Source organism: Stenotrophomonas sp. GD03930 (assembly GCF_029839665.1).
Taxonomy (GTDB): domain Bacteria; phylum Pseudomonadota; class Gammaproteobacteria; order Xanthomonadales; family Xanthomonadaceae; genus Stenotrophomonas; species Stenotrophomonas forensis.
Window position 1 is genome coordinate 2,148,569 of record NZ_JAOCAV010000001.1, and the last position, 56,852, is coordinate 2,205,420.

The 56,852-nt window shown below is 66.2% G+C and carries 49 protein-coding genes, 1 other RNA gene, 1 pseudogene and 1 riboswitch (1 of these 52 cut by a window edge); of the genes and pseudogenes, 18 read left to right on the plus strand and 33 right to left on the minus strand.

The features are described from left to right. Both secA and N5C18_RS09730 read right to left on the minus strand, forming a co-directional pair. Window positions 1-2,323 carry the 5' portion of a preprotein translocase subunit SecA gene (gene secA / locus N5C18_RS09725; RefSeq protein ID WP_164241691.1) on the minus strand. The gene continues 410 nt to the left of window position 1, outside the view, so only the first 2,323 of its 2,733 coding nucleotides appear in the window; it begins with the start codon at window positions 2,321-2,323; the stop codon falls past the left edge of the window. A 272-nt stretch (window positions 2,324-2,595) separates the two neighbouring features. Then, complete coding sequence (locus tag N5C18_RS09730; RefSeq protein ID WP_004154230.1) at window positions 2,596-3,552, minus strand: M23 family metallopeptidase; 957 nt, start codon at window positions 3,550-3,552, stop codon at window positions 2,596-2,598. A 12-nt stretch (window positions 3,553-3,564) separates the two neighbouring features. Between N5C18_RS09730 and N5C18_RS09735 the strand changes: the two genes are divergently transcribed. Next, window positions 3,565-4,014: a DUF721 domain-containing protein gene (locus N5C18_RS09735; RefSeq protein ID WP_004154229.1), complete on the plus strand. Its 450-nt coding sequence runs from the start codon at window positions 3,565-3,567 to the stop codon at window positions 4,012-4,014. A 282-nt stretch (window positions 4,015-4,296) separates the two neighbouring features. Here N5C18_RS09735 and lpxC read toward each other — a convergent pair whose 3' ends face one another. The 15 genes and pseudogenes from lpxC to mraZ form a co-directional block, all read right to left on the minus strand. Continuing rightward, window positions 4,297-5,208 carry a UDP-3-O-acyl-N-acetylglucosamine deacetylase gene (gene lpxC, locus N5C18_RS09740; RefSeq protein ID WP_004143722.1) on the minus strand — a complete coding sequence of 304 codons (912 nt, stop codon included), beginning with the start codon at window positions 5,206-5,208 and terminating at the stop codon, window positions 4,297-4,299. 193 nt (window positions 5,209-5,401) lie between these two features. After that, complete coding sequence (gene ftsZ / locus N5C18_RS09745; RefSeq protein WP_040008912.1) at window positions 5,402-6,637, minus strand: cell division protein FtsZ; 1,236 nt, start codon at window positions 6,635-6,637, stop codon at window positions 5,402-5,404. 170 nt (window positions 6,638-6,807) lie between these two features. Next, complete coding sequence (ftsA, locus tag N5C18_RS09750; protein ID WP_005408083.1) at window positions 6,808-8,043, minus strand: cell division protein FtsA; 1,236 nt, start codon at window positions 8,041-8,043, stop codon at window positions 6,808-6,810. Window positions 8,044-8,114: 71 nt separating this feature from the next. Then, window positions 8,115-8,789, minus strand: a pseudogene (locus N5C18_RS09755) (cell division protein FtsQ/DivIB); the annotation flags it as partial. Then, the gene (locus N5C18_RS09760) at window positions 8,786-9,748 is read right to left on the minus strand and encodes a D-alanine--D-alanine ligase (RefSeq protein WP_279944402.1); all 963 of its coding nucleotides are present in this window, start codon (window positions 9,746-9,748) and stop codon (window positions 8,786-8,788) included. The gene N5C18_RS09760 and the pseudogene N5C18_RS09755, both read right to left, overlap by 4 nt. After that, window positions 9,745-11,181: a UDP-N-acetylmuramate--L-alanine ligase gene (gene murC, locus N5C18_RS09765; protein ID WP_053510455.1), complete on the minus strand. Its 1,437-nt coding sequence runs from the start codon at window positions 11,179-11,181 to the stop codon at window positions 9,745-9,747. Before murC ends, N5C18_RS09760 begins: the two co-directional genes overlap by 4 nt. 40 nt (window positions 11,182-11,221) lie before the next feature. After that, a complete protein-coding gene (gene murG, locus N5C18_RS09770; protein ID WP_279944403.1) occupies window positions 11,222-12,310 on the minus strand; it encodes an undecaprenyldiphospho-muramoylpentapeptide beta-N-acetylglucosaminyltransferase in 1,089 nt (362 codons plus the stop codon). Then, entirely contained in the window at window positions 12,307-13,626 is a 1,320-nt protein-coding gene (gene ftsW / locus N5C18_RS09775) for a putative lipid II flippase FtsW (RefSeq protein ID WP_279944404.1), read from the minus strand. Before ftsW ends, murG begins: the two co-directional genes overlap by 4 nt. Before the next feature lies 1 nt (window position 13,627). Then, the gene (gene mraY / locus N5C18_RS09780; RefSeq protein ID WP_004154219.1) at window positions 13,628-14,713 is read right to left on the minus strand and encodes a phospho-N-acetylmuramoyl-pentapeptide-transferase; all 1,086 of its coding nucleotides are present in this window, start codon (window positions 14,711-14,713) and stop codon (window positions 13,628-13,630) included. Next, window positions 14,703-16,097: a UDP-N-acetylmuramoyl-tripeptide--D-alanyl-D-alanine ligase gene (gene murF / locus N5C18_RS09785; protein ID WP_274511993.1), complete on the minus strand. Its 1,395-nt coding sequence runs from the start codon at window positions 16,095-16,097 to the stop codon at window positions 14,703-14,705. The genes mraY and murF overlap by 11 nt, the downstream gene beginning before the upstream one ends. After that, the gene (locus N5C18_RS09790; RefSeq protein WP_279944406.1) at window positions 16,094-17,602 is read right to left on the minus strand and encodes a UDP-N-acetylmuramoyl-L-alanyl-D-glutamate--2,6-diaminopimelate ligase; all 1,509 of its coding nucleotides are present in this window, start codon (window positions 17,600-17,602) and stop codon (window positions 16,094-16,096) included. Before N5C18_RS09790 ends, murF begins: the two co-directional genes overlap by 4 nt. Continuing rightward, window positions 17,599-19,443: a penicillin-binding transpeptidase domain-containing protein gene (locus N5C18_RS09795; RefSeq protein WP_004154216.1), complete on the minus strand. Its 1,845-nt coding sequence runs from the start codon at window positions 19,441-19,443 to the stop codon at window positions 17,599-17,601. Before N5C18_RS09795 ends, N5C18_RS09790 begins: the two co-directional genes overlap by 4 nt. Then, entirely contained in the window at window positions 19,440-19,703 is a 264-nt protein-coding gene (gene ftsL / locus N5C18_RS09800) for a cell division protein FtsL (RefSeq protein WP_005412242.1), read from the minus strand. Before ftsL ends, N5C18_RS09795 begins: the two co-directional genes overlap by 4 nt. Then, window positions 19,700-20,668, minus strand: coding sequence for a 16S rRNA (cytosine(1402)-N(4))-methyltransferase RsmH (gene rsmH, locus N5C18_RS09805; RefSeq protein WP_004154215.1), 969 nt, complete (start codon window positions 20,666-20,668; stop codon window positions 19,700-19,702). Before rsmH ends, ftsL begins: the two co-directional genes overlap by 4 nt. A 14-nt stretch (window positions 20,669-20,682) precedes the next feature. Beyond that, window positions 20,683-21,129, minus strand: a complete 447-nt coding sequence (gene mraZ, locus N5C18_RS09810) for a division/cell wall cluster transcriptional repressor MraZ (RefSeq protein WP_004143635.1) — start codon at window positions 21,127-21,129, stop codon at window positions 20,683-20,685. A gap of 323 nt (window positions 21,130-21,452) precedes the next feature. On the opposite strand from mraZ, the gene N5C18_RS09815 reads away from it, so the two are divergent. Both N5C18_RS09815 and N5C18_RS09820 read left to right on the plus strand, forming a co-directional pair. Beyond that, window positions 21,453-22,205 (plus strand): NRDE family protein, encoded by a 753-nt coding sequence (locus N5C18_RS09815; protein ID WP_279944407.1) that lies wholly within the window; start codon window positions 21,453-21,455, stop codon window positions 22,203-22,205. A gap of 101 nt (window positions 22,206-22,306) precedes the next feature. Further along, window positions 22,307-22,786 carry a DM13 domain-containing protein gene (locus N5C18_RS09820; RefSeq protein WP_279944408.1) on the plus strand — a complete coding sequence of 160 codons (480 nt, stop codon included), beginning with the start codon at window positions 22,307-22,309 and terminating at the stop codon, window positions 22,784-22,786. Window positions 22,787-22,909: 123 nt separating this feature from the next. Here N5C18_RS09820 and rnpB read toward each other — a convergent pair. After that, window positions 22,910-23,261, minus strand: an RNA gene (gene rnpB, locus N5C18_RS09825) — RNase P RNA component class A. 161 nt (window positions 23,262-23,422) lie between these two features. Between rnpB and N5C18_RS09830 the strand changes: the two genes are divergently transcribed. Both N5C18_RS09830 and N5C18_RS09835 read left to right on the plus strand, forming a co-directional pair. After that, entirely contained in the window at window positions 23,423-24,025 is a 603-nt protein-coding gene (locus tag N5C18_RS09830) for a type IV toxin-antitoxin system AbiEi family antitoxin domain-containing protein (RefSeq protein WP_279944410.1), read from the plus strand. Next, complete coding sequence (locus tag N5C18_RS09835) at window positions 24,022-24,897, plus strand: nucleotidyl transferase AbiEii/AbiGii toxin family protein (RefSeq protein ID WP_279944411.1); 876 nt, start codon at window positions 24,022-24,024, stop codon at window positions 24,895-24,897. Before N5C18_RS09830 ends, N5C18_RS09835 begins: the two co-directional genes overlap by 4 nt. 153 nt (window positions 24,898-25,050) lie before the next feature. On the opposite strand, the gene rsmI is transcribed toward N5C18_RS09835, so the two are convergent. After that, window positions 25,051-25,869: a 16S rRNA (cytidine(1402)-2'-O)-methyltransferase gene (gene rsmI, locus N5C18_RS09840; protein ID WP_008265809.1), complete on the minus strand. Its 819-nt coding sequence runs from the start codon at window positions 25,867-25,869 to the stop codon at window positions 25,051-25,053. Window positions 25,870-25,950: 81 nt separating this feature from the next. Between rsmI and N5C18_RS09845 the strand changes: the two genes are divergently transcribed. From N5C18_RS09845 to N5C18_RS09855, 3 genes are all read left to right on the plus strand, one after another. Further along, window positions 25,951-27,672: a penicillin-binding protein activator gene (locus N5C18_RS09845; protein WP_279944414.1), complete on the plus strand. Its 1,722-nt coding sequence runs from the start codon at window positions 25,951-25,953 to the stop codon at window positions 27,670-27,672. Continuing rightward, the gene (locus N5C18_RS09850; protein ID WP_180879035.1) at window positions 27,662-28,030 is read left to right on the plus strand and encodes a YraN family protein; all 369 of its coding nucleotides are present in this window, start codon (window positions 27,662-27,664) and stop codon (window positions 28,028-28,030) included. Before N5C18_RS09845 ends, N5C18_RS09850 begins: the two co-directional genes overlap by 11 nt. Before the next feature lie 223 nt (window positions 28,031-28,253). Beyond that, window positions 28,254-29,639 (plus strand): FAD-linked oxidase C-terminal domain-containing protein, encoded by a 1,386-nt coding sequence (locus N5C18_RS09855; RefSeq protein WP_279944415.1) that lies wholly within the window; start codon window positions 28,254-28,256, stop codon window positions 29,637-29,639. Window positions 29,640-29,825: 186 nt separating this feature from the next. Here N5C18_RS09855 and N5C18_RS09860 read toward each other — a convergent pair whose 3' ends face one another. Then, on the minus strand, window positions 29,826-32,843 hold the full coding sequence (locus N5C18_RS09860) for an autotransporter outer membrane beta-barrel domain-containing protein (protein ID WP_345782060.1): 3,018 nt from the start codon (window positions 32,841-32,843) through the stop codon (window positions 29,826-29,828). 1,041 nt (window positions 32,844-33,884) lie between these two features. Here N5C18_RS09860 and N5C18_RS09865 point away from each other — a divergent pair. Continuing rightward, window positions 33,885-35,777 (plus strand): autotransporter outer membrane beta-barrel domain-containing protein, encoded by a 1,893-nt coding sequence (locus tag N5C18_RS09865; protein WP_279944418.1) that lies wholly within the window; start codon window positions 33,885-33,887, stop codon window positions 35,775-35,777. A 208-nt stretch (window positions 35,778-35,985) separates the two neighbouring features. Here the strand turns inward: N5C18_RS09865 and N5C18_RS09870 are convergent, their stop codons facing one another. Beyond that, complete coding sequence (locus N5C18_RS09870) at window positions 35,986-36,546, minus strand: dihydrofolate reductase family protein (RefSeq protein ID WP_279944419.1); 561 nt, start codon at window positions 36,544-36,546, stop codon at window positions 35,986-35,988. Between the two features lie 523 nt (window positions 36,547-37,069). Between N5C18_RS09870 and N5C18_RS09875 the strand changes: the two genes are divergently transcribed. Next, window positions 37,070-37,471, plus strand: a complete 402-nt coding sequence (locus N5C18_RS09875) for a hypothetical protein (RefSeq protein ID WP_279944420.1) — start codon at window positions 37,070-37,072, stop codon at window positions 37,469-37,471. Between the two features lie 103 nt (window positions 37,472-37,574). Here the strand turns inward: N5C18_RS09875 and N5C18_RS09880 are convergent, their stop codons facing one another. The 5 genes from N5C18_RS09880 to N5C18_RS09900 are packed head-to-tail and all read right to left on the minus strand — an operon-like array spanning window position 37,575 to window position 43,646. Continuing rightward, on the minus strand, window positions 37,575-38,537 hold the full coding sequence (locus tag N5C18_RS09880; RefSeq protein WP_279944421.1) for a fimbrial protein: 963 nt from the start codon (window positions 38,535-38,537) through the stop codon (window positions 37,575-37,577). A gap of 25 nt (window positions 38,538-38,562) precedes the next feature. Then, window positions 38,563-39,579 carry a fimbrial protein gene (locus N5C18_RS09885; protein WP_279944422.1) on the minus strand — a complete coding sequence of 339 codons (1,017 nt, stop codon included), beginning with the start codon at window positions 39,577-39,579 and terminating at the stop codon, window positions 38,563-38,565. 28 nt (window positions 39,580-39,607) lie between these two features. After that, entirely contained in the window at window positions 39,608-40,591 is a 984-nt protein-coding gene (locus N5C18_RS09890; protein ID WP_279944423.1) for a fimbrial protein, read from the minus strand. Then, window positions 40,588-41,094, minus strand: a complete 507-nt coding sequence (locus N5C18_RS09895; protein ID WP_279944424.1) for a fimbrial protein — start codon at window positions 41,092-41,094, stop codon at window positions 40,588-40,590. The genes N5C18_RS09890 and N5C18_RS09895 overlap by 4 nt, the downstream gene beginning before the upstream one ends. Next, window positions 41,091-43,646 (minus strand): fimbrial biogenesis outer membrane usher protein, encoded by a 2,556-nt coding sequence (locus tag N5C18_RS09900; protein WP_279944425.1) that lies wholly within the window; start codon window positions 43,644-43,646, stop codon window positions 41,091-41,093. The genes N5C18_RS09895 and N5C18_RS09900 overlap by 4 nt, the downstream gene beginning before the upstream one ends. Window positions 43,647-43,971: 325 nt before the next feature. Between N5C18_RS09900 and N5C18_RS09905 the strand changes: the two genes are divergently transcribed. The 3 genes from N5C18_RS09905 (at window position 43,972) to N5C18_RS09915 (ending at window position 45,783) form a co-directional block, all read left to right on the plus strand. Then, on the plus strand, window positions 43,972-44,484 hold the full coding sequence (locus N5C18_RS09905; protein ID WP_279944426.1) for a fimbrial protein: 513 nt from the start codon (window positions 43,972-43,974) through the stop codon (window positions 44,482-44,484). Between the two features lie 53 nt (window positions 44,485-44,537). Further along, complete coding sequence (locus tag N5C18_RS09910) at window positions 44,538-45,251, plus strand: fimbria/pilus periplasmic chaperone (protein ID WP_279944428.1); 714 nt, start codon at window positions 44,538-44,540, stop codon at window positions 45,249-45,251. Window positions 45,252-45,411: 160 nt separating this feature from the next. Continuing rightward, complete coding sequence (locus tag N5C18_RS09915) at window positions 45,412-45,783, plus strand: DUF805 domain-containing protein (RefSeq protein ID WP_053511982.1); 372 nt, start codon at window positions 45,412-45,414, stop codon at window positions 45,781-45,783. Window positions 45,784-46,086: 303 nt separating this feature from the next. Here N5C18_RS09915 and thiL read toward each other — a convergent pair whose 3' ends face one another. The 5 genes from thiL to N5C18_RS09940 form a co-directional block, all read right to left on the minus strand. Next, complete coding sequence (gene thiL / locus N5C18_RS09920) at window positions 46,087-47,049, minus strand: thiamine-phosphate kinase (protein WP_279944429.1); 963 nt, start codon at window positions 47,047-47,049, stop codon at window positions 46,087-46,089. A gap of 120 nt (window positions 47,050-47,169) precedes the next feature. Then, window positions 47,170-47,649: a transcription antitermination factor NusB gene (gene nusB / locus N5C18_RS09925; protein ID WP_116862605.1), complete on the minus strand. Its 480-nt coding sequence runs from the start codon at window positions 47,647-47,649 to the stop codon at window positions 47,170-47,172. Further along, on the minus strand, window positions 47,646-48,113 hold the full coding sequence (gene ribH, locus N5C18_RS09930; RefSeq protein WP_004154191.1) for a 6,7-dimethyl-8-ribityllumazine synthase: 468 nt from the start codon (window positions 48,111-48,113) through the stop codon (window positions 47,646-47,648). Before ribH ends, nusB begins: the two co-directional genes overlap by 4 nt. A gap of 171 nt (window positions 48,114-48,284) precedes the next feature. Further along, window positions 48,285-49,385 carry a 3,4-dihydroxy-2-butanone-4-phosphate synthase gene (gene ribB / locus N5C18_RS09935; protein WP_049456299.1) on the minus strand — a complete coding sequence of 367 codons (1,101 nt, stop codon included), beginning with the start codon at window positions 49,383-49,385 and terminating at the stop codon, window positions 48,285-48,287. Beyond that, entirely contained in the window at window positions 49,382-50,017 is a 636-nt protein-coding gene (locus tag N5C18_RS09940) for a riboflavin synthase (protein ID WP_279944430.1), read from the minus strand. Before N5C18_RS09940 ends, ribB begins: the two co-directional genes overlap by 4 nt. 74 nt (window positions 50,018-50,091) lie before the next feature. Further along, window positions 50,092-50,236: riboswitch (FMN riboswitch) on the minus strand. 230 nt (window positions 50,237-50,466) lie between these two features. Between N5C18_RS09940 and N5C18_RS09945 the strand changes: the two genes are divergently transcribed. Together N5C18_RS09945 and N5C18_RS09950 are read left to right on the plus strand one after the other, a co-directional pair. Beyond that, the gene (locus N5C18_RS09945; RefSeq protein WP_053509829.1) at window positions 50,467-51,087 is read left to right on the plus strand and encodes a hypothetical protein; all 621 of its coding nucleotides are present in this window, start codon (window positions 50,467-50,469) and stop codon (window positions 51,085-51,087) included. 151 nt (window positions 51,088-51,238) lie between these two features. Beyond that, window positions 51,239-52,123, plus strand: coding sequence for a hypothetical protein (locus N5C18_RS09950; RefSeq protein ID WP_279944431.1), 885 nt, complete (start codon window positions 51,239-51,241; stop codon window positions 52,121-52,123). A gap of 41 nt (window positions 52,124-52,164) precedes the next feature. On the opposite strand, the gene N5C18_RS09955 is transcribed toward N5C18_RS09950, so the two are convergent. Then, window positions 52,165-53,262, minus strand: a complete 1,098-nt coding sequence (locus N5C18_RS09955) for a hypothetical protein (RefSeq protein WP_279944432.1) — start codon at window positions 53,260-53,262, stop codon at window positions 52,165-52,167. 521 nt (window positions 53,263-53,783) lie between these two features. On the opposite strand from N5C18_RS09955, the gene N5C18_RS09960 reads away from it, so the two are divergent. The 3 genes from N5C18_RS09960 to N5C18_RS09970 all read left to right on the plus strand — a co-directional run bounded on the left by N5C18_RS09960 (window position 53,784) and on the right by N5C18_RS09970 (window position 55,647). Beyond that, on the plus strand, window positions 53,784-54,110 hold the full coding sequence (locus N5C18_RS09960) for an energy transducer TonB (RefSeq protein WP_279944433.1): 327 nt from the start codon (window positions 53,784-53,786) through the stop codon (window positions 54,108-54,110). 104 nt (window positions 54,111-54,214) lie between these two features. Then, window positions 54,215-54,877: a hypothetical protein gene (locus N5C18_RS09965; protein WP_279944434.1), complete on the plus strand. Its 663-nt coding sequence runs from the start codon at window positions 54,215-54,217 to the stop codon at window positions 54,875-54,877. Further along, complete coding sequence (locus tag N5C18_RS09970; RefSeq protein WP_279944435.1) at window positions 54,874-55,647, plus strand: hypothetical protein; 774 nt, start codon at window positions 54,874-54,876, stop codon at window positions 55,645-55,647. The genes N5C18_RS09965 and N5C18_RS09970 overlap by 4 nt, the downstream gene beginning before the upstream one ends. Before the next feature lie 39 nt (window positions 55,648-55,686). Here N5C18_RS09970 and ribD read toward each other — a convergent pair whose 3' ends face one another. After that, complete coding sequence (ribD, locus tag N5C18_RS09975; protein WP_279944521.1) at window positions 55,687-56,772, minus strand: bifunctional diaminohydroxyphosphoribosylaminopyrimidine deaminase/5-amino-6-(5-phosphoribosylamino)uracil reductase RibD; 1,086 nt, start codon at window positions 56,770-56,772, stop codon at window positions 55,687-55,689. Between the last annotated feature and the right edge of the window lie 80 nt (window positions 56,773-56,852).

A 56,852-nucleotide genomic window follows, 5' to 3' on the forward strand; every position in this document is an offset into this window, starting at 1 on the left:
GCTCCTTCCAGCTCTGGTCCAGCACGGTCAGCATCACGTGCTTCTCCAGCGCGCGCATGGTCTCTTCGCCCACGCCGGCTTCCTTCTCGGCGAAGTGCTGGTTGACGCGCTCCTGCACCTTGGCGGCGATGGCCTCAGCGTCCAGTTCCTCGTGGTCCTTGACCAGGTCGGTCAGCGACATCTGCAGGCCGAAGTCCGACTCCAGGGTCGCTTCCAGGCCACGCAGGTCCCACTGCTCGTCGATCGAGTTCGGCGGCACGAAGCGGGCCACCACGTCGAAGATCACGTCGTCGCGGATGCCGTCGACGTTGGCCTTCACCGACTCGGCGTCCAGCAGTTCGTCGCGCTGCGCGTAGATCACCTTGCGCTGGTCGTTGTTGACGTCGTCGAAGTCCAGCAGGTTCTTGCGGATGTCGAAGTTGTGGGCCTCCACCTTGCGCTGCGCCTTCTCGATCTGGCGGCTGACCAGGCGGTCCTCGATGACGTCGTCTTCCTTCATGCCCATCATGCGCATGGCCTTCTGCACCCAGTCGGAGGCGAAGATGCGCATCAGGTTGTCTTCCAGCGACAGGTAGAAGCGGGACGAACCCGGGTCACCCTGTCGGCCCGAACGGCCACGCAGCTGGTTGTCGATACGGCGCGACTCATGGCGCTCGGTACCGACGATGTGCAGGCCGCCGGCCGCCTTGACCGCCTCGTGGCGCTTCTGCCATTCGGCCTTGACCGCGGCCTTCTGCGCGTCGGTCGCGTCCTCGCCCAGCTCGTGGATTTCCGCTTCCAGCGAACCGCCCAGCACGATGTCGGTACCACGGCCGGCCATGTTGGTGGCGATGGTCACCGCCGCCGGACGACCGGCGTTGGCGACGATGGTCGCTTCGCGGTCATGCTGCTTGGCATTGAGCACTTCGTGCTGCACGCCGGCCTTGCGCAGGTGCTCGGACAGCATTTCCGAGGTTTCGATCGAGGTGGTACCCACCAGCACCGGCTGGCCGCGCTTGGCGCACTCTTCGATGTCGGCCAGCACCGCGTTGAACTTGCCCTTGCGGTTGAGGAACACCTGGTCCGGGCTGTCCTTGCGGATGGTCGGGCGGTTGGTCGGGATCACCACCACTTCCAGGCCATAGATGCTCTGGAACTCGAACGCTTCGGTATCGGCCGTACCGGTCATGCCGGACAGCTTCTTGTACATGCGGAACAGGTTCTGGAAGGTGATGCTGGCCAGCGTCTGGTTCTCGCGCTGGACCGGCACGCCTTCCTTCGCTTCCACGGCCTGGTGCAGGCCATCGGACCAGCGACGGCCGGACAGGGTACGGCCGGTGAATTCGTCGACGATGACCACTTCGCCATCGCGCACGATGTAGTCCACGTCACGCTGGTAGATCGCGTGCGCGCGCAGCGCGGCGTTGAGGTGGTGGACCACGGTCAGGTTCTGCGGGGCGTACAGGCCTTCGGTCTCGGCATTGAGGATGCCGGCGTCGACCAGCAGCTGCTCGGCGTGCTCCATGCCCGCTTCGGACAGGTGCACCTGCTTGCCCTTCTCGTCGACCCAGAAGTCGCCTTCGCCGTCTTCCACTTCCTGCTTGACCAGGTTCGGCACGACGCGGTTGACGCGGATGTACAGCTCCGGGGAATCGTCGGCCGGGCCGGAGATGATCAGCGGGGTACGTGCTTCGTCGATCAGGATCGAGTCGACTTCGTCGACGATGGCGTAGTGCAGGCCGCGCTGGTAGCGGTCGGCCTTGGACAGCGCCATGTTGTCGCGCAGGTAGTCGAAACCGAATTCGTTGTTGGTGCCGTAGGTGATGTCCGAGGCATAGGCTTCGCGCTTGTCGCTGTGCGGCATGCCCGGGTACACCACGCCCACGCTCAGGCCCAGCCAGTTGTACAGCTTGCCCATCTGCGCGGCATCGCGGCGGGCCAGGTAGTCGTTCACGGTGACCACGTGCACGCCCTTGCCTTCCAGCGCGTTGAGGTACACCGGCAGGGTCGCTACCAGGGTCTTGCCTTCACCGGTGCGCATTTCTGCGATCTTGCCCAGGTGAAGCACCATGCCGCCGATCAGCTGCACGTCGTAGTGGCGCATGCCCAGCACGCGGCGGCCCGCTTCGCGGCAGACCGCGAACGCTTCCGGCAGCACCTTGTCCAGGGCTTCGCCGCCGGCGATGCGCTGCTTGAACTCCGGCGTCTTGGCCTGAAGCTGCTCGTCGGAAAGCTTCTCGATCTCCGGCTCCAGCGCATTGATCTTGGCGACGATGCGGTTGAGCTGGCGCAGCTGTCGTTCGTTACGACTGCCAAATACGCGGGTAAGCAGGCTGTTGATCATTGAAGGAACCGGGTTGGATGGACACGACGCCCGGCCTCCCCCTTGGGATCCGTCCGCCGCAAACGAAACAGGGCGCCTGGCGCCCTGTCGATGGCAACACCCATTGTAGCTTGGGACGGCCGCAAGGGGTTTCAACCCCGTGGGTAGCGCCGGCCGCTGGCCGGGTACCTCGTTCGGGCCCCTCAAGGAATTGCCGGCCAGCGGCCGGCACTACCAGATCAACCGCATCGGGTCAGAGCCCTTCCGCGGCGCGGAAGGGATCCGACCGGGGATCAGCCGCGGCTGATGCGGCCGACCGGCGTGTTGCCGCCGTCGCCGAGGAACTTGCGCGGGTTGACCACGTTGCCGTTCTCCCACACTTCGAAGTGCACGTGGGCACCGGTCGAACGGCCGGTGGAACCGGCCTTGGCCACTTCCTGGCCGGCACGGACCAGGTCACCGGCCTTCACCACCAGGCGCGAATTGTGCGCGTAGCGGGTGACATAGCCATTGCCGTGATCGACGTCGACCACGTTGCCGTAGCCGCCCTTCACGCCGGCAAAGCTGACCACGCCTTCGGCCACGGCCATCACCGGATCACCGACCCTGGCGTGGAAATCCATGCCCTTGTGGGTGGCGGCACCGCGGCCGAACGGGTCGGCGCGGGTGCCGAAGCCGGAGGTCACGTAGCTGTTGCGGATCGGCATGCGCGAAGGCACGGCGTTCTGCTGCAGCTGGTGGTCGAACATCAGCGATTCCATCACCGACAACTGGCGGCCTGAAGCAGCGAAGCGCTGCTCCAGCACCTGTAAGTCGGCGTTGACGTCCTTGACCGGGATGTCGCTGGTCGGGCCGCCGGCGTCGCCGTCACCGAGACCCGGGGTCTCGTTGAAGTCGAACTCGCCGTCTTCCAGCTTGCCCATCTGGGTCAGCCGTTCGCCAAGCGCGTTGAGGCGGGTGGCTTGGGCCTGCAGCTCGCCCAGGCGGGCCGCCAGCGCGTTGACCTGGGTCTGCGCATCGCGCTTGACCTTGGCCAGCTCTGCATCCTGGCGCTCGACCTTGGCCTGCAGCCGGGAATCATTCAGCGCGCTGGCGCCAATGCCGCCGGCAAGGCCGATAATGCAGCCTACCCCGAGCACGCTGCCCAGCAGGGCGCGGGGGCGGTCCTCGAAATAGAACCGCAAACGCGTGATCGGCGACGCCTTGGCCTGTCCTTCACGCGTTTTGATTACGATCTTTTTGAATGCCATCAGTGAGTTTTCATGTCTGAGCCGAAATCCAGCGTTCGCCCCGCGTCAGTGCCGAAACCGGCGCTGGATGCGGTGATGGCGGACAAAAGCGGGAACCCGCTGCGGCGTGCCTTGTGGCTCGACGCGCTGGACCGTCAGTTGCGCCCCCAGTTGCCGCCACCTCTGCGCAGCCGTTGCCGGCTGGCCAATGTGGACGGGGAACACCTCGTTTTTCTCGTCGAGTCCCCGGTCTGGCATGCCAAGGTGCGGCTTGCCGAAGCCCAGTTGCTCGACGCGGCCCGTTCCATCGGGCTGAAGGCCACCAGGGTGACCATCAAGACTGCGTCTCCCACTCCCACGCGCTCCCCAGCGCTCGACAACCGGAATGGACCCCACGCAGTTTCAGCCGCCACGCACAAAGGGCTACGCGACGCCTTGGCTTGCCTGCAGGACGTTCCTTCGAAGCCGAAGAAGCGGTCCTGACGACAACGGAGCATCCGGCTCCGCTCCCCGTCGCTCGTGTCACCACGGCGTGAAACATTTCGGGGGCCGGGTCGCATCCTAGCTGCCATCCGGGGGCCTGTCGTTAGATTGGTGTTAACATTACGTTAAATTCAGGCTTTCGATCCAACAGGTTCACAAAACCGTGACCTCGAGCCGCGCTTGACGGACCTCAAGCACGCTGAATACGCCGCAGCCGCCACGAACGACAACGCCGCCCTCTCGGGCGGCGTTTTTGTCTTCCAATTCAACAACCTGCGGCAATCAGGCGTAGGCCGGAGTGGCGTATTCCACCGGATCCGGGGTCGCCGGCGAGTCGAAGCTGACCCATTCCCAGGCCGTGGCATCGGCCATCAGCGCGCGCACCAGCTTGTTGTTGAGCGCGTGGCCGGACTTGAAGCCCTCGTAGGCCCCCAGCACCTGGCCACCGGCCAGATAGAGGTCGCCGATCGCGTCGAGAATCTTGTGGCGCACGAACTCATCGGCGTAACGCAGGCCGTCTTCGTTGAGCACGCGGAACTCGTCCAGCACGATGGCGTTGTCCATCGAACCGCCCAGGCCCAGATTGCGCTCGCGCATGTATTCCAGGTCCCGCATGAAGCCGAAGGTGCGCGCGCGGGAGATTTCCTTGGTGTAGGCCAGCGTCGAGAACTCGATTTCCTGGCGCGACTGCTTGGCCGGGATCATCGGGTGGTCGAACTGGATGGTGAAGCCCAGCTTGTACCCCTCGTACGGGGTGAAGCGGGCCACCTTGTCGCCCTCGGTCACTTCCACGGTCTTCAGCACGCGGATGAAGCGCTTGGGCGCATCCTGTTCCACGATGCCCGCCGACTGCAGCAGGAACACAAACGGGCCGGCCGAACCGTCCATGATCGGCAGCTCGGCCGAGGACAGTTCGACGATGATGTTGTCCACACCCAGGCCGGCCAATGCCGACATCAGGTGTTCGACGGTCTGGATCTTGGCGTCGTTGCAGGTCAGGCCGGTGCACAGGGTCACTTCGGTGACAAGTTCGGCCTTGGCCGGCACTTCCACCACCGGGTCCAGGTCCACGCGGCGGAACACGATGCCATGGTTGACCGGTGCCGGGCGCAGGGTCATGTAGACCTTGTCACCGCTGTGCAGGCCAACGCCGGTGGCGCGGATCGTGTTCTTGAGGGTGCGTTGCTGGATCATGGGGGATGGACCGGAAGTGACACATTAGATTAACACGCACGCTCCCCTACCCTGGCTGAAAGGCCGGCAGGACACACCGGCACGCCAGTAGGACGGGCGTGAAGCAGGGCGGCCGGGCCCATCCTGGCCCGGCGCCCGCGTTTTCAGGACATGGTGGCGCAACCCGGGGAGGACAAGCCCCGGGCTACCCCGCTCAGTCCGCCTGGCGGCGCAGGAAGGCCGGGATGTCCAGGTAGTCGTTCGGCAGTTCCGCCGCTGCCGGGGCCGAAGCGGCCGGCGCCGACGGGGTGGAGGCCGCTGCGGTATCGCTGCTGGCACGACGCAGGCCCAGGCCCATGCCGCCGACGGCCTTTGACACGGCGTCGCCGCCGTTGTCGAAGTCGCCGAACTCCGGCTGGCCGGTGGTCGCATTGCGCACCAGCTTGATCGGTGCACGCTCGCCCGGGCGCTGGGTCTTGCTGGCCGAGACGCGGTTCAGGCCGGTGGCCACCACGGTCACGCGCACTTCGTCCTGCATGTCCGGATCGAGCACGGTGCCGACCACCACGGTGGCGTCTTCGGAAGCGAAGCCATCGATGGTGCGGCCGATCTCGTCGAACTCGGCCATGGTGAAGTCGGCGCCGGCGGTGATGTTGACCAGGATGCCGTTGGCACCGGCCAGGTTCACGTCGTCCAGCAGCGGGTTCTGGATCGCCGATTCGGCGGCGGCCTGCGCGCGGTCATCGCCGCGGGCGGTACCGGTGCCCATCATCGCCAGGCCCATTTCGGACATGACGGTGCGCACGTCGGCGAAGTCGACGTTGATCAGGCCCGGACGCACGATCAGGTCGGCGATGCCCTGCACGGCGCCCTGCAGCACGTCGTTGGCGGCACGGAAGGCCTGGATCATGGTCGCGTTGCGGCCCAGCACGGTGATCAGCTTTTCGTTGGGGATGGTGATCAGCGAGTCGCAGTGCTGGCTCAGTTCCTCGATGCCCTTCAGCGCCACCTGCATGCGGCGACGGCCTTCGAACGGGAACGGCTTGGTGACCACGGCCACGGTCAGGATGCCCATTTCCTTGGCCAGCTGGGCCACCACCGGCGCAGCGCCGGTGCCGGTGCCGCCGCCCATGCCGGCGGTGATGAACACCATGTCCGCACCCTGCAGCGCGTCCATGATGCGCTCACGGTCTTCCAGCGCGGCCTGGCGGCCGACTTCCGGGTTCGCGCCTGCGCCCAGGCCCTTGGTCACGTTGGTACCCAGCTGCAGCTGCAGCTTGGCACCGCAATTCTTGATGGCCTGCGAGTCGGTGTTGGCGGTGATGAATTCCACGCCATCCACTGCCGAGTTGACCATGTGCGCCACGGCATTGCCGCCGCCGCCGCCCACGCCAACCACCTTGATCACCGCATTGGGTGCCATCTTTTCGATCAGTTCAAAATGCGCCATGTCCGTGTCCTCGTTGTATCCGCTTCGGCTGGCATGGGCATTCGGGCGTCCTGCCCTCCTGCTGCATGCCGGCGTTGCGGCTGTGTGGGTTGTGTGTTGCCGGTGTTGCGTTGTGATGCGGGTACTGCGGGTGTTGCGCCCGGGCGAGGCCCGGTCTTGCGGATTCCGCGTCAGAACTCGCCGCGGAACCAGGTCTTGAGTTTCTTGAACATGCTTCCGGCGCGGCCGGTCGGCAGCGACGGACGCCGCGGATGCTCGATCTGGCTGCCCATCAGCAGCAGGCCCACGCCGGTGGCATGCACCGGGTTGCCGACCACTTCGCCCAGCCCGGTGACGTGCTGCGGAATGCCCACGCGCACCGGCATCTGCAGCATTTCCTCGGCCAGCTCGACCACGCCTTCCATCTTCGAAGCGCCACCGGTCAGCACCATGCCGGCGCGCACCAGTTCCTCGAAGCCGGAGCGGCGCAGTTCGGCCTGCACCATCTCGAAGATTTCCTCGTAGCGGCCCTGCACCGCCTGCGCCAGCGAATGGCGCGGCATGCGGCGCGGCGGGCGGTCGCCCACCGACGGCACCTGGATGCTTTCCTCGGCAGTGGCCAGCTGGGCCAGCGCGCAGGCGTAGCGCACCTTGATCTGCTCGGCTTCCGGGGTCGGCGTGCGCAGCATGTGCGCGATGTCGTTGGTCACGTGGTCGCCGGCGATCGGCAGCGAGGCGGTGTGGCAGATCGCGCCTTGCACGAACACCGCGATGTCGGTGGTGCCGGCGCCCATGTCGACCAGCACCACGCCCAGCTCGCGCTCATCGGCGGTCAGCACCGCCACGCTGGAGGCCAGCGAGGACAGCACCAGGTCATCCACCTGCAGGCCGCAGCGCTGCACGCACTTGCTGATGTTGGCCGCGGCCGACTGCGCGCACACCACCAGGTGGGCGTGCACTTCCAGGCGTACGCCGGTCATGCCGACCGGGTTGCGGATGCCTTCCTGCGAATCGTCCAGCACGTACTCGCGCGGAATCGCATGCAGGATCTTCTGGTCGGCCGGGATCGCCACCGCCTTGGCCGCGTCCAGCACGCGATCCAGGTCGCCCCAGGTCACTTCACCGTCGCGGATCGGCACGATGCCCGGCGAATTCTTGCACTGCACGTGGTTGCCGGAGATCGAGGCGTACACCGAGCGGATCTCGCAGCCGGCCATCAGCTCGGCTTCTTCCACCGCGCGCTGGATCGACTGCACGGTCGATTCGATATCCACCACCACGCCGCGCTTGAGCCCGCGCGACTCGTGCGAGCCGATGCCGATCACTTCGATCGGGTTGCCCGGCGAATACTCGCCCACCAGCGCCACCACCTTGGAGGTGCCGATGTCCAGGCCAACGATCAGCGATTTGTCACCCTTGCGATTCATGTCCTTTCCTGCGTCCTGCTGGCCGGGGTCGCCGGCGTTTTCGCCGGCGTGGCCGGGGTACCCCAGCTCAGCGTGAAACCATTGGTGTAACGGAGGTCGGCGCGCTCGATCGGCGCGTCCTGGCGGTTGAGCTGCGGCAGCACCTTGACGAAGCGCTGCATGCGCGAGCGCGCGTCGTCACGGCCGACCACCACTTCGGTGCCGTTGCTCAGCACCAGCGACCAGCTGCCACGCGCATCCATCGTCACCCGGCGCACATCGACGCCGGCCGGTGCGAACAATGCACGCGAGTCGCTGTACAGCTTCATCACTTCTTCGGTCTGGCTGTCCGGGCCGTCCAGTTCGGGCAGCGCCAGGTCGGCCAGCTTCTTCGGCGTGGGGAACAACTTGCCCTGCTCGGAGACCAGGCGGTCGTTGCCCCAGCGCGCGAACGGCTTGTGCTCGACCAGGGTCACTTCCAGCACGTCCGGCCACTGCTTGCGCACCTGCGCGCTTTCCACCCACGGCAGTTTTTCCAGGGCGTCCTGCGCGTCCTGCAGCTTGACCGCGAAGAAACCGGCATGGGCATACGGCAGCAGCACCTGCTGCAGCTGTTCGGCCGGCACCCGCTTGAACTCACCGTGCACGCGCAGCTTCGCCAGCGGCCAGCGCTCGGCGCCGACCCAGCCATTGACCACGGCCACCACCGGCAGTGCAACCACCGACAGCGCCAACAGCCAGACGAAGATGCGCAGCACCGCGTTCATGCGTGTGGGGCCTCCAGGGTCTGTTCCAGCACGCGCCACACCAGTTCCTCGAAACCGATGCCGGCCTGTGCGGCCGCCTTCGGCACCAGCGAGTGGCTGGTCATGCCCGGTGCGGTGTTCACTTCCAGCAGGAAGAAGCGGCCGCTGGCGCGGTCGCGCATCACGTCCACGCGGCCCCAGCCGCGGCAGCCGGCGGCACGGAACGCGGCCAGCGCGATGCGGCGGATCTCGTCTTCGTCAGCACCGTCCAAGCCCGGGCACAGGTACTGGGTGTCCTCGGCGATGTACTTGGCGTTGTAGTCGTACCACTGGCCCTTGGGCACGATGCGGATCGACGGCAGCGCCACGTCGCCGAGGATGGCCACGGTCAGCTCGTCGCCGACCACCATCTGTTCCATCAGCAGCTGGCCGTCGTAGCGCGCGGCCAGGGCCACCGCCTCGTCCAGGCCGGCCTCGTCGGTGACCCGGCTGATGCCCACGCTGGAGCCTTCATTGGCCGGCTTCACCACCACCGGCAGGCCCAGTTCGGCGGCATTGGCGTGCACGTCCTCGGCCGTGACCTTGCGGTACTGCGGGGTCGGCAGGCCCAGCGACAGCCACACCTGCTTGGTGCGGATCTTGTCCATGCTCAGCGCCGAGCCCAGCACGTTCGAGCCGGTGTACGGCACGCCGAAGGCGTCCATCAGGCCCTGCACGATGCCATCCTCACCGCCACCATTGTGGCCGTGCAGGATGTTGAACACGCGGTCGACACCGCCGGCGGCCAGCTCCTTGGCCAGCGCCGGGATGCCGTCCACGGCGAACGCATCGATGCCGCGTGCCTGCAGTGCTTCCAGCACGTTGCGGCCGGAGTCCAGCGACACCTCGCGTTCGCTGGAACTGCCACCCAGCAGCACGGCGACGCGGCCGAACACGGCCGGGTCGGTCACGCGCAGCGGCGGGAAGGTCAGCGTGCTCACGCCTCGCCCTCCGCCTTGAACCCTTCCACGGCGATGTGGCTGGCCACGGCGCCGATGTCGCCGGCTCCCATCATCAGCAGCAGGTCACCGTCCTGCAGTACGTCCGGCAGCACGCTGGCCAGTTCGGCCGCCTTGCCCACCACCACCGGCTCGCTGCGGCCGCGCGCACGGATGGCGCGCGCCAGCGCATGCGAATCGGCGCCGGCAATCGGCTCTTCGCCGGCCGGGTAGACCTCGCTCAGCACCAGCGCGTCGACGCTGGACAGCACTGCGGCGAACTTGTCGAACTGGTCGCGGGTACGGCTGTAACGGTGCGGCTGGAAAGCCACCACCAGGCGCTTGTCGGCCCAGCCACCGCGGGCGGCGGCGAACACCGCTTCCAGCTCGCTCGGGTGATGGCCGTAGTCGTCGATGATGCGCACCTTCGCACCGCTGGCGGTGGTCACTTCGCCCAGATCGTTGAAGCGACGGCCGACACCGGCGAAGCCTTCCAGTGCGCGCGCGATCGCATCCGGCGCCACGCCCAGCTGCCAGCCCACTGCTGCCGCGGCCAGTGCGTTCAGCACGTTGTGCCTGCCCGGCAGCGCCAGCACCACTTCCTGGCTGGTGCCCTGCGGCAGGCGCAGGGTGAAGCGCATGCGCGACCCTTCCTGCACCACGTTCTCGGCGCGCACGTCGGCCTGCGGGCTCATGCCGTAGCTCATCACGTGGCGCGGGGTCTTGGCGGCCAGCGCGGCCACTTCCGGATCATCGATGCACAGCACCGCCAGGCCATAGAACGGCAGGCGCTGCAGGAACTCGGCGAAGGCCGCCTGCACGCGGGCGAAATCGTTGCCGTAGTTCTCCAGATGATCGGCATCAATGTTGGTGATGATCGACATCAGCGGATTCAGGCGCAGGAAGCTGCCATCGCTTTCGTCGGCCTCGGCCACCAGCCACTGGCCACCACCCAGCTTGGCGTTGGCACCGGCGGCCAGCAGCTGGCCACCGATCACGAAGGTCGGGTCCAGGCCGCCTTCGCTCAGCACCGCAGCGGTCAAGCTGGTGGTGGTGGTCTTGCCGTGGGTACCGGCCACGGCGATGCCGCGGCGGAAGCGCATCAGCTCGGCCAGCATCGCCGCGCGCGGCATGATCGGAATGCGCTGGCTGCGCGCTTCCATCAGTTCCGGGTTGTCCTCGCGGATCGCGCTGGACACCACCACGCAGTCGGTGCCCAGCACATTGGCCGCCGAGTGGCCGCGCATGATGCGCGCCCCCAGGCCGGCCAGGCGGCGGGTCGCGCCGTTGTCGGCATTGTCCGAGCCGGAGACTTCGTAGCCCAGCGTCAGCATCACTTCGGCGATACCGCTCATGCCGGTGCCGCCGATGCCGACGAAATGCACGCGCGGGAAGGCGCGCACCAGGTCGTTGGTGTCGTGCAGGCGACGGATCATGCGCGGCCTCGCGCAGGGCAGGCGCGGTGGCATGCCTTCTTCATACAGCTTCCTCAAGAATGATATCGGCGATGCGCTCGGCGGCATCGACCTTGGCCAGGGCACGCGCGGCTTGCGCCATCTGCATGCGGCGGGCGGGATTTTCGGACAGATCACGCAGTAGTGCGGCAATGCCGTCGGCCAGCGTTCCGTCCTGCTTCAGCAAAACCGCCGCGCCGCGCTCAACCAGGTACTCCGCATTGCGGGTCTGGTGATCGTCGACGGCGGCGGGGAATGGCACCAGCACGCTGCCGACACCGACCGCGCACAGCTCGGCCAGGGTGGACGCGCCGGCACGGCACACGACCAGATCGGCCCAAGCGAACGCGTCGGCCATGTCGGCGATGAACGGAGTGATTTCAGCCTGCACGCCGGCCTTGGCATACGCCTCGACCGCCTCGGCATGCATCTTCTCTCCACTCTGGTGGCGGACCTGCACCGGCACGCCGTCACCCAGCGCGGCAATCGCCTGCGGCACACCGGTGTTGAGTGCTCGTGCCCCCTGGCTGCCACCGACCACCAGCACGCGCAGCGGGCCGTGGCGGTCGGCGAAGCGCTGTTCCGGCGGCGCGATGGCGGCGATTTCCGCACGCACCGGATTGCCGACGAATTCCTCGCGCTTGGCGAAGGTGCCGGGGAAGCCGGTCAGCAGGCGGCGCGCATAGCGCGACAGGATGCGGTTGGTCAGGCCCGGTGCGCGGTTCTGCTCATGCACGATCAGCGGCAGGCCGTGCAGGCGCGTGGCCATGCCACCCGGGCCGGAGGCGAAGCCACCGAAGGCCACCACCGCACGCGGCTGGCGCTTGCGGATGATCATGCCGGCCGCGCGCAGCGCGCGCATCAGCCGCCATGGCGCCGCCAGCAGGGCCAGCTTGCCCTTGCCACGCAGGCCGGTGATCGCCAGCGTGTCGATGGCGATGTCGTGCTGCGGCACCAGGCGGGTTTCCATCGCACCGTCGGCGCCCATCCAGGTGACCGGCACGCCACGCTCGCGCAGCACGCGGGCCACGGCCAGGCCGGGGAAGATGTGGCCACCGGTACCACCGGCCAGGATCATCACCGGGCGTGCAGTGTCGTGGGCTGCGCTCATGACAGCCTCCCGAAGGTCGGTTCGACGCGCGACTGCAGGCGGCTGGTGCCGCGCGCGGCGTTCGCCGTCGCTGCGGCCACCGGCTCTGCGCTCATCGGCACATGGGCTGCTGCCGGCGCGACCGGCTCATCCTGCGGCTCGGCAACCGCGTCTTCGCCGCCACCGATACGCACGGCCTGGCGGCGCTCGGCGCGCTTGAGTTCATAGGACACGCGCAGCAGCAGGCCCATCGCCACGCAGGTCATCAGCACCGACGAACCGCCGGAGGAGATCAGCGGCAGGGTCAGGCCCTTGGTCGGCAGGATGCCCAGGTTCACGCCGATCGAGACGAAGGTCTGCATGCTGATCCACAGGCCGATGCCGAAGGCGATGTAGCCGGAGAAGTGGCGCTTCATTTCCACGCAGCGCATGCCCAGCCAGAAGGTGCGGCCGACCAGCAGCGCGTACAGGGCCACGATCACGCAGGTGCCCAGGAAGCCGAATTCCTCGGCGGTGACCGAGAAGATGAAGTCGGTGTGCGCTTCGGGCAGGTAGTACAGCTTCTGCACCGAGTTGCCCAGGCCGACGCCGGTCCACTCGCCACGACCCACCGCCATCAGCGCGTTGGACAGCTGGTAGCCGTCACCCTGCTGGTCGGCCCACGGGTCAAGGAAGGAGGTGATGCGGCGCATGCGGTACGGCTCGATGATCGCCAGCGCGCTCATGCCGACCAGGCCGATGATCACCGGCATCGACATGCGCGGCATGTTGACCCCACCCAGCACCAGCATGCCGGCGGTGATCGCCAGCAGCAGGGTCGAGGAACCGAAGTCCGGCTGCAGCAGCAGCAGCACCACCAGCGCACCGGCCACGCCCAGCGGCTTGAGCATCGCCGGCCAGGTCGCGTTGACCTCGTCGCGGAAGCGCACCAGGTAGCTGGACAGCCAGACGATGTACAGCACCTTCACCGCCTCGACCGTCTGGAACTTGGAGATGCCCAGGTTGATCCAGCGGCGCGCGCCGTTGACCGTGCTGCCCAGGCCCGGCGTGAACACTGCCAGCAGCAGCACGAAGCAGCCCAGCAGCAGCATCTGGTTGTACTGCTCGATCGACTTCAGCTCGGTGCGCGCGGCAATCACCGCCAGCACGATGCCGACCGCCAGGAAGATCAGGTGGCGGTTGAGGTAGTAGAACGGGCTGCTCATCAAGGCGATCGAGCTGGACGCCACCATCACCACGCCCACACCGGTGAGCGCGATGATCGCGCCCAGCAGCCACTTGTCGTAGCTGCCTTCGATGGCTTCAAGGCGTGTTGCCTGGCGGGACAGGTCGTTCATCTCAGCGCACCTTCAACGTGGCCAGGCCGATCAGCACGAGCACGACGGAGATGATCCAGAAGCGCACGATCACGCGCGGCTCGGGCCAGCCCTTCAGTTCGAAATGGTGGTGGATCGGCGCCATGCGGAACACGCGCTTGCCGGTCAGCTTGAACGAGGCGACCTGGATCATCACCGACAGCGTTTCGATCACGAACACACCGCCCATGATCACCAGCACCAGTTCCTGGCGGGTGATCACTGCGATCGTGCCCAGCACCGCACCCAGCGCCAGCGCGCCGATGTCGCCCATGAACACCATGGCCGGATAGGTGTTGAACCACAGGAAGCCCAGGCCCGCGCCAGCGATGGCCGCGCAGATGATGACCAGCTCGCCGGCACCCGGAATCTGCGGGATCTGCAGGTAGTTGGCGAACACCACGTTGCCCGAGGCATAGGCGAACACACCCAGTGCGCAGGCCACCAGCACGGTCGGCATGATCGCCAGGCCGTCCAGGCCGTCGGTCAGGTTCACCGCATTGGAGAAGCCGACAATCCAGAAGTAGGCGATGGCCACGAAGCCGATGCCGGCCAGCGGCAGCGCCACCGACTTGAACATCGGGATGTAGAAGGTCAGCGCGGCCGGCACGTCGGCCGTATAGAACAGGAACAGGCCCGCAGCCAGGCCGAAGATCGACTGCAGCAGGTACTTCCAGCGCGACTTCAGGCCGTTCGGGTCGCGACGGACGATCTTGATCCAGTCGTCATACCAGCCGATGGCGCCGAAGCACAGCATCACCGCCAGCACCAGCCACACGTAGCGGTTGCGCAGGTCGGCCCACATCAGCACCGACAGGGTGATGGTGAGCAGGATCAGCGAACCGCCCATGGTCGGCGTACCGGCCTTGGAGAAATGGGTCTGCGGACCGTCCTTGCGGATCGGCTGGCCGCCCTTGAACTGGGCAAGCTTGCGGATCATCGCCGGGCCGAGCCACAGCGACAGGAACAGGGCCGTCAGCGCGGCAAGGATGGCGCGGAACGTCTGGTAGTTGAACAGCCCGAACAGGCTCTCCAACTGCTGCAACCATCGAGCCAGTTCATACAACATGCGGGGATTCCTCTCCTTGCGCCAGCAGCGCTTTGACAATCGTGTCCATGGCGCTGCCACGGGAACCCTTGACCAGGCAGCGCACGCCAGGGTGCAGCTCGTCCTTCAGCGCCTGCGACAGCGCGTCATGGGTAGTGAAATGACGGCCACCGTCGCCGAAGGCGGCGGCGGCAGCGGCACTGAGCGGACCCAGCGCGTACAGGCGCTTGAGGCCGGAGGCACGTGCGCGCAGGCCGGCCTGCGCATGCAGCGCCTCGGCATCCGGGCCCAGCTCGCGCATGTCGCCCAGCACCAGCCAGCCCTCTTCCGGGGCCGCGGCCAGGGCATCGATGGCGGCGGCCAGTGAACCGGGGTTGGCGTTGTAGCTGTCATCCACCAGCACCGCGCCATTGCGCAGCTGATGGGCGATCTGGCGGCCCGGCACCGGCTGCGCCTCGGCCAGGCCAGCCGCGATCAGCGCCAGATCGACACCGGCAGCCAGCGCCAGGCTGGCCGCGGCCAGCGCATTGCTGACGTTGTGGCGGCCCGGCAGGCCCAGCACCACGCGGGCTTCGCCCATCGGCGAAACCAGGGTGAACTGGCTGCCCTGGGCACCGGCGCGGATGTCGCGCGCGGTGATGTCCGCGGTGTGCTCCAGGCCGTAGCGCAGCACGCGGCAGCGTGCCGGCGTGCCGACGAAATGCTGTTCGAACCAGCGGCCGTAGGCATCATCGACGTTGATCACTGCCACGCCATCGGCCGGCAGCGCCGCGTAGATCGCGCCCTTGGTGACCGCCACGCCAAGCAGGCTGCCCATCCGTTCCAGATGGGCCGGTGCGATGTTGTTGACCAGCGCGTAGCGCGGGCGGGCGATATCGGTCAGGTAGGCGATGTCGCCCGGCTTGCCGGCGCCCATCTCGTAGACGGCGTAGTCGGCATCTTCCGGCGCGTCGATCACCGCCAGCGGCAGGCCGATCTCGTTGTTGCGGTTGCCCGGGTTGGCGTAGACCACTTTATGCGCGTGCTGCGCCACCTGCTGCAGGATCGACAGCAGCAGGCTCTTCACGCTGGTCTTGCCATTGCTGCCGGTAATCGCGAACACCTCGGTCTCGCGGTCGCGCTGCATGCCGGTGGCGATCTTCGCCAGCGCCAGCTCGCTGTCGGCCACCAGCACCTGCGGCAGCTCGGTCGGCAGCAGCCGCTCGACCAGCAGGGCACTGGCGCCGCGCGCCAGCGCGTCGGTGGCGAAGTCATGACCGTCGAAACGCTCGCCGCGCAGCGCCACGTACAGGCTGCCCGGGCCGAGGCTGCGGGTGTCATTGCTGACCGCATCGATGGCCACGTCGTCGCCATGGATCTCGCCGCCGGCCCAGTGTGCGATCAGCGAAAGCAGGGTGCGCTTCATGCGATGCCCTCCCCGGCCTGCGCGGCCAACACGCCAGCCTTGGCAGCCAACGCAGCGGCAGCCACTTCGGTGTCGTCGAAGTCATGGCGAACGCCATTGACCTCCTGGTACGGCTCGTGGCCCTTGCCGGCGATCAGGATGATGTCGCCGGCACCGGCACGCTTCACCGCCAGGCCGATCGCACGCGCGCGGCTGCGCTGCACGGTCACGGCATCGGCATTCTGGAAACCGGCCAGGATGTCGGCCACGATCACGTCGCCGTCCTCGCCACGCGGGTTGTCGTCGGTGACGATGACCTGGTTGGCCAGGCGCTCGGCAATGGCGGCCATCTGCGGGCGCTTGCCGGTATCGCGCTCGCCACCGCAGCCGAACACGCAGAACAGCGCGCCGTGCAGGTGGCCGTGCAGGCTGTCCAGCGCCTGTTCCAGCGCGTCCGGGGTATGCGCGTAATCGACCACCACGGTCGGCAGGCCGTCTTCGCCGCCCAGGCGGTTCATGCGGCCACGGATCGGCTGCAGCGCCGACAGCACTTCGGCGATGCGCGGCAGCGGCTGGCCCTGCGCATGCAGGGTGCCGGCCACGGCCAGCAGGTTGTCCACGTTGAAGCGGCCCAGCAGCGGCGACTGCACCGCGGCACGCTGGCCCTCGATGACCAGTTCGAAGGCGATGCCACGGCCGTCCAGCTGCAGCGCTTCGGCGCGCACGCCGGCATCGGTGGCACCGCGCGAGCTCAGGCCGATCGGCTGCACGCCCGCCGGCAGGCCGGCAAACAGCTGGCGACCGAACGCATCATCCAGGTTGACCACTGCGGCCTTCAGGCCCGGGCGATGGAACAGCCGCGCCTTGGCCGCGCCATAGCTGGCCATGTCGCCGTGGTAGTCCAGATGGTCGCGGGTGAGGTTGGTGAACACCGCCACGTCATAGTGCACGGCATCCACGCGGCCCTGGTCCAGCGCATGCGAGCTGACTTCCATCGCCACCGCACGTGCACCGGCATCGCGCAGCTGCGCCAGCAGCGCATGCATCTGCAGCACCAGCGGCGTGGTGAAGCCGGTCGGCTCGACCGCACCATAAAGTCCGGCGCCCAGCGTGCCGATACTGCCACTGGGCGTACCGAGCAGGTGCCAGGCCTGGGCCAGCAGCTGCACGGTGGAGGTCTTGCCGTTGGTGCCGGTCACGCCGACCATCGCCATCGCCCGCGACGGCGCGCCATGGAACTGGTCGGCCATCGCACCCATGCGCGCGCGCAGGCCCGGCACCGCGATCGCATCGGCCGGTGCCGGCAGCTCGGCAGGCGCCGGCGGTTCAAACAGGATGGCGCTGGCACCGGCCGCGCGGGCCTGCTCGACAAAGCCCAGGCCATGCGCGCCGAACCCGGCGATGGCAACGAAGGCATTACCGGGGCGCACGGCGCGGCTGTCCAGCACCAGGCCGGTCAGAACGGGGTCATGGCCCACCAGGGCCACGTCCGGAAGCAACTGCGAAAGCAACATCGAAGGACTCATTGCGTGCCTCCCGTAGCGGGCGGCGTCTGGGCATGCGCGCTCGGCAGCGCAGCATCGAATTCAGCGGCGGCATCCACCGGCAGTGCGGCTTCGGCCGGCGGCGCAGGCAGGATCGAAGCCGAATGGCCGACCTTGCCGGACTGCTGGGCCGCCAGCCACGACTGCAGGTCATCCAGCGGCACGTCCATCAGGCGCAGCGTGCCTTCCATCACGTTGTGATAGACCGGCGCCGACACCAGGCCGCCGTAGAACTTGCCGGCCTGCGGGTCGTTGATGACGATGACGGTGGCGAAACGCGGGTTGGTGGCCGGCACCACGCCGGCGAACAGCGCGTTGTAGTGGCCACGCTCGTAACCACCGGGGCCAGCCTTGCGCGCGGTACCGGTCTTGCCGGCCACGCGGTAGCCCAGCACCGCCGCCTGCTTGGCGCCACCCTGGGTCACCACCGTTTCCATCATCGCCACCACCTGCTTGGCGACGTTCTCATCGATGATCTGCTGGCCTTCGTTGCGCTGGCCCTTGACGAAGGTCGGCGCGATCAGGCGACCGCCGTTGGCCAGCGCCGAGTAGGCGGTGGCGATCTGCAGCGGGGTGACGTTCAGGCCGTAGCCGTAGGACATGGTGGTCTTGGTGGTGCCCGACCAGCGCGCCGGGCGCAGCACCACGCCACCGGATTCACCCGGGAAACCGCTGTGCGGCACCGAGCCATAACCGAAGCGGCGCACGCCGTCGTAGAACACCTGGTCCGGCATCTTCGCCGCGACCTTGGCCGCACCCACGTTCGAACTGCGGGTGATCACGCCGGTCACGTTCAGCACGCCGTTGTTGCGCGGCACGTCGCGGATGGTGAAGCGGCCCAGGGTCATGTAACCCGGGTTGGTGTCGATGATGGTGTCCTTGGTCACCGCACCGGCCTGCAGCGCGGTGGCGATGGTCAGCGGCTTCATCGTCGAACCCGGCTCGACCAGGTCGGTCACCGCACGGTTGCGGCGCGCATCGGGCAGCGCACCGGTCAGCGAATTCGGGTTGTAGGTCGGCAGGTTGACCATGGCCAGGATCTCGCCGGTGGTCACGTCCATGATCACCATCGAACCGCCGGCCGCCTTGTTGGCCACCAGCGCGTTGCGCAGCTCCTTGAAGGCCAGGTACTGGATGCGGCGGTCGATGCTGAGGGTCAGGTCCTTGCCCGGTTCGGCGGCGCGCAGCAGATCGCTCTCGACGGTCTCGCCCTTGCGGTTGCGGATCACCCGCTTGGCGCCGGCCTTGCCGCGCAGCCATTCGTCGAACGCCAGCTCCAGGCCTTCCTGGCCGCGGTCGTCGATGTTGGTGAAGCCCAGCACGTGCGCCATCGCCTCACCCTGCGGGTAGAAGCGGCGGAACTCGCGCTGCGCGGCCACGCCCGGAATCTTCAGCGCGACCACCTTCTCTGCCTCGTCCGGATTGATCCGGCGGCGCAGGTACATGAATTCCTTGTCCGACTTCTGCGACAGGCGGCTGCTCAGCTCATCCACCGACATGCCGACCGCCTGGGCCAGCTCGGGGATGCGCTCGGGCGAACGCAGCAGGTCCTGCGGGTTGACCCAGATCGAGGCGACCGGCGTGGACACCGCCAGCGGTTCGCCGTTGCGGTCGGTGATCATGCCGCGCGAGGTCTTGATCGGCAGCTCGCGCAGGTAACGGGCCTCACCCTGGCGCTGGTAGAAGTCGCTGTTGATGATCTGCACATAGGCAGCACGGCCGACCAGCGACACCGAGCACAGGCCCAGGGCCAGCGCGACCCAGCGCAGGCGCTGGCGCAGGTTGAAGGCGTTGCGCGGGCGGTTGCGGCCGGTCTTGCTCATGGCCGCACCACCACGATGTCGGCGGCCTCGGGGAACTTCATGCCGAGCTTTTCGCGGGCGATGCGATCGACACGGTTGGCTTCGGCCAGGGTGGCCTGTTCCAGCTGCAGGCGGCCGAACTCCAGGTTGATGTCATCGCGCTTGCGCTCGGCGCGCGACAGCTCGATGAACGTCTGCCGGTGACGGTGACGCACGAACACGACGCCGATCGCCGAGGCCACGGTCGAGGCCAACAGGATGATCAGCAGCAGCCGGCTCATGCATCGGCCTCCCGCTTCTGGGCCACGCGCAGCACGGCGCTGCGGGCACGCGGGTTGGCCGCCAGCTCTTCGTCGGTGGCCTTGATGGCGCCGCCGATCAGATCCAGGGTCGGCACGAACACCTCCGCCTCGGGCAGGCGGCGGTTGGCCGGCGGCGCCTTGGCCAGGCGGTTCATGTACTGCTTGACGATGCGGTCTTCCAGCGAATGGAAGCTGATGATCGCCAGGCGGCCACCGGGCTTGAGCCGTTCCACCGCCGCATCGAGGCCGGCTTCCAGATCGGCCAGCTCGCGGTTGATGTGGATGCGGATGGCCTGGAAGCTGCGCGTGGCCGGGTGGATCTTGTCCTTGCCACGCGGCATCACCGAGGCGATCAGCTCGGCCAGTTCGGCGGTGCGGGTGAACGGCTGCTTCTCGCGGCGGGCCACGATGGCACGCGCGATGCGGCGGCTCTGGCGCTCTTCGCCGTAGGTCCACAGCACATCGGCGATCTCGCGGTCTTCGACGCGGTTGATCCACTGCGCGGCACTTTCGCCGCTGTCCGGGTCCATGCGCATGTCCAGCGGGCCGTCCTTGCCGAAGCTGAAGCCACGCTCGGCCACGTCCAGCTGCGGCGACGACACGCCCAGGTCGAACAGCACGCCGTCCAGGCCGTCGGCCGTCGCATCCCACTGCAGCAGCTGAGCGAAGCTGCCACGGAAGATGGACACGCGCGGGTCCGGCGCGAAATCGCGCTCGGCAACGGCGATGGCTTCCGGATCCTTGTCCATGACCAGCAGGCGCCCCTCGGGACCCAACTGGGTAAGCACGCCACGTGCATGACCGCCACGACCGAACGTGCCATCCAGATAACGTCCGTTTTCGATCACCCTCAGGCCTTCAAGGACCTGGGTGTACAGGACCGGCAGGTGCACCGCCGGCGACTGCGACACCGGAAGGTGACCGGTCTGCGCTTCTGGGCGCATCCGGGCACCCCGGCTCACAACTTCAGGTCGAGCAACCCATCACCCAGATCCTCGTCAGACAACGTCTGCTGGATCAGGGCCCGATGCGCCTGCTCGCTCCACAATTCGAACTTGTCGCCCATACCGAGCAATACCGCCTTCTTCTCAATGCCCACCGCACCGCGGTGGCTGGCGGGGATGCTGATGCGACCGTTGCCGTCCAGCTCCAGATGGGCGGCCGAGCCGACCAGCTTCTGCTGCAACAGGCGCACGACGCGCTGGGTGTTGGGCTTGGACATCACATCGTCGCGGACCCGCTCCCATTCCGACTCTGCGTACAGCCACAGGCAGCCGGCTTCGAACGGGTTGTAGGTCAGTACGAGACGGTTGTTGCTGGCGCGCGCGACGAGGTCGCGATAAGCGGTGGGAACCGCCATGCGCCCTTTATCGTCAACTGTGATGGCCGTCTCGCCCTGGAACACGACGCGTGCACCTATCCTTCGCCCGGTGAAACATTGAACCACGAAAACCCACAAAACACCCGGATTTCCCTCTGATGCCCACCTTAGCAGCGGTCCGAGGGTTGTCAACAACTTTTCAGCAGGGAAATCGCCAGCCGCATCAATGGCTTGCAACAACCTTTAGAGAATTGTTCAAGGCTTATCCACAAGTTGCTGATCCGTCTCAATTTTTGAGATTGAACGGAAGTTCAGGGGTGTGGACAGGGCGTGAAACATCGGCCGCGCATTCATCCAGAGCGGGCCAAAAACGGCGCCGGACTGCGCAAACCGTGCACAATGACGCCATGTGCCTGCTCGCTCTTGGCTGGATGCACCACCCGCGCTGGCGGCTGGTGATGACCGGCAACCGTGATGAGTTCCACGCCCGCCCGACGGCGGCGCTGGCCCCCTGGCAAGATGAGACCTCCGTCATCGGCGGACGCGACCTGCGCTCCGGTGGCGGCTGGGCCGGGGTGGGTGCCTCGGGCCGGATGGCGGTGGTCACCAATGTCCGCGATCCGCTGGCCGCCCAGACCGGTCCGTCGCGCGGCGCGCTGGTGGCCGACTTCCTGCGCGGCCGCGACCCGGCCGCCGTGCACATCGACCGCCTGGCGGCCGTGGCCGGCGCCTATGCCCCGTTCAATCTGTTGCTGGCCGACGGCAACAGCCTGGAGTACCTGGGCAACCACCCGGCCGAGCGCCAGACCCTCGGCCCCGGCGTGCACGGCATGTCCAACGGCGCTCTGGACGCGCCCTGGCCGAAGACCCGGCGGCTGATGGCGGCCCTGTCGGCCTGGCTGCAGGCCGGCGATGGCGAGCTGGCCCCGCTGTGGACCGCGCTGGCCGACGAACACCGCCCCGCCGACGGCGAGCTGCCCGATACCGGCATCGGCCTGGAACGCGAACGCTGGCTGAGCCCGGCCTTCATCCGTGGCGACGACTACGGCACCCGCGCCAGCACCGTGCTGTTGATCGATGCCGACGGCCACGGCGAGATCCACGAGCGCCGTTTCGGCCCGCAGGGCGTCGCACTCGGCCAGAGTCGCGTCGACTTCTGACCCTGTACCTGTTTTCTGTGTCTATAAATGTCTGCCTGCACGCCACACGATGACTGGGCGCGGTCCTGCCGCACACCCGACCGATCCACAGGGAGTCTTCGATGCGTCGTGTTCTCTTGCTTGTCGCCACCCACCTGCTCACCCTCGGCCTCGGCTTTGGCCTGGGCGTCTACCTGCTGCCGATCCTGATCGCCCCCGACGATCCGCCTGCCACGCAGGTGCGGGACGCCATGGGCAAGGCCGCCTACCACACCACCTTCCGGCGCGACCTCAAGGGCAGCGATGCGGTGCACTGGGCCGAAGGCAAGGTCAGCGTCAGCCCCACCCAGGTGGCCTTCGACGGCAAGATGGGGCCGGGGCCGGACTACAAGGTCTACCTGGTGCACGGCTTCGTCGACAACAAGGCCGACTTCCTGAAGGTCAAGGCGCAGTCCCGGCGCATCGGCGAGGTGAAGACCTTCAACCGTTTCCTGGTCGATGTACCTGATGACGTCAACGTGGACGACTACACCACGGTCGTGGTGTGGTGCGAGCGCTTCTCGCAGTTCATTTCAGCCGGGCAGTACCGCACGCCGGGCTGAGGCCGGACATCATCCCGGTAGTGCCGGCCGCTGGCCGGCAACAGCACGATGCGTCTGCTGGTGAGGAGGTTGCCGGCCAGCGGCCGGCACTACCGATGCGCGGTTCATGCATATAGAAGAAGGAGGCGGAGCCGGCCGATAAGCCGGGTTCTGTCGTGGACAGTCATTCCTCTAGGCGTTACGTCACCGCAACGCTCAAGCAACCTACCCGGATCCAACGCGGGCCGCGCCAAAGGATCCCTATTTGGTCTTGCTCCAGGTGGGGTTTGCCGTGCCGGTCTGTTGCCAGACTCGCGGTGCGCTCTTACCGCACCATTTCACCCTTACCGGCCTTCCGAAGAAGACGTAGGCGGTATCTTTCTGTTGCACTTTCCGTCGGCTTTCGCCGCCCAGGCGTTACCTGGCACCTTGCCCTATGGAGCCCGGACTTTCCTCGGCACCCCCGAAGGGATGACGCGACTGTCTGGCCGGCTCCGCCAGCGCGCATTCTAGCGCAAATGCCAACACCACCGCGCGCCACCCTTCCGATTCAGCTGCCTGCGCACTTCGGTCCGCACGATCCACCGGCAACAGGCCTTGATGTTCCTTTTTGTCGGTCGATATTCAAAACTACCGACATTATGGAACAATGCCAACATGACCGCTGCCGAGGCCAAGGCCCGAAAACTGCTGCGGCGTGCAGGCAGCCTGCGCGCCCGCGAACTGGTGGCCGCAGGCATCGCCCGCGTCCAGCTGTCCCGTCTGGTCGAGGCCGGCGCGCTGATCCGGTTGTCGCGCGGCGTCTACGCGCTGCCGGGCAGCAACAACGGCGAGGCCGATGAAGGGCTGCGGATCACTGCAGAGCGCATGCCGAAGGTCCGCCTCTGCCTGTTGAGCGCCCTGCGTGTGCATGGCCTGACCACCCAGGCACCGTTTGAACTGTGGGTGGCCATCGGCAACAGCGACCGCCCGCCCCGGATCGACTGGCCGCCGCTACGCGTGGTGCGCATGTCGGCAACGACCCTCCAGGCGGGGCTGGAAGAGCGCCGTGTAGGCACACGCCGCATATACGTCAGCAACGTTGCGAAAACCGTCGCCGACTGCTTCAAATTCCGCAATCTGGTGGGTCTCGATGTCGCTATCGAGGCCCTGCGTGACGCGCTTGGCAACCGCGCCACCACCCCGGATGCGTTGATGAAATATGCACGGCTCTCCCGCGTTGCCAGACTGATGAGACCGTATATCGATGCCCTGGCGTGACCCCCTCTTCCCTGCTTCCTCTTCCCCACCGCGTGGCATCGATCCGGCAGCGACTGCTCGATCACGCGCGCACTCGCGGCGACGACTTCCAGTTCGTGCTGGACAGGTTCGCCGTTGAACGCCTGCTCTACCGGCTTTCCACCTCCACGTTCCGCGACCAGTTCCTGCTGAAAGGCGCCATGCTGTTCGCGGCATGGTTCGATGCGCCGCACCGGCCTACACGGGATGCCGATTTCCTGGGATTCGGAAGCGCTGAGCCACGCCACCTGCTGCACATCACGCACTCGCTCTGCGCAATGCCGGGTAATGACGGGCTCCGCTTCGATCCAGAGACCATCACCCTCGACGCCACCCGCGAAGAGGCGGCATACGAGGGCCTGCGCATGCGTCTGGTGGCCTATCTGGGCCGTGCACGCTGCCATGTGCAATGGGACGTAGGGTTCGGCGACGCGGTGATCACCCCACCGCCGGAGATCATCTATCCAGTCATGCTGGACGAACTTCCCGCGCCCTGCCTGCGCGTCTATCCGCGCGAAACGGTGTTCGCCGAGAAGCTGGAGGCCATTGCCGCGCTGGGTATTGCCAACAGCAGGATGAAAGACTTCTTCGACCTGCTGGCACTGGTACGTGAGGACGCCATGGATCGCACCAGCCTCGCAGCCGCCATAGAGGCGACGTTTGATCGACGCGGCACCCCTGCGCCGCCACCTCTGCCCTATGGGCTGACCCAGGCATTCGCCGCAGATACCCAGAAGCAGGCTCAGTGGCGCGCGTTCCTGCGCAGGAACCGCCTGCCCGCACCAGACCTTTCCACGGTGCTGACCGAGATTGCCGACTATCTGGACACCCTCGACACAGCCGTAAAGCCCTGACGCCGCAAGGCCCGGCGCTATCGGTTCCGCCCGGGTGGGTGCAGACCTGGGCGCGGCCCGTCCATCCACGCATGGCGTGGATCTACCGATGCCGCTGCTCCGGTGGGTGCGGATTCTGCTCCGGTGGGTGCGGACCTTGGTCCGCACGATCCCTCAACTGCCGTACAACGCCTTGCGCGGTGCGCCGGTCAATTCGGCGGCCAGCTTGGCGGCGGTCGACGGCGGCAGGTGCTCGCTCAGCTTGGCGTACACGCGGCGGCCATGCGCCAGCTGTGCCTCCTCATCATCGCCAGCGCCCTGCACCATCACCACGAACTCGCCCTTGCGCTGGTTCTCGTCGCCTTCCACCTTCGCCAGCAGACCCGCCAGGTCGCCATCCAGCACGGTCTCGAACAGCTTGGTCAGCTCGCGCGCCAGCACCGCCGGGCGCTCGCCGCCGAAGATCGCGGCCATGTCGGCCAGCGACTCGGCGATGCGGTGCGAGGATTCGTAGAACACCATCGTGCGCACTTCGCCGGCCAGCAGCTGCAGGCGGTCGCGGCGGCCGCTGGCCTTGGCCGGCAGGAAGCCCTCGAAGCTGAAGCGGTCGCTGGGCAGCCCGGCCACGCTCAGCGCGGCGATGGCGGCGCAGGCGCCCGGAATCGGGCTGACCTTGATGCCGGCCGCGCGCGCGGCACGCACCAGGCGGAAACCGGGGTCGCTGACCAGCGGCGTACCGGCATCGCTGACCAGCGCCAGCGATTCGCCGGCCTGCAGGCGCGACACCAGGCGCTGCGACAGCGCTTCCTCGTTGTGTTCGTGCAGGGCCACCAGCGGCTGCTGGATGCCGAAATGGGACAGCAGCTGGCCGCTGCGGCGGGTGTCCTCGGCACAGATGGCGGCCACCGAACGCAGAACCTCCTGCGCGCGCGGGCTCAGATCGGCCAGGTTGCCGATCGGGGTGGCGACGACGTACAGGGTTGGGACACTCATTTCAGCGGTACTCACGGGGCAAGGGTAGAATCGTAGCGTGTACCCGGCCAAGGCCGCTGCCCTCATCGCATGGACCCGATCATGAACAAGCCCGCCGCACGGATCTCCGCCCTGTCGTTGTCGCTGATGCTGCTGGCCGGCTGTGCCACCACCAGCCTGACCAGCACGCCCGATTCGCCGGCCCAGAGCCAGGCGCTGGCGCTGATCGAACAGGGCAAGCCGCGCGACGCCGCATTGCAGCTGGAAGGCCTGGCCGCCACCCTGCGCGGGGGTGCCCGCAGCAACGCGTTGGCCGACGCGGCCTGGGCCTGGCACCTGGCCGGTGACAGCACCCGCGCGCGCAGCCTGCTGGGCCAGCTGACCGCCCGCCAGCTGTCCGGCGCCAGCCTGCAGCGCTACCAGCTGACCAGCGCCGAGCTGGCGCTGGCCGACAAGCAACCGGCGCAGGCGCTGGCACTGCTGAAGGATCATGCCGACAGCGTTGCGGTCGGCCTGCGCACCCGCTGGCTGCTGGCACGCGCCCAGGCACTGCAGGGCACCGGTGATGCCTTCGGTGCCGCCGCCGAACGTGCCCGCGCCCATGCCAGCCTGACCGGCAGCGCCCGCAGCGACAACCAGGCGGCCATCGCCGGCCTGCTCGGCACCCTCGACGACGCCACCCTGCGCAGCCGTGCCGCCGCGTTGCCGGCCAACGACCCGCTGTACAACTTCGCCGGCCGTGCGCTGATCGCGCGCGGCCTGCCGCTGCCGCGCCCGTTCGATCGCGATGGCGCGGCCCAGTTCGATACCAGCAAGCGCCCGCCGGCGCTGAGCGATGGCTACCGCCCGCCGGTCAAGCTGGCCGTGCTGCTGCCGCTCAGCGGCCGTCTGGCCACCGCCGCGCAGCCGGTGCGTGATGGCCTGCTGGCCGCCTACTACGGCGAGACCCGCCGTCGCCCGGACATCAACTTCATCGACACCGCCGGCACCCCGGCCGGTGCACTGGCCGCGTATGACAAGGCCGTCGCCTCCGGTGCCGACTTCGTGGTCGGCCCGCTGGGCCGCGACGAAGTGGACGCGGTGTACGGCCGCCAGCAGCTGCAGGTGCCGGTGCTGGCGCTGAACCGCGGCAAGGATGCACCGCCGGCCGGCAGCGCCGGTTTCTCGCTGGCCCCGGAAGACGACGGCATCGTGGCCGCCGAATACCTGCGTGGCCGCGAGCGTGGCAAGGCACTGGTGATCAACAGCGCCGACGACACCGGCCGCCGTGCCGCCGCCGCCTTCGCGCAGCGCTTCGCCCAGCGTGGCGGCCAGGTGGTGGCCACGATCGGCGTGACCGATGCGGTCGGTGATGTGGGCGCACAGGTGCGCAATGCCGGCCAGGTCGATGCCGTGTTCCTCGCCGTGCGTGCCCCGCAGGCGCGCCTGCTGGCGCCGCAGCTGGCACTGGCCGGTGCCGGTGGCGCCACCCGCGTCGGCACTTCGCAGCTGACCGTCGGCAGCGGCAAGGTGGAAGAAGACGTGGCGCTGGACGGCATCGTCTACCCGAACGAAGCCTGGAACGTGCGCAGCGTGTCCGGCCTGCCGTCGGCCAGCCAGGTCGCCAGCACCCTGCCCAGCGCACGCGGCGCGGCCGGCCGCCTGTTCGCCTTCGGCGCCGATGCCTGGAAGATCACCGCCTACCTGGACAAGCTGTCCAACGAAGGCGGCCTGGACGGCGCCACCGGCACGCTGTTCTTGGACAGCAACGGCAACATCCTGCGCCAGCCGGCGTGGTCCACCTTCAATGGCGGCCGGCCGATGCCGATCGTCGGTGGTCGCTGAGCGCAGCCAACGTGGCTCGGCGGTGGAAGCCGCCGCCGAGCAGCATCTGCAACAGGCCGGGCTGCAGCCACGTGCACGCAACGTGCGCTATCGCGGCGGCGAACTGGACCTGGTGATGGACGACGCCGGCACCGTGGTGTTCGTGGAAGTGCGGTACCGCGCGCGTTCGGACTTCGGTGGCGGCGCCGCGTCGGTGGATGCGCGCAAGTGCCGGCGACTGGCGCATGCCGCGCAGCTGTTCCTGCAGGACAACCCGGCGCTGGCCAATGCGCCTTGCCGCTTCGATGTGGTCGAAGCCAGTGGCGAACCGCCGCAGCTGCACTGGCTGCGTGATGCGTTCCGGCTGGATGACTGCTGATGGCAACCCTTCGTTCTGGTAGTGGCCGACCTTGGTCGGCGCTTCTGTGCCAACCAAGGTTGGCACCTACCAAGAGCGCGCAGCCCGGTAGCATCCGACCTTGGTCGGCGCCCACCCGCTCTGGTAGTGGCCGACCTTGGTCGGCGCTTCCGTGCCAACCAAGGTTGGCACCTACCCAAGCGCGCATCCCCGTTGATACCCCTGCTTCCCCGCGAGATCCGTCATGAGTACCGCACTGCCCGCCGCACTGGTTGCCGAACTGTCCGCCCTGCTGGGCGCGGAGGGCTGGCGCATGGACGACAGCGCGCTGGAAGCGAACGCGCAGGACAACTCATGGCGCCACCAGCGCCCCGCGGCCGTGGCGCTGCCCGCCGATGTGGAGCAGGTGCAGGCGCTGGTGCGTGCGTGCCGCGCGCATGGCATCGCATTGGTCGCACGCGGCGCAGGCACCGGCACCACGGGTGCGGCGGTGCCACTGCCGGGCAGCATCGTGCTGTCGTTCACCCGCATGGACCGCATTCTTGAAATCCGCGCCGGTGACCGCTGCGCGGTGGTGCAGCCGGGTGTGTTGAACGGCACACTGCAGCAGGCGCTGGCACCGCACGGCCTGTTCTGGGCGCCGGACCCGTCCAGCGCGGACATCTGCAGCGTGGGCGGCAACCTGGCCTGCAATGCCGGCGGCCCGCGCGCGGTGAAGTACGGCACCAGCCGCGACAACGTGCTGGGCCTGGTAGCGGTCACCGGCACCGGCGAGGTGATCCGCTGCGGCGGCGCCTACACCAAGGATTCCACCGGTTACGACCTGACCCATCTTCTGGTCGGCAGCGAAGGCACGTTGGCACTGATCGTGGAAGCCACCTTGAAGCTGACGCCGCTGCCGGTCAGCCAGGCCGGCCTGCGCGTGCTGTACCGCGATGCAGACGCTGCCGCCGCCGCAGTATCGCGTCTGATGTCGCAGCCGGTCGTGCCCACGCGCCTGGAGTTCATGGACGCACGCAGCCTTGAACTGCTGCGCCTCAACGGCGCCGACGTGCCCGAGGCCGGCGCGATGCTGCTGGTCGAAGCCGATGGCGACCACGACACCCTGCCCTACCTGCTGCAGGCACTGGCCAGCGCCGCTGAAGGCGACGGCATGATCGCGCTGGACGTGGCGATGGAAGGCCGCGCGCGTGACCAGCTGTGGGCCGCTCGCAAAGCCCTGTCGCCGGCACTGCGCAGCGTCGCCCCGGGCAAGATCAACGAAGACGTGGTGGTGCCGGTGTCGCGCATTCCCGATCTGGTAGCGGGCGTGCAGGCACTGGCACGCGACTACATGCTCACCATCGTCACCTTCGGCCATGCCGGCAACGGCAACCTGCACGTCAACATCCTGTACCACCCGGACGACGCCGCCGAGAACGCCCGCGCACACGCCGCACTGCCGAAGATCTTCGAACTGACACTGGCACTGGGTGGCACGCTCTCCGGCGAGCATGGCATCGGCCTGGCAAAGCGCGATTTCATGGCCAGGGCGTTCAGCGCGGAAACGCTGGCAACGATGCGCGCGATCAAGGCCGCGCTGGACCCGGAGGGCATCCTCAACCCCGGCAAGGTGCTGCCGCCGGCCTGAGGACGTGCAACGCTTTTGTAGAGTCGAGCCATGCTCGACTGCCTTTGCGCCAGGCGTAGAGTCGAGCTTGCTAGACTGTTGTCGGCCGCAGTCGAGCAAGCTCGACTCTACGAAGCGCAGCCGAGCGCGCGTGGCGGGGTCAGAGCCCATTGCGTCCGCAACGGGATCTGACCCCAACCCGCTCACTTACCAGGCCAGGCGCACACCCACCTGCCCGCCCACATCGCGGTAGCCGTGGTCACCACGCTGCATGCTCACGCCACCCCACGCCCCCAGGCGCTGGCTGATCTTCAACTCGGCACCGGCCTGCACCTCATAGCGGTTGCGCGGCAGATCGGCCTGCAGCATTTCACCGAGGAAGTCGATGGCATTGCGGCCACTGCTGCGCAGCCAGTTCACGCCCACGTAGGGCAGCACCACCGAACCCATGCCTGCGCGCTGGCCGAACGCGCGCACACCCACGCGTCCGGCCAACCCGCCTGCCTCTGCGCCATCCACCACCGTGCCGTTGCGTTCCACGTGTCGATCGGCGCTGTAGCCGGTATAGGTCAGCTGCATCTGCGGCTGCAGATACAGGTTGCTAGATGCACCCTGCCACACGTTGAAGGTGTAGCCGCCTTCCAGCGATGCACTGCGCGTGCGCGAATCGTAGCTTTCGCGGTCCAACGCAACGCCCTGCACACGGTTGCTGAAACGCCCGTACTGCAGCTGCGCATCCACATACGCGCCTTCGCTGCCATCGGCCTGTTGCAGCCAAGTGCCATACACGCCCACCGCTGTGCCGCGCACGCGGCCCTTGGCGCTGTATCCGGTCAGGTCAGAGACCACCGTGTTGTCCGCACGGCCACTGCCCAGCATCACACCCAGTGCGGCATTGCCGCGCCGCCACACATCCGTGCCGATCTGCATCACTGAGGTATTTCCATCCACCGACAACTGCCCACCCACGGCGGTGAAATCGGCATTGCTGCGACCCACGCGCGCCCAGGCGGCACGTGCATCATCCATCTCAATCGCACCCACGCGATCACTCAAGCGGTGCGCGAACATGTTCACTGCCGCCGACTGGTTGGCCAGATAGGCGCCCGCTTCCGGGCGCAGCACCGGCGGCGGGGTGATCGGGTCTACCGGATCGATCGGGTCGATGGGATCCACCGGGTCCGGGTCCGGGTCCGGGCCGGGGTCCACCACGCAGCCCGGCGCGTTCGGATCCTCTTCGCAGACATCAAACCACTGCGAACGCAGGTACCAGTTGCCATCGTTCGGGTCCAGCAGGCCACCCTTGAACAGGAAGTATTCGTAGGCACCGCCCACGGCGCGGCCGGCGAGCGAATAGTCCGCCAGCGACGCACCGTCGATACGGATCAGCGGAATGCCGTCGAAGGTTGGCGCACCCACGCCGCCGATGTTGTTCACCACGATGGATGCATCACCACTGGCATCGCCGCGCACGTGCAGGCGATCGATGTCCGAGGTATCACCGGCCAGCGCACCATTGAACAGGAAGGTGGCGCCTTCGCTGTGCAGGTCGCCGTCCACCGTCAACACGTTGAATCGACCGCTGCCATCAGACAACGCGACCTGGCTGTTGCGCACTGCCAGATCCTGCACGGTGGCATTGCCATTGAGTACCCACTGGCTGCCGCCGTCCAGCGCCATGCCCTGCACAAGATGGGACGCACCAAACCAGCCCGCGTTGTTGGTCAACTGCACGTGCACTTCTGACTGCGGCACCAGGCCGGCATCTTCGTCCTCGGGGGTGATCACGATGTCGCCGATCATCAACGCGCCGCTGTCCAGCTTCACATCAAAGCGCCCGGCCACGGCCGCATCCAGCGCCAGTGCAATGCCATTGCCGCCGGATACCACTGCGCCATTGGCCAGGTTCAGGCCGGGGTCGCGGCTGCTGCGCATCCAGATGCCACCGTGCTGGGCGCTGACCAGCGAGCCGCCATCGATGGAGAGCCTGCCGTTGTCATTCACCACCGCCGCCCACGCACCCTCGCCTTCGCTGCGCACGTGGGTGTTGGTCAGGCTCATCTCGCCGTCGCCGCCGGTCAGAACGCCATGCGACTCACGACCCGTGGTGCGTATCTCACTGTCGGCCAAACTCACCACCGCGCCCGAACGTGCGATCACGCCCAGGGCCATCTCGCCTTCAGTAAGCACGCGGGTGTTCTCGACTGCAACAACAGGCGTGCGCCCGATGCTGGCCTCGGCGAAGATGCCGTGGCCGCTCTCGCCCAGCGTATGTAGCGCACTGGAGGCGATGTGGGCCTTGCCCCCCAATACTGAAACCGCCTGCCCGTGCAGCCCGTCAGAGGTGACCTGCGACCCGGTCAACTCCAGCTCGCCGTTATCCAGCATTCGAATGCCAACGCCACCACGCGTAGTGATCGATGAATCGCTTACGGTTGCAGTGCCGTCGCGTTGATTGATGTCGATGCCGATGGACTGACTCTGCAGATGGCTGTTGCGAAGCGTCAGCTCAGAGCCTTCGGTCAGGTTGACGCCGAAGTGACCGGACAGGTCTACCCCATCCAGCGTCGCCTTGCCACCGCCACTGGTGGCAAAACTCAGCGCACTGGCATTGGCACCTCCGGCATGCACGCTGCCGCCACGCATTTCCAGCTCGCCCCCCACCAGCAGGCCGGTGCCGGACCTGTCGTGCGTCAGCGCGATATCCACATCCTCAAGCACCGCCTTGCTGCCCAACGCCACCAGCGCACCAGATGCGCCCGAGCCCGTGCCGTTGATCTGTACCGAGCGCAGCGTCGCCGTGCTGCTGCCTGCTGCCCACAGTCCGGTGCCGCTTCCAGCAATATCGATGCGCACCCTTTCAGCAAGCAGCGTGCCCCCATTGATATCCAATCCATTGGCTTGGCTGCCGGCAATTTCAATGACGCTGTCAAAGATCTGCGCGTCGCCGCCAGCGACAGACAGGCCGTGGGACAGTGCGCCACGGGTCACGATGTGAGCACGCTCCAAGGCGAGTCGTCCGTCCAGCGCTTCGGCGCCGTTTGCCGCTGCGCCGGATGTCTCAATACTGATGTCGCCGGCCTGCACATAACCACCATTGGCCGAGGAAAGCCCTGCCGCGCCATCGCCCAACGTGGCGACCGTAGCGTCCTTCAGCAGAACGAAGCTGCCGATGCCGTCAGCGCGTGCGGCGGCAGCGCGAAGACCTTCGGTACGAAGATTCACTGCCCCCGAAGGCTGGATCTGACCACCATTTATGGCGAGGAATGCGTAGCCGGCAGGGTTGCCCGGCTCTACCGGCTCAGTCGTCGTGTAATCGCCCGCAGCGGGCGTCTGCTGATCGCCGTCGGCGACAACCTGCTGGGCATGTGCCGGAAGCGCAGTAACCAAGGCCACCGCGAGCGCTGCAGCCAACGTTGTACGAGGGGGAAGCATGGGGTGCATCGCATGTCTCTGTGTGAAAGCAGACATGCTGGTGGTGGGCCGACCATGCACCCATCGAAAGACTTGCAACAGGCCTGCGACCGGATGACGCAGTGCTGTCCATGGCCTGAACCCGCGAGGTCTGGCAAGCCGCCTTTGCAACTAATTGCATGGGACCGGAGCGAGGGCAGGCCCAGAATTCAAGCCATACAAGACACCTGCATTCGCAAAAGCCTCTGGACTTCACATCTTTTTCACGTGATGACAACCTATACATCACGGCGTAGTTCCAGCGGGTCGAAAGCGCAGGCGAATCAGCACTTCTCATCCGATAAGGAAACGAACATGCGAAACCTTACGTCCACTCGTGCGAACGCGCGCCTTCCCCTGGCCCAGGCGGTGCTGCTGGCCATCACCACCTTTGCGGCCGGCTCTGCCGTAGCCGGCGACCTGGACAATCAGAACGCCACCGTCGTCGCCGGCGATCCGGTAGAGGCATGGTCGCTGCGCAATGGATCGAACCTGATCGGGCAGAACGCGCAGATGAATCAGATCACGGCCGCGGACACCTCGCTCGTAACGCTGGATGGCGGCAGCGTAACCCGAACGGGCACCGGCAGTTCACAGCAGAGCTCAGTGAGTCTGTCTGGTGATGCGGTCCTGCGATCCACTGGCACGACGTTCCGCGGCGGGGCAGTCAACCTTCTGAGCGGAAGCGCTCAGGCATACCTGACCGGTGGGCAGATCATCGTCACTGCGGCAGACATGTTGCCCACTGCAGGCGGGTCATTTGGCGTGGATCTCAATGCCAGTGGTGGAAACCCGTACGCAAGGCTGGATTCAATGCGTATCCATGTCGAGGACGCGCCCAGCGCCCCCAGTGACATCAACAGCGGCCTGGGTGTGCGGGCACAGTCGGGCAAGATTGATATCGTCAACGGCTCTGACGTATACGGCGCCAATGTCGGCGCCATGCTGTGGGGCTTCAACAGCGCCGGCGGCAGGGTTGGCCTGACCGTGGATAACTCCACCCTGCGGTCTGGCCGTGGGGCTGCCATCCAGGTCATGCCGCTGACTGATACTGATTACGACATTGCGGTGCGCAACAATTCCACGTTGGTGGGTGGTGACGGAAATCTTCTGCTGGTTGGCTATAGAATCCCAGTCAACTCCCGCACCGACGTCCACTTCACCGTGGACGATTCGCGTCTTGCCGGCAACGTGACCTTTGATCCCACCACCGTTACCAACGGTACGCTCGATGTGATCCTGCGCAACAAGGCGCAGATCGATGGCCGCTTCACCAACGTCACCACGGCCGACATCGGCAGCGACAGCACCTGGCTGATGACCGGCGACAGCACCGTCGGCGCCCTCACCCTGGGCAACACCGGCACCGTCGCACTCGGCAACGGCAGCACCTTCAACACCCTCAACGTCGATACCTTCACCGGCAACGGGGGCACCCTGCTGTTCAACACCCAGCTGGGCGATGACACCTCGGCCACCGACAAGCTGATCGTGACCGGCGATACCAGCGGCCAGGCCAATGTGCGCGTGGTCAATGCCGGCGGTGCCGGTGCCAAGACCGACAAGGGCATCGAGCTGATCCGCGTGGGCGGTGCGTCCAACGCCCAGTTCGACCTGCAGGGCCGTGCGGTGGGTGGGCAGTACGAGTACTTCCTGTTCAAGGATGCCACCAACGGCGGCTGGTACCTGCGCTCGGAACTGGCCACCGTGCCGGACCCGTGCGTGGTGGACCCGACCCTGCCGGAGTGCGGGCCGATTGTGGACCCGGTCGATCCGGTGGAACCGACCCCGGTGCTGCGCCCGGAAACCGGCGCCTACCTGGCCAACCAGTTCGCGGTGGACCAGCTGCTGCGCCACGGCTGGCGTGACCGCCAGGGCGGCAGCACCACCGCCGAGGAAGGCGTGCGTGGCTGGGCCCGCGTCGATGCCAACCAGAGCAAGTTGGGTGCGGTGAATGACCAGCTTGACCTGCGCGTGGACCGCTCGCGCGTGCAGCTGGGCGCCGACATGGGCGTGTTCGACAACGGCCGTGGCCGCCTGGGCGTGATGGGTACGCTGGCGCAGTCCAGCGCCACCTCGCGTTCCGAGCTGACCGGCTACAGCGCCAAGGGCAAGGTGGAAGGCGGCGCGCTGGGCGTGTACGGCAGCTGGAACAACGATGCCCTGTACGTGGATGCCAGCGTGCAGCGCGGCCAGTTCCGCAACCGCGTGCAGGGCGAAGGCCTGGCCGAGGAGCGCTACGATTCGGATATCTGGCAGAGCGCGCTGGAAGCCGGTTACCGCATCGGCATCGGCCAGATCGGCAGCACCGCCGTGAGCCTGCAGCCGGAGCTGCAGTTGATCTACACCAACACCAGTACCGACCGCCACGAAGAAACCAACGGCACCGTGGTGCGTGCGCTGGACAACAACGGCCTGTCCGGCCGCCTGGGCCTGCGTCTGCAGGGCGAAGGCCACAGCACCGCCGGTGCTTCGGTCAGCCCGTATGTGGTGGCCAACTGGTACCGCGATGGCGCCAACAATGGCATCGCCTTTGATGATGAAGTGCTGAAGGCCGGCGTTCCGCGTAACCGCTACGAGCTCAATGCCGGTGCACGCGTGCAGTTCCGCAGCGGGCTGAGTGCGTGGGGTGGCTTCGGTGTGATGCGTGGTGACCAGGGTTACCGCGAAGCCACTGCCAACCTGAGCGTGGCGTATAAGTGGTGAGCTAGATGAAACAACGGCGCCGGAGAAATCCGGCGTCGTTCTGCTTTCTGTAGAGTCGAGCTTGCTCGACTGTTGTCGGCCGCAGTCCAGCATTGCTCGACTCTACACAAAGCAGTCGAGCAAGCTCGACTCTACAAGGGACCATCGACGTCGGCATGGGTGCGGCTACCACGCGCATTCGACAACGATCACGCGTAACAGGTCTGCTTCAGCGAACGACCTCGTATGTCGTGCGAACCAGTCCATCGTCTGTCGCATGACTCCCCCGCACCACCACCTGCAGCTCGGTTTCCAATCCACCGAACAAGGAGCGCCCTGCCCCGAGCACGATGGGTGCGACCGAGATCGTGAGCTCGTCAACCAGATCCGCGCGTAGAAACGCTTGAATTGTGCGGCCGCCATCGATGTAAACCTCTTGGACGCCCAGGGCATCAAGAAGCCGAGTCGCCTCCTCGACCGATCCTGCCACTCGCACACGCGGGTCATCGACCTGGCCACGCGTCGTCAGCACGACCACCTGCATGCCCTCAAACGGCCACTCATCAAACCCGGCGACTGTCTCGTAGGTGGCCCGCCCCATGACGATGGCGTCGATCTTCCCGATGAACGTGTTCCAGACCAGCGCAGGATGTTCGATCGCCGCGTTGACGTTGTGGCGACGTGCTGGGGGATCGGTCAGCCAATCAAGCGTACCGTCGTCGCGGGCGATCTTGCCGTCGACACTTGTGCCGATGAACACCCGTCCGCGCCAGGTTCGAGCCGTAGTCATTTCCATCTCCATCGATCGGTCGGGGGGGTAGGAGGGTACAGGCTCCAGACGATACCCAGTGCAGACACACTCGGCTGCATTGCTGTCTGTAGATCCAAGCCCACGCTCGGCTGCACGTAATAAGCCGAGCGTGGGCTCGGCTCTACAAGACATGTCGCGATCTGCACGCATTGACGGCTTTCGCCACGTGGCTGCAAACATTCGTACTTTTTCTACTTTCCAACTTTTCTCATTGGCAGCACGGGCGCTGCATGCAAATGATGTGCGGCCACCGACAACGGGTGGCACGGGCTTGCAATCCCGTTTGGAGTATCTGTTGGTTACGCTTGCCTGCCGGCGTCGCTCATTCCCTGTGGGTGGCGTCGGCAGGCATTCTGTCCGCGCACTTATGGCGGGCGGTGCGTGGGGGCTTCGTGCCCGCCGGCGTTTTGCAGATATTCCACCGGTATTGCAACCACGCATCGTCCGCCGCCCTTGCTGTTAAGCAGGGCGGCTCCTTCGCGTAACGCATAAGGAAGCCATCATGAGCGCCAATCGCTACCCGTTCCTGTTCGCCACCCTGGGCGATCTTGCCAACCAGCTGCCCGCCGAGATTGCCGAGCCGCTGGAAACCACCCTCGCCGCCAACCCTGCCGCCAACGGCATCACCCTGCTGGACTGCCTGCAGCGCATCCGCGAGGTGGAGGCGGCCGTTGGCCAGCCCCTGCAGCGGAAAGGGCGTTCATCCGGCCAGTGCATGGCGCTGGCACGCATCAACCGCGCCAACGCCGGGTTGACGGTGCTGCTGGAACTGCTGCACGCCAGCGAGCGCGTGCGCGTGGATGGCGAAGAAGCGCAGCAGGTGGGTAACGATGTACGCGAGGGCCTGCTGCTGGCCTGCCGTGGGTTGTCGGAGTACGTGGATACCCAGGTCTACGCGGCCTGACCACTGCCGCCGGGCAATCGCTTTGGTAGAGTCGAGCTGGCTCGACTGCAGTTGCCAAGAGCAGTCGAGCAAGCTTGACTCTACAAGGCGGGGCTTTCCCGCCTCATCGGTAATCCAGCGTCAGAATCGCCTGCCCGCTGATGCTGCCCGGCTGCAGGATGCCGCCGCTGCGGGCGTACCGCGCCTGTAGCGGCACGTCCTGCGCACCCGCAGACGACGCACCGTGGCTCCATGCCGTGCGCAGCTGCACAGGCCTACCGCCGCGCAGCAGTTCAATGCTGACGCCCTTCGCGGTGCTGCCTGCCCCAGGCACCAGCTGCGAGACCACGTTGCTGGCCTGGTTTGCATCGGTAAGGGTAAAGCTCACGGGAATCCCGGCCGCGCTGCAGGTCATCCTCACATTGAAGTCGGTGTCACGCGCATGGCTGCCAGCAGCGCTCAGGTCGGCGGTCTGCACCTCCGGCAGCTGCACAGGCACATCATTCAGCGAGCAGGACTCAACGCGCATCGCCACCGACGCTGACAAGGTCGATTCAGCCCGCAAGCCCAGCCGCGGGTGCTCAAGCACGTACTTCCCCAATGGCGTGGCAGCCACGTTGGTCATGCCGGGCCGCGCAACCACTCCAACATGGGGCTGAGCCATCAGCTGACCGCCATTGGCGGTACCTACGTTCCGAAATTCCTGTAACTCACCGTCCTTCAGGGAAAACGAAACACCGCCAGCGTTCACCGATCGCACATGGAAGAAGTAGAGCGGTGAGGTACTGCTGGTCTCGTAGGTCACGTAGGTGAGACCGTCATAGACAACGGTGGATACCGGCTTCAGGCCCTGGCCCTCCAACCGGATGGTCAGATCGTGACTGCCACTGCTGGCGCACCCGGTGAACTTGAACTCCGGACCGACCTCAGGCCATGTCTTGATCACAGCGCAGATCGTTGTCCCGGCGCGGTGCTGCTCGGTAGAGGCGAGCGCAGACGCTGACGCTGAGCGCCCAAGGGCGATGCGCTCACAGCAATCGCGCGAGCCGCCGCCCAGATCAGGGGTGCTTTTTGCCTCAACTGCCATCACCAAGCCCCATTCCCCTCAGACGCTATCGGTAAGTGGCCGTGATGATTGCCTGCCCTTCCACTACGCCACCATGGAACGTGCCAGGCTCGCGGTAGTAGCGCGCGGCCAAAGGAATGTTCTGCGAACCGTCCTGGGTGAGCGGAATCGTCCAGGTCTTGCCCAGCTCTACCGGTTTTCCTTCGCGCAGCAGCTCCACGCGCACGGCGCCGGCAGTGCTGTTCGCGGTGGGCGTAAGAAGGCTGCCGGTATTGCCCGGCAAGTTTGCGTCGGTCAGCACCAACTCAATCGGGATAGCCCGGTTGCAGTTCATCGCCACATCGAAGGTGCGTTCGCCCGCGAAGCGGCCGCTGGCCGGCAGATCGGCCACAGCCACATCCACCAGACTGACCGGCGTATCGGACAAAGTGCAGGTGGGCACTTTGAGGTTGGCGGTAACGGTAAACGTATCGGTCTTCGCCAGGTGCGGGTACAGCGGCGAAACGCGGCTGATGGGCCCCAACAGCGTTGCCGGAAACGGCTCCATCACCCCGCCTCGGGACACCGCAGCGACGAGCACTATTGAACCACGGTCCGGGTTATTGAATGGCTTGGATGCAATATGGGTTGGCACGCGCACGTCCAACGGTGTTGACACCTGTGCCTCCCCACTATTGGATGTCCAGGTCTCGTGGCGAAAGATAAGCAGCGGCGATCGGGGCCGTCCTGACAGCCCAAAGGCGGCATAGGTCCGCCCATCCACGGTCACGTTCCTCACGAAATTCAGACCCGGCATAGTGGCCGTGACGTCCAGTGGCACCACAGCCCCTGTGGCACATTCCAGGAGGAACCGCGCATTCCCAGCCCAGGTCCAGTTGGCGATGAGCTTGTCCTGCTCGACGTCGTCCCAGGCATCAATCTTCAGGTGGATAGCCGTGCCACTGTTGTGCTGGCTGGTACAGGCGGCGGCACTGGCCGAAAGCAGCAGGCCCAGTGCTACACAGATGCTGCCATCACGCAGGGAGCTTCGCTGGCTGCGTGGGCAGACGGGAAGAGTTGTCATTGTTCTGTCTCTTTGTACAACGTGAGCGCTATCGGTACGTGGCCGTGATGATTGCCTGCCCTTCCACTACGCCTGCACCGAACGCCCCGGCCTCCCGATAGTAGCGGGCGGCCAAGGGAATGTTCTGCGAACCGTTCTGGCTTTCTGCCAGCATCCAGCGCTGCCCAAGCACCACGGGCGTGCCCTCCTGCAGCAGCTCCACGCGCACGCCGGTGGCGGTGGCGTTGCTGGTCGGGGTCAGCCGGCTGCCAGTGTTTCCCGGCCCGTTGGCGTCCGTCAGTACCAGGCTTACGGGGTATCTCCCGTTGCATCTCATCACCACATTGAAGTCACGCTGCCCGCTGCTGCTGCCGGCAGCGGGAAGATCCAACACATATGCGTCGTCCAGCACCACGGTGGCATTGGCCAGCGTGCAGGTCTTGGTACGCAGCGTTGCCGATACACTGAAGCTTTCCAGCTTGGTAAGCGAAGGATTGGGCGGGTAGATGTGGCGGATGCTGCCCAGATCTGTCGTTGGAACCTCCTCCATCGCTCCTCCCCGGGACACCGCTGCCACAGACACCACTGACCAGCGGAAGTAGCCGGTTACCCCGGCCCCGGAAGAGTTCAACGTAGATCGCACGTCGAAAGGTGCACCGGTGCCATCCCCGCCGCCGCTGCCGTAGCCGTACCGGAAGATCAACAGGGGCGATCGCGGCCAGCCCACGATACCGAACGCAGGATAGCGCTCACCGTCTATGGTCACATCGCGCTCGTACTGCAGATTGCGAACTGTCGGAATGACGTCGACTGCGACATTGCTCCAACGGTCGCAATCTTCCAGAAAGTTGGCATCCCCCGCAATTCTCCAGGTACTGACCAGCACGTCCCCGAGACCGTCATCCCAGGTATCGATTGACAGATCTACATGCCCGCCACCGAACGAAAGCGCATTACACGCCTGCACCGTGCCTGTCATCAGCAACGGCGCGCAGGTGCCCAGCAGCACGCGCAGTAGTGGCAGCGCGTTCACTTGTAGGCTGCCGTCACGGTGATCTGCGTGGTGACGGTGCCGGCTGTCATCGCCGTACCTGCCTTGTGGAAATACGCCGCGCGCAGATCGTACTTGCCACTGGCTGCACCATTGACGGCAATGGTGCGCCGCGCACCATCCTGCAGGTAAGTGCCGCCCGTGCCGCCCTCCAGCAGCGCAACGGCCATGCCGTTGGCACCGCCGGTAGTGGCCTGGTTCTTCCAGTGGTTGTCCTGGGTGGGGTCGCCGGTACCGTTGAAGGTCAGGTCGATGCTGGCTACCCCCACGCAACCGGTGAAGTCCAGCTGGCCCGGCGTGGGGTTGTTCTCGTGCCCGTCCTTGATGTCGACCGCATCGATGGCATCCAGATTGATTGTCAGATCGCCTGCCTTGCAGGTCCCGGGCAGCACCTTGCCGGTAACGGTGATGGTGGCCGTATCGGCGTTGGCCAGTGGCGCGGTGCCGAGCAGCAGCGCGGCAAGCAGCAGATGCGAAGTTTTCATTGGTTGGCTCCAGTCGTTGAAGAGGGAACATCGTCGGCCAGTAATTCCGGCCCCGGCGCCACACAGCGCGCCTGCGCCCAGTACTGGCCCTGTGCGTCGGGGGTTTCCGGCATGGCGTAGTGCAACCGGCAGGCAATGCCGTCTTCGGTCTGCACGTGCACCAGACCGGTGTTTTCAAGGCCACGCAGGGCCATCACGCCGCCCTGCCCCACCTGGCCCAGCACGCGGCCATCGGGGTGGGCAATCTGCGCACCATAGGGCAGCGGCTGGCCCTGGGCATCACTGGCGTCGATCAGCCACAGGCGATCGTTGCGGGTCTGGAAGCTGACCTTGACGATGCTGCCGGCGCTGGGTGCCACGCGCTGCGAGCTGGCCTGCACTTCCACGTCCAGCGGCAGATCGGCGGTGTCCAGCTGCACCTGGTTCCAGCGGTACGGGCTGGTGTAAGGCAGCACGGCATAGCCGTTACCGGCCACCGTAACGCTGCGGCCGCTGCCCACCTTCGCGCCCTGTGCGCCCAGCGCTTCCACCAGTGCGAAGCTCTCGCCCAGCGAAGGGCCGAAGTTGATGCCGCCCCGGTGCAGCACCACGCTGCCGGTGACACCGGCATTGAAGCTGCTGCGGCCGTTGGCATGGCTGTAGCCGGCGCTGAGATCGGCGCGGCTGCCCTGGTAGCTGGCGTAGGCGTTGTAGCCACTGCTGCCTTGGCCGCGATTGCCAGACAGGCTGTAGGACAGCGCGCGCTCTTCGCCCAGGTTCCCGTTGATGCCCAGCTGCTGCTGGCTGCCCAGGCGGCTGTCGTTGTAGGTGGCGGTGGCGCGCGGCGCGTTGGTACTGCGGCCCAGCGGTACGCTCAGCATGAATGACAGGCGCGTATCGGGCGCGCCATTGGCCATGCGGTAGCGCGTGGCGGACAGGGTGTAGTTGGCGCTGCGGTAGCTGCTGTGGAAACCCAGCTGCAGATCGTTCTGCTTGCCAGCACGGTTCCAGTAGGCCACGTGGCCGCCGCTGAGATAGATCTGGCTGCGCTGGCCCACACGCTGCGAGAAGTTCACCTGGAAGCGCTGGCGGGTGCGCATGACGAACGCATCGGCGGCCTGTGGGCGGTCGAACGACAGCTGCGAGACATCGGTAAGGGTAAGGAAGCCCTCAGTGCTGTAGCGATAGGCGGCCAGGCCCAGGTTGGTGCCGGTACGCGCCACGCTGCGCTGGTAATTCAGGCGGTAGCTGCGCCCACTCTGCGCAGGCAGGCCCGGGACGTTGGCGCGGGCGTGGGTGATATCCGCACCTATAGCACCGAAGGGTGTATTGAACGCCGCACCGGCCAGGCCGGCCTGGTAGTGCTCGGCCACCTGCACACCACCCAGCAGGGTCATGCGGTTGCTGACGCCGCGTGCGTACGTGCCTTCGGTAAAGCGCAGTGCGTTCTGCGCCATGCCGGTGTCGCGCAGCTCGCCTGCGGTAATGCTGAACCGCTGGCTGCCTTCGCGCAGCGCCTGCGGCACCGCCGAGAACGCCACGGTGAAACGTTCTTCGCGTCCGTCGGCTTCGGTGACCGCTACTTCCAGATCGCCGCTGCCGGCGTTGGGGTACAGATCGTCGATGGCGAACGGACCCGGCGCCACCGTGGTCTGGTACAGCACCGCGCCGTTCTGGCGGATGGTGACGCGCGCATTGCTTTGTGCCACGCCGCGCACGACCGGCGCATAGCCGCGCAGCGAATCGGGCAGCATGCGTTCATCGGTAGTGATGCGCACGCCGGTGAAGCCGACACTGTCGAACAGCTCTCCACCGGTATTGGCCTGGCCCAACGTGAGCTGGCTGTTCCAGCGCGGCAGGTCGCGCTGCAGGGTACTGTTGAGCGTGGTGAAGTGCGTGCCCTGCGGGCTGTGGCTGAGCGAACTGCGGTGGCGCAGCCGCCATGCGCCCAGGTTCACCCCAGTGGTGATGCCCGCGTAGCTGTTCTGCTGGCCCTGGTTACGGTAGTGGTTGACGTTGTAGCCGAAGAACGCAGCAGTGATGCCCTGGTCGCGCAGCTCCGGGGCGACGAAGCCACGCGCCTGGCGCTGCAGTGCCACCTGCGGCAATGAGATGTCCAGGCGCAGCTGGCTGTCGTCGTAGCGCACGCGCGCGCCGTCAATCAGCGCTTCCAGATCGATGCACTGTGGGGTATCGGCACTTTCCACCGCCTGGCGCGCGGCGTCGCTCAGGCCCAGTTCCAACAGCAGCGGTGCTGGCACGCAGGGCTGCGCCACATGCGGCGTGCTGGACGGCACCAGTTCGATGTCATCGCGGCGGACGAACTCGCCATTGAGATGGATATCGACGTTGTAGCGGCCCGGCTCCACCGGGTTGCCCATGCTGAATCGCGCCAGGTCTTCGCCGACGAAACCACTGGCGAAGCCTTCGCTGAATTCCACTTCGCCACCGGTTCGGGCGTATGCGGGTAATGCGGCAGCAAAAACCAACGCAGTGGTGATGGCCGCAGCCAGCGCGGTATGGCGCAGGTAGTTCTGCGCGGCGCGTTGGCAGGAACAAGAGGACAGGCGCATGGCGTCGGCGCGGCCGCAGTGCGGCCCCGGTAGTAATGGGAGGCGTGCAGACTAGGGCGCAATCCACGTGGTTGGAATGCAATTTGTTGCGTTCATTCCATTACGCAACAATTCTGAAAATGCGGCATTTACAACATTTTGCATGGAATGCTCCGCGCCATGGAAAGAAGATGCGGCCCTGCGGAACCGACCTGCCCAGTACTTTCATCTGCAGGTTATGGGTATCGCCAGCGAGCGACACACCAGATTCCGCAGTAATGCCTCCGGCCACGCTCGACTTGCCGGAGACATCCCCGATTCCATCCCTTGTTGAAGAGCACACCTTATGAAGAACCTGAAGACCCCGATGGCGCTGGCCATCCTGCTGGCCGCAGCCCCGGCTGTGAATGCTGCTGACCTGACCATTACCGGTGATATCAAGGACACTACTTGTACCGCGGCCATCACCGGCGGCGTGGCCATCGACATGGGCTCGATGGACCTGGAGGAGTTGAAGAAGAACGATCGCATCGGTGGTCGTGATCTGGACGTCACCGTTGCCTGTCCGGGCGCCAGTGGTTCGCAGGATGTTGCCGTGAAGTTTGGCGGCGTCAGCACCAGCGACGGTGGACTGAGCCTCACTGCGACCAGCACGGCCAGGGGTGTCAGCTACAAAATCTACGACGTCGCCGGCGATCAGCTGCTGATCAACAGCGCGCCCGCACGCTATGTCACCGTTGACGGCACCACCTCGCAGACCATCAAGCACAGCGTCTGGTACGCCAAGACCGGCGCTGCCGATGACACCGAGGCAGGCACTGCCGTCGCCAATGCGCAGATGGACATCGTCTACAAGTAATCAGACGCCGCCCGGCGGCGTGCTGCCGGGCGGATCTTCCTGAGGAGATTTCCATGAACCTTCGCGCATGCGCAGCAGTGCTGGCCCTGGCCGGCGCTTCCGCAGTACTTCCGGCCTCTGCTGCAGTGACGCTGCAGGGCACGCGAGTGATCTACGACGGCAGCAAGGGCGCGGTGACGGTGAACGCCAACAACCGTGGCGACAACGTTGCGCTTGCCCAGGTGTGGCTGGACGATGGCGATGCCAGCGCCAAGGCCGGCAGCCAGAAACTGCCGTTCGTGCTGACGCCGACCACGCGCCGCATCGATGCCGGGCATGCGCAGGCGTTCCGGCTGACCTATGCACCGATGGCCGGTGCGGCGCTGCCAGAGGACCGCGAATCGCTGCTGTACTTCAACCTGCTGGATATTCCGCCCAAGCCGGAAAACGTGGAAGGCAGGAACCTGCTGCAGTTTGCCGTGCGCACGCGAGTGAAGCTGTTCTACCGGCCCGCTGGTCTGTCGGGCCATGCGCGCGATGCGGCGGCGGCGCTGGAATGGCGTGCTGAAGGTGGAGCGTTACAGCTGCACAATCCAAGCGCGTACCACGTGACACTGGCCAACCTGGTGCTGCCCAATGGCAAGACCATCGAGGTAGACATGGTGCCGCCGGGTGAGCGCATCAGCTTGGCCGTGCCGGCTGGTGCAACGGTGCCGGGCACGCTGAAGTTCCAGTGGCTGGATGACTACGGTACGGCACGCGATGCCGAAGCAAAGATTGCCCATTGAACATGTAGAGCCGAGCCTATGCTCGGCTTTCTTTTTTGCGCCAGGCAACCGAGCATGGGCTCGGCTCTACAGGAGATGCGCGTTGCGATTGCAACAATTTGCATGGAGTGCCGTTGCGCCAGCAGCGATAGTGCGCGCTTCCTTTTTTGAGAGAGTGCCGATGCACAAGATGATGACTCCACTGACACGCTATGCACAGTTCAGTGGGCGTGCCAGCCGCAGTGAGTTCTGGTGGTTCCAGTTGTTCATCGTGATCGTTTCGATCCCGCTGTACGTGCTGAGTTTCTATGCGGGCTACACCGGTTCAAGCACGCTTGCGCTGGTGGTCAGCGGGTTGAGCGTGGTGCTGTGGCTGGCGGTGATCGTGCCGCTGATGGCAGTGACCGTGCGCAGGCTGCATGACACCGATCGCTCCGGGTGGTGGTACCTGCTGATGCTCGTGCCAGTGGTGAGCCTGGTGGTGCTGGTGTTCCTGCTGCTGCCGAGCACCCCGGGCGGCAACCGTTTCGGCGCGCCGGTACCGCACGTGTAATTCCCGCGCTTTGGTAGGTGTCGACCTTGGTCGACACGGTGTTGGCATGGACGCCTGACACATTCGTGCCAACCAAGTCCATGGCTTTGGTAGGTGTCGACCTTGGTCGACACGGGATTGGCACGGACGCCTGACACATTCGTGCCAACCAAGGTTGGCACCCACCAGAGCAAGTGACGCCTGACATATTCGTGCCAACCAAGGTTGGCACCTACCAGAGCAGCACCCAGGCAGCCCATGGCCTTGGCATGACACATTCGTGCCAACCAAGGTTGGCACCCACCAGAGCAGGTATTGCTGCTTCTACGCGAAGTGCTGGTAACCGCCGCTGGCGGCTTCACCATCCACGTGTACGCCCTGCCCTTCGGCAATGCGGCCGATGCGGGTGAGCGGCAGGTCGAGCGTCTGCGACAGGTACATCAGCGCGTCGCGTTGATCTGCGGCGGCAGTGAAGCACAGTTCGTAGTCGTCGCCGCCGCGCAGTGCGCACTCACGCGCTTCCTCGCGGCCCAGCAGTTCGCGCAGCTCCGGCGAGATCGGCAGCATGTCGGCATCCACATGCACGGCCACGCCACTGCGTGAGGCGATATGGCCGGCATCGGCCAGCAGTCCGTCTGATACATCCACGGCCGCGTGTGCGAAGGCCCGCAGTCGCAGGCCCAGTGTCACCCGCGGCGTAGGCCGCAGCAGGTGCAGGCGCAGGTGTTCGTAGTCGGCCAGCAGCGTGGCGGCAGCCACGTTCAAGGCGCCCTGCTGCCAGAGCTTCAATGCGCCGGCGGCATCGCCCAGGGTGCCACTCACCCAGAGGTCGTCGCCCACCTGCGCACGATCGCGACGCAGCGCCTGGCCTCGGCCCACCTGCCCCATCGCTGTGACCGACAGCGACAGCGGGCCGCGCGTGGTGTCTCCCCCGATCAGCGCGATGTCGTGCTGGTCGGCCAGTGCGAAGAAACCATCGGCAAAGGCTTCGATCCAGTCTTCGGACGTTTCCGGCAGCGACAGTGCCAGCGTGCACCAGGCCGGGCGCGCGCCCATCGAGGCCAGGTCGGACAGATTGACCGCCAGCGTCTTCCAGCCGATGTCGAACGCGGGGGTCTCCACCGGGAAGTGCACGCCGCTGTTGAGCGTATCGGCAGTGACCACCAGCTGTTCATTGGCACGCGGCTGCAGCAGCGCGGCGTCGTCACCGATGCCGAGCAGGATGTCGTCGCGCTCCAAGGTGCGGGCGCGGATGCGGTCGATGAGGGCGAATTCGGCCAGGGACATGGGGCATTCCCGCTGTTATACGTGCCGCGCAGTGCGCGGTGGGCGGTAGTGCCGGCCGCTGGCCGGCAACCTCAGGATCCCTGCAGCTGCCGGCCAGCGGCCGGCACTACCACAGGTGGGTCAGTGACCCGATTCGACCTTGCGCCATTCGACGGCGGCACGATCCAGCACGCCGTTGACGTAGGTGTGGCCATGCTCGGAACCGAAGCGCTTGGCCGATTCGATGGCTTCGTTGATGACCACGCGGTACGGCACGTCCAGGCGGTAGCGCAGCTCGTAGCCGGCCAGGCGCAGCACGGCGCGCTCGATGGCGTCCACTTCTTCGATGCCACGGTCCAGGTACGGGCCGAGCGCTTCGTCGATGTCGCGGCGGTTGTCCAGCACGCCATGCACCAGCGCTTCGAAATAGGCCAGATCGGCGATTTCGCGGGCCTGCTCGTGAGCGAACTGGGCAATCAGCGATTGTGCGTTGCCGCCGGAGATCTGCCAGGCATACAGCGCCTGCACGGCACGACGGCGCGCGCGCGAACGCAGCACCGGGTCGATGCCATCACGGCGGACGGGTTTACCGGAGGGCTTGCCCTGGGTGTTCTTGTTCATGGCAGTTGCTCCAGCAGGTTGACCATTTCCAATGCGGCGAGTGCGACTTCCTCGCCCTTGTTGCCGTGGCTGCCGCCGGCACGTGCCTCGGCATCCTCAGCACGTTCGACCGCCAGCACGCCGTTCAGCACCGGCACGCCGAAATCCAGCTGCACGCGCATCAGGCCCTCGGCGCAGCGGTCGGCCACGTGTTCGTAGTGGCGGGTATCGCCACGGATGACGCAGCCCAGGGTGAGGATGGCGGCGTGTTCATGGGCAGCGGCCAGGCGCGCGGCCACCAGCGGCAGTTCCCAGGCACCCGGCACGCGGATCACGTCGATGTTGGCTTCGCTGACGCCGTTGCCGGCCAGGCTCAGGCGGGCGCCCGCGACCAGCGCGTCGGTGATGCGGGCATTCCAGCGGCTGGCCAGGATGGCGAAGCGCGCCGACTCGGGAGTGCGAAGATCGCCTTCGTAGTGGCTCATATGCGGCTTGGGGGACTCGATAAGGGGGTGATTCTACCGTGGATGGGCCCCGGCCGTGGCTGGCGGGGGCCCACAGGGTGTGCCGACCAACGGTCGGCACCCACCGGTAGTGCCGGCCGCTGGCCGGCAATCCCGGGGATGCGGTTGCCGGCCAGCGGCCGGCACTACCCATTACAGGGTGACCGTCTCCACCACTTCCAGGCCGTACCCGGCCAGGCCGACCTGGCGGCGCGGGGTGCCCAGCACGCGCAGCTTGCCCAGCCCCAGGTCGGACAGGATCTGCGCGCCGGCACCGTTGCGGCGCCACTGGCCCACGTCCTTGTCCTTGCCCGGCACCACCGGCGCCGGCTGCTGGCGCAGGCGGGCCAGCAGGGCCTCGCCATCGCGCGGCGCCGACAGCACCACCATCACCCCCGCCCCTTCGGCATCGATCGCACGCAGGGCATCGGTGGCGGCCACGCCGAAATCGTCGCGGCGCCAGTGCAGCAGGTCAGCCAGCGGATTTTCCACCTGCACGCGCACCAGCGTGGGGCTTTCCGCGTCCGGGGTGCCACGGACCAGGGCGAAATGCAGGTCGTGGGCGATGCGGTCGCGGTAGGTGACCAGCTTGAATGGGCCGAATTCGGTGTCGATGTCGCGCTCGTCGACGCGCTCGACGGTCTTTTCGGTGGCCAGCCGGTAGGCGATCAGATCGGCGATGGAACCCATCTTCAGGCCGTGCTCGCGGGCGAACACTTCCAGCTCCGGGCGGCGCGCCATGCTGCCATCCGGGTTCAGGATCTCCACCAGCACGCCGGCCGGCTCCAGCCCGGCCAGCATGGCCAGGTCGACACCGGCTTCGGTGTGGCCGGCACGGGTCAGCACGCCACCGGGCTGGGCGATCAGCGGGAAGATGTGGCCCGGCTGGTGCAGGTCGGCCGGCTTGGCATTCGGCTTCACCGCAGTACGGATGGTGTGGGCGCGGTCGTGCGCCGAGATGCCGGTGGTGACACCCTCGGCGGCCTCGATGCTGACCGTGAAGTTGGTCTGGAACTGTGCGGTATTGGCCTGCACCATCGGCGCCAGGCCAAGGTCGGCGGCACGGGTACGGGTAAGCGGCAGGCACACCAGGCCGCGGCCGTGGGTGACCATGAAGTTGATGTCCGACGGCTTGACCAGCTCGGCGGCCATGATCAGGTCGCCTTCGTTCTCGCGGTCTTCGTCATCGACGATGACGACCATGCGGCCCAGGCGGATCTCTTCCAGGATTTCCGGAATCGGGGCGAAATTCATGCGGCATCTCCCTCTTCAGACGGTAGCTGCCGGCCGCTGGCCGGCAGGCTGACAAGCCTTTCCACGTAACGGGCGACCAGATCGATTTCAAGATTGACCGCGCTGCCCACGCCCGAGGCGGAGAAGGCGGTGTTGGCCACGGTGTGCGGGATCAGGGCGACTTCAAAGCCTTCGTCATCCACTTCGTTGACGGTGAGGCTGACGCCGTCCACGCAGATCGAACCCTTCTTGGCGATGTAGCGGCGCAGCGAGGCCGGTGCGGCAAAGCGCCAGCGCTGGGCGCGCGCGTCTTCGTGGATGGACAGCACCTGGCCGAGGCCATCGACGTGGCCGCTGACCAGATGGCCGCCGAGGCGGTCGGTCGGGCGCATGGCGCGCTCCAGATTGATGACCGCGCCCTCGCCCAGCTGGCCCAGCGTGGTCAGGCCCAGGGTCTCGGTGGAGGCATCGGCCTGGAAGCTGCTGGCGTCGAATGCGATGACGGTGAGGCAGACGCCGTTGATGGCGATGCTCTCGCCCATCTGCACGTGGTCGAACGGCAGATTCCCGACATTGAAGGTGAAGCGGACATCGCCGCCGATGGATTCGCGTGCGGCCAGACGGCCGACGCCTTCGATGATTCCAGTAAACAAGTAACGTTCTCCGCAGAATGTGAGCGAAAAACGCCGCAAGGCAAACAGGCGCACGCAGGGCATGAGCCCTGTGGCACCGTCTTCTTTCATCCGGACTATGACCGTCGGCTCCGGCATTGGACCGGATCTGCTGACCCCCGGCGTAGGCCGGGGCGCTCGCGGGCTCGTGCTTGCGCACCTACCGCCGGTGGGGAATTGCACCCCGCCCTGAAGACGTTTGTGTACCGGCGAACCGGCCCGGGTAGTGTACCAGCCGCCTTGCCGGGGTCGCGCAGGGCCGGGCCATCCCACGTTCAGCTGTGACCGGCGTCGCGTTGCTGGCCATGCCTTCGCCCTGCGGCTCGCATTCTGTAAAATTTTCATTAAAATCCGTCGCCGGACGACACGAGGTCGCCACGGGCCGCCCGCAGGGCCGGCTCGCCAATGGACTGAAATTCACAGGAATTCCCATGCGCAAGATCCTGATCGTGGCCGCTCTGCTGGCCGCCGCCCCCTTCTCGGCTTCGGCTGACGCCCTGAGCTACACCTACGTGGAAGGCGGCTGGACGCAGGTCAAGGTTGACGACAACGCACTGGACGACCCCAAGGTCGACGGCGCCTATCTGCGCGGTTCGTTCGCACTCTCCGAGCAGGTGCACGTGTTCGGCGGCTGGTCGCGTACCCGCAAGACCTACCACTACAACGACGGTTCGCTGAAGCTGGAACTGGACCAGCCGGAGCTGGGCATCGGCTACCACATGCCGTGGACCGACCGCGTCGACTTCACCGCCGACGCCGCCTGGGTGCGCCAGAACGTTGAGCTGACCGATCGCTACTACGGCTACTCCGAGCGCTTCAAGGACCACACCAACCTGGGCCGCGTCACCGTGGGCCTGCGCGGCAAGCCCTCGCCCATGACCGAAGCCTGGGTCAAGACCGGCTACATGGACGGCGGCAACAACTTCAAGGGCACCTGGTTGGGCACCCTGGGTGGCCAGATCAACTTCACCAGGACCTGGGGCCTGGTGGGCGAGATCTCCGGCTACCGTGACGTCACCCAGTACTCGGCCGGCGTGCGCGCCAGCTTCTGATCCAACGATCGCTCCTCGTCGTGCGATCGAACGGGCCCCGCAAGGGGCCCGTTTTTTTGGCCCACGCGCACCCGCGCGTGACCCTCTGGCGCCATCGAACCTGCGCGAAGATGCGCTAGGCTTGCGCGCCTCTGGAACAGGAAACACCGTCATGAAGACCCCAATCCGCACCCTGCTCGCCAGCGCCCTGCTGTGCGCCCCTGCGTTCGCCACCGCCGCACCGGCCACGCTGTCGCCCGAGCAGGCCTTCGACCTGTATGCACGCGTGCTGCTGGAAGACGATGCCGCCGCCACCGGCACGCTCAACGATGCGCTGAAGCCCGCGTTCGAGGGCCAGGATGCCGTGACCCCGACCCCGGGGGCGTTGGCCAAGGCACTGGCCGAACCCTGGCAGACCGTGTTCGCCAGCACCGGCGCCAAGGTAGACGCCGCCGCCACCGAAGCGCTGTACGCCAAGGCCCTGCGTGATTCGAAGTGCCGCGCCACCCAGAGCGTGATTGAAGACAACGAATACGTGGAAGACCAGAAGCTGGCGCGGATCAGTTTCAGCTGCCAGGTGCCCAATCTGGACAAGGTGCGCCCGCTGTTCGCCGCCAGCCTGGCCGCCGATGCCAGCCCGGCCGTGCGCAAGCAGTTCACCGATGCCTATACCCAGGCACTGCAGACGGGCGTGCGCGTGCCGGTCAGTGGCACCTTCACCCTGTATCCGGCCAAGGACAACGGTTACTGGTACAGCGGCAATTTCGATGATCTGGTCGGCACCGTGGCCGGCGCGCTGGCGCCGTTCGAGGACTGGATGCAGGACGCGCAGGCGGCCAGTGCACCGAAGGTGACCGGCGTGCCGGGCTGCGACCTGCTGCTGCAGCAGCATCGTGCCTGCGTGGCGAAGATCGCACCGGAGCAGCTCAGTGGCGTGGATGCGATGGCCGAAGAACTGAAGGCCAAGGCGCAGGTGCAGTCGGCCGAGGAAATGACCCAGGAATGCAAGGCACTGCGCCCGATCGCTGAGATGATGTGGACCGACGCCTGCGCGTGAGCCGGTAACGCCGGGCACTGCCCGGCGATTCTCAGCTGCCGTCATGCTTCGTCATCGTCGTCCGGATGTTCGCCGAACTCCGGACGATTCTGCTGGTACTCGCAGCCGTGCAGGGTTTTGCCCTGTCCCCACGCACGTACGATGCGCGCGCGGTCTTCCAGCCACCCGTCGGCAGCGGTGTCGGTATCGTGGAAGCCGACAAAGGCGGTTTCGTCCCAGCCATCGTAAGAGGGAAGAGCCCATTCTTCTGCCAGCGCCGGGGCGATGTCTCCGTCGAGTTCCGCGTACAGGGTCAAGCCCACCTTCACGAAGCGTGAGACGGGCCTGCCGGCGATCATCACCGGCGCCGGCGGCGTCCACCAGCGATAGCCCTCTTTGTCCTCCCCATCCTTCCAACCCTTGAAGCGCGCGTCAGTGGTGTGCGCTGACATGCCTACCGCCCAGCCCGCCGTGTAATTGCGCAGCGCATCGGCCCTGCAGGTCAGCACGTCATCGAGCTCGGTGGCAACATCGACCCCCGAAGCAAACACCACGTCAGGTTCCTTGCCGCGCCTGCGCAACTGCTCCATGCGTGTGTCGTAGCGGTCCTCACAACCGAGCAGCACCGCATTGGGGTGGCTGGAAATGCGCGATGCGGTCAGCGAGCGCACCTGGAATCCGATGTCGCCCCTGTTGCGAAGTGACAGCTCCCGCACGTGGATGTGCGGCGCCACCGTTGCACTCAGTGGCCGCATCTCCAGCTGACGCGACATCTCCTCCAGCGTGACGCCCTCGATGATTGCCATCACTGCCTCGGAAAGAACAGCAATGCGCGTGGTTGAGTGACCGAACACCGTGATCGGTTCGGGCAGGGCCACCTCGTGCAGTGACGCGTTGGGCTGCTCGACAACAGTCCATGTATCGAATGGGCGCGCGACCTCGTTGCCCAACGCGACCGCCCACAGGTGGGGCGACAACTGCTTCTGCACCGAAGCAGGCGCACGGCATTCGATGATGGCGGTCAGGTCCTGCAGGGCCTGTGCCTGTGTGAAGGCACGCGCGGGAGCCGGCGCTTCCTCATCTGCGGAGACGACAGGCGAAGCTGACACGCCCAGCAGAAGCAGCGCCGAAAGCAGCAGATTGCGGTTTGGGTGCAGCATGACAGTTACCGACGGAAGACAGCCGGTGACTGTGCGTGCGTAGTGCACGGTTTAATATGAAGATTGTTGCAAATAGCGGCATCAAGATCGGCGTGACGTCGCCTGGTCATTTTCAGACGTGTTGCATGGTCAAGTGGAATTCGCCGCTGCATGCTGCCTGATCGATTCACAGCACTGCCTTGCCTTGTACATGCCTCTATTCGCCACAGCGGTCGCCGTCACGCTCTGCCAGGATGCCCATGAACACACCCACGCGTAGAAGGCTCATACCAGAAATGGTCATGCCACCTAACGCGCGATGGACTGGACTTCTACCAGCGCTGTTTGCGTTAACCGCCTGCCTGCCGCAAGCGGACAGCGACGTCGCGCGCAAGACTGCACCCAGCAGGCTGCAGACCGATGCCCCGCCCTGCACGGAAGATGACGACATCGTGGCCTGCCTGCGAAGGTACGCCTCTCCCCCCCGCAAGGTATTCACAGCACGAGCTGACTGCAGTGTGTTCACCCAGCGAGGTGACTCGGTGGCGATCGAACCTACGACCCAGGCTGCCCACCCGGCGCGTTTTCCCGACAGGGTGCGCAGCAGCGGCAAGGTACACCTGCAGATGCGGGTGGAGGCCACTGGCCGAATGGCCGGAATCCGTGTACTGGAGTCCAGCGGCCATCCCCAGCTTGCCGAGGCGGCGATGACCGCTGCCAGGGACTGGTGTTATCTGCCCGCACACCGCAACGGCCGCGACACGGGCGGCGAGGTGGAGGCGTGGTTCCACTTCAACGTCGCGACCTGGCCGCAGAGCGGCAAAGCGCCACAGGCAGAGGCGTCTGCGCCTCGGTCTCCACCTCGTTGATGCCGCGCCTGGCCAGCGGCCACAGGCCATGCCTTTCGTACTTATTGCATGGATTCTGCCCGATGCCGAGGTGAGGCTGGCAGTCCTTCCAACGGGACGTTCCAATGCGGATTCCGTGCCTCCTGCTCCTGCTCTTCATCTCCTTTGCTTCACATGCAACGCCGACCGGAAAGCTCAGCCCTGAGCAGGCGTTCGACCTGTTTGCCCGGGCACTGCTTGAAAGTGATGCCGAGGCGGGCGAGACCCTCCACCGTGCCATGCACGCTGCCCAGCATGGCGACGCACCGCTCGCAGTCAAGGCTGCGCGCCTCGTGCCAGAAATGGTTGAGGCGCTTGCGAAGGGCGAGATTGACGACGACATCCCGCCCGAGTTCGCCGCGCCGCTCGGCGAAGTGATCAGGTCGACGTACCTGCGCAGCCACTGCCGCGCGACGTCGGCGGTGCCTGTCACTGAAGGCGCGCAGGGCCTCCAGCAGGTGACGTTGTCATTCCGCTGCCAGGTTCCGGACTGGGACGCGGCGGCGCCTCCGTTGACCGACGAAGTCATCAGCAGAATGAGGGCCGACGCATCATTCGCCTATGGGCTGATTACAACCACGGTGCCAACGCTGCCCCGACGCTCGATTACCGATACCGTCACTCTCACGGCTGATGCAAACGGCAACTACTTTTTCGTCGATGGGCAAGCGCTGCTTACTCCGCTGATCCAATCCACGATGCCAATGCTGTTGCTGGCCGGTCACAGCCGATCGCAGGGTCAGCCATGACAGCCGCCCGGACCGCTGATGTCAGCCAACAGGATCAGGCCAGCGCACCCAACACGCACGTCGCCCTGCCTGTTGCCAGGGCATTCATGCGAACACTGCGCGTTCCCCTCGCTCTGTGCATCGCAGTTGCCGGGCATGCTGCGGCCAAGCCTGCGATGAGCCCCGAACAGGCGTTCGAGCTTTTTACCAAGGCGGTACTGGAAAGTGACGCCGATGCGAGTGCAAAGCTGCATCGCTCAATGATGGACATCAATCACTACGAGGCGGAATCGGTAGCGGACCTGCATCAGTATGCTCCGGCACTTGTCCAGTCAATGGTAGACGGGCTGGTCCAGTTCAAACTCTTCTCTGCCAAGTCCGCCCATGAGTACGGCACGTTGATGACCGACGCGTATGCAGGCACCCAATGCAGGGCAACGGGGACACGAGCGGCTTCGCAGTATTTGCGGGAAGAAGAGAAAGTCACGGAGATCATGGTGCAGTTCAGCTGCCAGGTGCCGGCTTTCAACACTGAGAGCGGTGAGGTGACGGATGCGGCCATTCTGAGAAAGATGCGCAAAAGCACGAAATATGCCTTCCGCACATGGGCGGCAATGCTCAAAAGCGGCGAGAAGCGCACGATGACGGGTGAGGCGATGCTGACTGGAGATCCTGATACCGGTTATTTCCCCGACGCCTACAACCTGAGATCCCTGACATCAGTGCTGTACTCGGCACTACCAGCAGAACGGGTGGATCCCTTTGCGGAGATGGAGCGGGATGCGGAGTAAAGGCCTCAGTGCCGACCAAGGTCGGCACCTACCAGAGCATTACGCGCGCAGCAGCAACCGCAGGTCCTCGCCCACCTGGCGCTGATCGACCACGCGCAGGCGGCGCTGCTGGTCCATCGCATCGATGCCGAGGCCGGCCAGCAGCGGGCGGCCGCTGTCACCCAGCAACGTGGGCGCCAGGTACAACAGTAGTTCGTCTACCCAGCCGCCGCGCAGCAACGCACCGGCCAACGTTGCGCCCGCTTCGGTGTGCACTTCGTTGATGCCGCGCTCGGCCAGCAGCGCCAGTACCGCGCCCAGATCGAGATGCCCATGGCGCAGCGCCACGCTGGCGAATAAGGCGTCGGCCGCATCAGGGGGACTGACGACCGCGTTGTGCAGGTACAGCGTGGGTGCCCCGCCCTCGCGCACGCGGCTGCATTCCAGCGAACGCAGACGCGAATCGAGTACGACGCGCAGTGGTGGCATCACTTCGGTATCGGCCAGGCGCACGGTCAGCATCGGGTCGTCGGCCAGTACGGTGTCGGCGCCAGTGAGGATGGCGCCCGCACGTGCGCGCCAGTGCTGCACGTCTTCGCGCGCCGCCGCGCCGGTGATCCACTTCGATGTGCCGTCGGCCATCGCGGTGCGGCCATCCAGGCTGGCGGCCAGCTTCACCCGCAACCACGGACGGTTGCGCTCCACGCGCGACAGGAAGCCCTTGTTGAGCTCGCGGGCCTGCGCGGCCATCAAACCCTCGGCCACGTCGATGCCGGCCTCGCGCAGCAGATCGAAGCCACCGCCATCGACCTTCGGGAACGGATCGCGCATTGCCGCAACCACGCGCGATACGCCGGCTTCGATCAATGCCAGCGCGCAGGGCGGCGTGCGCCCGTAGTGCGCGCAGGGTTCCAGCGTGACGTAGGCGGTGGCACCGCGCGCTTCGCTGCCGGCCTCGCGCAGCGCGAATACTTCGGCATGCGGCCCACCGGCACGCTGGTGCCAACCCTGCCCGACCACGCGTTCGCCATGGGCGATGACGCAGCCAACCATCGGGTTGGGACGGGTGGTGTAGGCACCGCGCTCGGCCAGACGCAACGCGTTGGCCATGTGCAGGTGGTCAAGGACGGAGAACGGGGTGGTCATGCCGCCATGGTAACGCCGCCAGCGTGGATGCATGCCATGCCGTCTCTGTGCCAACCAAGGTTGGCACCCACCGAGGCAGA

What these genes read in the sequence shown, in the direction of transcription:
- N5C18_RS09970 (WP_279944435.1), top strand. Translation starts at nt 54,874, where the DNA reads ATGACAGCCGCCCGGACCGCTGATGTCAGCCAACAGGATCAGGCCAGC.
- ftsA (WP_005408083.1), bottom strand. Translation starts at nt 8,043, where the DNA reads ATGAATCGCAAGGGTGACAAATCGCTGATCGTTGGCCTGGACATCGGC.
- N5C18_RS09875 (WP_279944420.1), top strand. Translation starts at nt 37,070, where the DNA reads ATGAGCGCCAATCGCTACCCGTTCCTGTTCGCCACCCTGGGCGATCTT.
- murF (WP_274511993.1), bottom strand. Translation starts at nt 16,097, where the DNA reads ATGAAGCGCACCCTGCTTTCGCTGATCGCACACTGGGCCGGCGGCGAG.
- N5C18_RS09950 (WP_279944431.1), top strand. Translation starts at nt 51,239, where the DNA reads ATGAAGACCCCAATCCGCACCCTGCTCGCCAGCGCCCTGCTGTGCGCC.
- ribD (WP_279944521.1), bottom strand. Translation starts at nt 56,772, where the DNA reads ATGACCACCCCGTTCTCCGTCCTTGACCACCTGCACATGGCCAACGCG.
- N5C18_RS09885 (WP_279944422.1), bottom strand. Translation starts at nt 39,579, where the DNA reads ATGACAACTCTTCCCGTCTGCCCACGCAGCCAGCGAAGCTCCCTGCGT.
- N5C18_RS09815 (WP_279944407.1), top strand. Translation starts at nt 21,453, where the DNA reads ATGTGCCTGCTCGCTCTTGGCTGGATGCACCACCCGCGCTGGCGGCTG.
- nusB (WP_116862605.1), bottom strand. Translation starts at nt 47,649, where the DNA reads ATGAACAAGAACACCCAGGGCAAGCCCTCCGGTAAACCCGTCCGCCGT.
- murC (WP_053510455.1), bottom strand. Translation starts at nt 11,181, where the DNA reads ATGATCCGTCGCCTGCACGACACCAACGACCTGGTGCGCGCCTTCCCG.
- N5C18_RS09945 (WP_053509829.1), top strand. Translation starts at nt 50,467, where the DNA reads ATGCGCAAGATCCTGATCGTGGCCGCTCTGCTGGCCGCCGCCCCCTTC.
- N5C18_RS09910 (WP_279944428.1), top strand. Translation starts at nt 44,538, where the DNA reads ATGAACCTTCGCGCATGCGCAGCAGTGCTGGCCCTGGCCGGCGCTTCC.
- N5C18_RS09865 (WP_279944418.1), top strand. Translation starts at nt 33,885, where the DNA reads ATGCGTATCCATGTCGAGGACGCGCCCAGCGCCCCCAGTGACATCAAC.
- N5C18_RS09855 (WP_279944415.1), top strand. Translation starts at nt 28,254, where the DNA reads ATGAGTACCGCACTGCCCGCCGCACTGGTTGCCGAACTGTCCGCCCTG.
- murG (WP_279944403.1), bottom strand. Translation starts at nt 12,310, where the DNA reads ATGAGCGCAGCCCACGACACTGCACGCCCGGTGATGATCCTGGCCGGT.
- thiL (WP_279944429.1), bottom strand. Translation starts at nt 47,049, where the DNA reads ATGTCCCTGGCCGAATTCGCCCTCATCGACCGCATCCGCGCCCGCACC.
- N5C18_RS09905 (WP_279944426.1), top strand. Translation starts at nt 43,972, where the DNA reads ATGAAGAACCTGAAGACCCCGATGGCGCTGGCCATCCTGCTGGCCGCA.
- ribH (WP_004154191.1), bottom strand. Translation starts at nt 48,113, where the DNA reads ATGAGCCACTACGAAGGCGATCTTCGCACTCCCGAGTCGGCGCGCTTC.
- rsmH (WP_004154215.1), bottom strand. Translation starts at nt 20,668, where the DNA reads ATGCGCCCAGAAGCGCAGACCGGTCACCTTCCGGTGTCGCAGTCGCCG.
- ftsZ (WP_040008912.1), bottom strand. Translation starts at nt 6,637, where the DNA reads ATGGCGCATTTTGAACTGATCGAAAAGATGGCACCCAATGCGGTGATC.
- N5C18_RS09870 (WP_279944419.1), bottom strand. Translation starts at nt 36,546, where the DNA reads ATGACTACGGCTCGAACCTGGCGCGGACGGGTGTTCATCGGCACAAGT.
- N5C18_RS09880 (WP_279944421.1), bottom strand. Translation starts at nt 38,537, where the DNA reads ATGGCAGTTGAGGCAAAAAGCACCCCTGATCTGGGCGGCGGCTCGCGC.
- lpxC (WP_004143722.1), bottom strand. Translation starts at nt 5,208, where the DNA reads ATGATCCAGCAACGCACCCTCAAGAACACGATCCGCGCCACCGGCGTT.
- N5C18_RS09820 (WP_279944408.1), top strand. Translation starts at nt 22,307, where the DNA reads ATGCGTCGTGTTCTCTTGCTTGTCGCCACCCACCTGCTCACCCTCGGC.
- N5C18_RS09895 (WP_279944424.1), bottom strand. Translation starts at nt 41,094, where the DNA reads ATGAAAACTTCGCATCTGCTGCTTGCCGCGCTGCTGCTCGGCACCGCG.
- ftsL (WP_005412242.1), bottom strand. Translation starts at nt 19,703, where the DNA reads ATGAGCCGGCTGCTGCTGATCATCCTGTTGGCCTCGACCGTGGCCTCG.
- N5C18_RS09845 (WP_279944414.1), top strand. Translation starts at nt 25,951, where the DNA reads ATGAACAAGCCCGCCGCACGGATCTCCGCCCTGTCGTTGTCGCTGATG.
- N5C18_RS09730 (WP_004154230.1), bottom strand. Translation starts at nt 3,552, where the DNA reads ATGGCATTCAAAAAGATCGTAATCAAAACGCGTGAAGGACAGGCCAAG.
- mraY (WP_004154219.1), bottom strand. Translation starts at nt 14,713, where the DNA reads ATGTTGTATGAACTGGCTCGATGGTTGCAGCAGTTGGAGAGCCTGTTC.
- N5C18_RS09795 (WP_004154216.1), bottom strand. Translation starts at nt 19,443, where the DNA reads ATGAGCAAGACCGGCCGCAACCGCCCGCGCAACGCCTTCAACCTGCGC.
- ribB (WP_049456299.1), bottom strand. Translation starts at nt 49,385, where the DNA reads ATGAATTTCGCCCCGATTCCGGAAATCCTGGAAGAGATCCGCCTGGGC.
- N5C18_RS09965 (WP_279944434.1), top strand. Translation starts at nt 54,215, where the DNA reads ATGCGGATTCCGTGCCTCCTGCTCCTGCTCTTCATCTCCTTTGCTTCA.
- N5C18_RS09790 (WP_279944406.1), bottom strand. Translation starts at nt 17,602, where the DNA reads ATGAGTCCTTCGATGTTGCTTTCGCAGTTGCTTCCGGACGTGGCCCTG.
- N5C18_RS09735 (WP_004154229.1), top strand. Translation starts at nt 3,565, where the DNA reads ATGTCTGAGCCGAAATCCAGCGTTCGCCCCGCGTCAGTGCCGAAACCG.
- N5C18_RS09915 (WP_053511982.1), top strand. Translation starts at nt 45,412, where the DNA reads ATGCACAAGATGATGACTCCACTGACACGCTATGCACAGTTCAGTGGG.
- ftsW (WP_279944404.1), bottom strand. Translation starts at nt 13,626, where the DNA reads ATGAACGACCTGTCCCGCCAGGCAACACGCCTTGAAGCCATCGAAGGC.
- N5C18_RS09900 (WP_279944425.1), bottom strand. Translation starts at nt 43,646, where the DNA reads ATGCGCCTGTCCTCTTGTTCCTGCCAACGCGCCGCGCAGAACTACCTG.
- N5C18_RS09830 (WP_279944410.1), top strand. Translation starts at nt 23,423, where the DNA reads ATGACCGCTGCCGAGGCCAAGGCCCGAAAACTGCTGCGGCGTGCAGGC.
- rsmI (WP_008265809.1), bottom strand. Translation starts at nt 25,869, where the DNA reads ATGAGTGTCCCAACCCTGTACGTCGTCGCCACCCCGATCGGCAACCTG.
- N5C18_RS09955 (WP_279944432.1), bottom strand. Translation starts at nt 53,262, where the DNA reads ATGCTGCACCCAAACCGCAATCTGCTGCTTTCGGCGCTGCTTCTGCTG.